The following is a 57671-nucleotide window of genomic DNA, read 5'->3' as shown; positions in this document are numbered from 1 at the left end:
TACGCTCTGCTCTACTCGGGCATGATCGGACGATACATACAGGAGCTTCCCAAGGACCGTTTTATGCGTCTGAGCCGGATGATATCCGCCAGTCCCTATGAGGCCTGGAACGGCCTGGACCTCAAAGTGGCGGAAGTCCGCGAAGCCAAATACCGCTGGGACCCCGATTTTTGAATAGAGCACTGTCAGCCGGAAAAGGGGCTACTATAATATGACGATCAAACAGGTCTTAACCCTGCGGAACTTTATGATCATTCTGTGTATATTCATGCTGGCCCTGCTGGGGCAGAAGGCTCTCAGGCTTCACAGCAAGATCGAGACGGTGCGGGAAGCCGAGCGGCTCTATGCCTCGGGAGATCTGATTGCCGCCGAGAAGCGTTACCGCCTGGCAGCCGCTAATGCTTCCATTCTTTACAAGGAAGACCAGATTGCCGCGAGACTTAAGGAGCTGGCTCCGATTACGGCGATCCGCAGTAGTCTTAGCACACTTACACTGAAGATTGAAGACCAGCTGACGACCAAGGATTTTGGCGGTTTTATGGAGAGCTATGCCTCTCTGCTGAGTCTGAAGAGCCAATATATGAAACCAAGCGGACCCTATGAAACCTATTATCGCCAGCTGTCAGGAGATTCAGGCATTTCGGATCGGCTGGGGACAGGTTTTCAGCAGTTCAAGGCGCAGTTTCTTGCCGAACTGGCGGCAAGCCAGCGCGGCAGCAGCACCGATAATGATGGAGACAGCTTCAAATGGAATCTGCTGAGAATTCCCGATGTGTATCTAGGCAGAGCTGATGCCAAAAAAGATCTGCTGGCCACAAAGTTCAAAGCGCATGACACCGCCCAGCTCAAGGCGCTTGCTGCAGCAGGCAGCTTCTCCCCCATGCTGGATTACGCTTTATCCCTTACCGATGCCTATAGCAGCCACAGCTATACGGCTCCCTGGGTAGCCAGCCAGATTGAAATGAGCGCCAAGCTCATTCTGCGTAAGGATGTAGACGGCGATCAGATTGCCGCCTTCTCTACGCATGCTGCAGCGTACCGCAAATATGCCGCCTCGGCTGGCCTTGCTGCCTCGAAGGTGCTGACTCTAATTGACAGTACCACCTCCAAGCTGCTCCGAAGCGCCGCGATGCTGGTACGCAGCGGCGGGTACGCGGAGGCCATTCAGCGCTACAGCGACCTGGCCCAGCTTCAGGACACGGGTGCTGAAATCTCCGCAGCACAGCTTGCGTGGAACATTGCCGAACCCGTCCGCCTGCTGCCCGGCGGGGAGGAGCCTGGTAAGTATACGCATGTTGTTTCCGTCAGCGGGCGTTACGGCGCAAAGCTCGCCGTAACCGGAACAGACAGCAGCGGACGCCTCTACTATGCGGATTTAAGGAATGACGGCACCGTAACTACACGGACCGGAGATCCGATACCCGGCTTTGAAAGTCTCCGCAGCCTTGCTTTTGATGACCCATTGTCCGTCTACTCTGAAGTGCCGGTGGTAGTCGCCGCAGGCAGCCGCCAAGACGGGCGGACCTCTTTCACGGCCTACACCATCAGGCCTGAAGGCATCTCCCTGCTCTTCTCGTTTGCCGGTAACAGTTACGAGTTCCAGCCGGACGATGCTTCCATCCGTGTCACCAATGCAGATATGGGAGACGGTTCGGAGGGCCGGACTGCCATATTCCGGCAGACGAATGGAGTCTACCAGTTCTCTGAAATCTACCAGGAGTATCCGCTTGTGGACGCTTCTGAGCTGGAGCTTCACCCCCTGGAGACCGTTGTCCTGAAGGTTGATATTTATATCGATTCCAACGGCAGACCCGTAGCAAGCGCGAATGGGCGCTTCCTGGCCCTGCAAGGAAATGTGGGTACGGTTACGGGTCCCGCCTTGGCAACCGGCCAATTCCAGTATAGATTCGATTATGTAGGAACCGATACAGGGGAGCAGTACGTGCCTGTATTTGCAGTCGAGTCATTGGGGAGTATGAATCCAATCCCCTAAGTACTCTAATACTATTGTTGGAGCAGCGTGGTCATGCACGCTGCTCCTTTTGATGTCTGCAATGATTTCATTATTTTTTCATTATTACGGGATATAATGAGCCTTATAAAGAGCGGCTGAGGAGGCAACCATGCGTATTCTATTAGTAGAAGACGATACCAAACTCGGGTATATGATCCAATATAAACTGCAGCTTGCAGGCCATCTGGCAGAATGGGCCCGCAACTCGGATGAAGCGGAACTGTTCTTTTCCTCTGCAGAATTTGATCTCTACATTCTGGACTGGATGCTTCCCGGCAAAACTGGCCTTGATCTATGCAGGCAGCAGCGCCGACTGAATGACAACACGGCCATTCTGATGCTGACGGCACGCGGCGAGATCGAGGACCGCGTCAGCGGACTGCTTACCGGAGCGGATGACTATATGATCAAGCCTTTCGCCTTTGAAGAACTACTGGCCCGTATTACGTCCCTGGACCGCAGAAAACAAACCCAGGGTTATGTGAACCAGTATGCGGTCAGCGGCCTGCGGCTGAACCCGGCAACACAGGAAGCAGAACGTGCTGGGGTTACCTTCACCCTGACTAACCGCGAGTTTCAGCTTTTGGAGTTTTTCGCCCGTCACCCCAATGAGGTACTGTCCAGAGAGCGGATTCTTAATTATGTATGGGGTAACAATGCCGATGTTACTCTGAATGCGGTCGATGCGGTGATCAAGCTGCTGCGCAAAAAAGTCGATGACCCCTTCCCTGTGAAATTGATCAGGAGTGTGCACGGAAGAGGCTACCGCCTGGTAGATACCGGAGCTGTCCATGATGATACCTAACACCCGCAGGCAATTAACCATCTTTTACAGCACCATGATTGGATTGATTCTGCTCATCATGGCGGCTTCCTTCTATTGGGTACTGACCGATGTGATGCACAGGGATGAGAGGCATAATCTGGAGTCCGCCGGGCAAAAGGCCGTAAACGAATGGCGTAATCATTCACCGGGGCCGCAGGATAAGGAGGAAATCCGGGAGCAGCGCCAGACGGACAGCCACCGGATGGAATGGGAATATCTGCAAAGTGACCAATTTGCAGTCATTACAGATCCTTCATGGACGATCTTCGTTCATTCGCCAGAGGGGAATAACCTGCTGCTCAAGCCTTCCTTCCAGAAGCTGCTGGATGCCCAAGGGAGTAAAAGCTACATTCATCTGAGCATCTCTTCGGGTAACAACAGGACGAATTATGCGGTACTGCGTGTGATGACAGGTGATGAAGAACATCCGTTTCTCTTGCTCGGGGAAGAGGTGAGCAAACAGGAGCATTTATTGAAGGAGATGAGGCTGCTCCTCATCGGGATCACGCTTCTCCTCCTGGCGGTGGCCACAATTATAGGATATATACTAGCCGGCCGGGCTATGCTTCCCCTCAACCATGCGTTTATCCGGCAGCAAAAGTTCACCGCTTACGCCTCCCATGAGCTAAGGACACCCCTAAGTGTACTTCAGCTGTCGGTGGACATTCTGGAAGAGGAACAGCACAAGCTTTCACCGGTCCATCAGACGGTGCTCCAGGATATGAAAGAAGAAATACAGCGCATGACACGTTTAACCGGACAACTGCTCACGCTGGCCAGAAACGATTCCCCTCTGCAGCAGATGAGACGAGAGTTATTCGACCTGAAGCATAGCCTTTCTTTTGCAGCCGCAAGAATGCAGCTGGTGGCTCAAGAGAAAACTGTGCAGCTGCAGCTCCATATCGGCAACACGGAAGATACCTTTACCTGTCTGGGCGACAGTGAACAGATTGATCAGCTGCTTTATATTCTTTTGGACAATGCAATCAAATACTCTGCGGAGGGAGGCACAGTCACGCTGGGGCTTTCCCGGAATGACAACGGCACTGTGAATGTAATCATTCAGGATACGGGCTGCGGGATTCCCGAGGAGGATCTTCCCCACTTGTTCGAACGGTTCTACCGGGTAGATCAAGCCCGCACAAGAGAGCATGGCGGCACCGGACTGGGACTCGCCATTGCACACGAGATCGTCAGCCGGCACGGCGGCAGAATCGTCGTAACCAGCACCCTCCATCAGGGGAGCACATTTACGGTCATCCTTCCTGAAACCCAGCGAATCCTTAGGCAACCACTCAAGTAGAAAATGGAGGTATTACTATGTTTACTGAAGTCTTTAACCACATCCATCCCATTGTTGTACATTTCCCTATCGCTCTGATCCTCATCGGATTTGGATATGATCTGGTGATGGCCCTGAAAAAACGCACTTTGAATCCTGCCGGAGGGTTATGGATGTGGCTTCTTGCTGCAGTGGGAGCCTGGGTCGCTATAGCAACCGGACCGGATGATGATGCCCGCGGCGTGACTTCATTTATTGAGCCTCACGAGACGCTCGCTACTCTGACCGCTTGGGCAGCTTCTCTGATCGTTGTGTGGAGATTGATAATGTTCTGGAAGGGCAAGCGGGCTTTTGTGAAGGTTCCGCTGGTCCTGTACTTAGCCGTCTCTCTTGTCGCTTGCGGGCTTGTGCTGGGAACCGGATATTACGGCGGGAAAATGGTGTACACAGATGGCGTGGGCGTCTCGGCCAACGGCGCTGCAGTCAATCCACCTGTGCAAGGTAATCATAAGTAAAAGCGATAAGAAGCCGGTGCCCCCTATAAAGGTGAGCACCGGCTTCTTTGTGATGGACGTTCTGTTTGGCATGCTGCCGCCTGGCATCCGCTATTCTTTTACAGCACCGACAACAATCCCGGTTACAAAGTACCGCTGTAAAAAAGGATAAACCATTAAAATCGGCAAGGCGCTTATAAAAATCTGTGACGCCCGGAGGGTACGCTGCGACTGATTGGCGACGACGTTCGGATCAATCTGCGACATATCTGCCTGCACAATAATTGTCTGCATAAAGGTCGCCAGCGGGAGCTTAGAGGCATCCTTGATATAGATAATCCCGTCGAAGTACGAATTCCAATGTCCGACCATAATGAACAAGGATACCGTGGCAAGAACCGGCAGGGACACCGGCAGATATACGCTATAAAAGGTGCGGAACTGCCCTGCCCCGTCAATAAAGGAGGCTTCTTCCAGATCTTTGGGTACCGTACGGAAGAAATTCAGCAGCAGGATAATGTTGAACACAGCCACCAGTCCCGGAAGGATCAGTGCCATCAGGGAATCCATCAGCCCAAGCTTCAGAATCAGAATGTAGCCGGGAATCAGACCGCCGCTGAACAGCATGGTGACGACAAAATACCAGAGATAAATATTGCGGGCCCGGAATACACGGGTTTCCTTGGAGAGCGCGTATGCAGCAATGGTATTCACAACCAGGGCAAGCGCCGTTCCCAGCACGGTCCGTTCTACAGACACCCACAGGGCGGAGAGAAAGTTGCTGTTGTTAAATGTTTTTGTGTAGGCTTCTAGGGTAAATCCGATCGGCCAAAAGGTCACCATCCCGGCATTGGCCGGAGCTGTCGAACTGAGTGATACCATCAGCAAGTGATATAGCGGAAGCAGGCACAGCACGGAAATAACCGTCAGGAAGACATTATTGAATACGCTGAATATGCGGTAAGACACCGTTTTGTGATACATAGGATGTCATCCTTTCTAAAAGATTCTGTAGCCGGCAAACCGGTATGCCAGACGATAGGAGATCACGATCAAGATTAGGCTTATCGCCGACTTGAACAGATTCACCGCAGTGGCAAAGCTGAACTGTCCGCTGAGCAGGCCCTCTCTGTAGACAAAGGTGTCAATAATATCCCCTTGCTGATAGATCAAAGGACTATAGAGGTTAAACACCTGGTCGAAGTTCGCATTCAGCACGTTGCCCAGCGCCAGGGTTGCCACCACGATGGCAATCGGAATCAACGCCGGAATGGTAATATAAATCGTCTGTTTCCAGCGCCCTGCCCCATCCACTTCCGCCGCTTCATACAGGGAGGGATTAATGCCGGACAGTGCGGCCAGGAAGATAATCATGTTGAACCCGAATTCCTTCCAGACATCACTGAAAATGATCGTGAACCGGAACCAGTTGCCGTCACCCAGGAAGAAAATCGGCTTCACGCCGAAAACACTGGAGATGAACTGGTTGATAAGGCCCGTCTGGGCAAGCATATCAATCAGAATTCCCGACAGGGTAACCCAGGATAAAAAGTGCGGCAAATAGACAAGCGTCTGAATGGTTCGTTTGAGCGCCATCTTTCTGACCTCATTCAGCAGTAAGGCGAAGAAGAACGGGATAATCAGGTTCATCACCATTTTGGAGCAGGCGAAGAACAGGGTGTTCCATGTAATCTGCAGGAAGTAATCGTTCTGCCACATGTATTCGAAATGTTTGAGTCCCACCCAAGGAGAATCAGCGAATCCGAGCGCCGGCTTATAATCCTGAAAGGCCATTAGAATTCCGCCCATGGGAACATAAGAAAAAATAAACACCATAACGGCCGCCGGCAGCACCATAAAGTGGAGCACCCACGGCTGCTTATACCCTTTTTTCCTCGATAAGCGCGGCGTTTTTCCAGGATTCACCTGCTGTATAGTGTTAGCTTCCATCGCTCTCTCCCGCTTTCAAAAAATTATTTTGTGTGTTGTATGAATCTCTGATATAAATAGTAGCAAGCATTTCTAAGGTTTGACTATATTACTTTGTTAGGCTCGCATAGGGATTTATTAGGGCATCGTCTGGGGGGACAAAGATGGGTCTAAGTAAAGCTATTAACTTCGCTAAGGAAAAATCCTGGAGCAGATTTAGTTTGTTCGCCAAAATGAACAGTCTGATCATTGTGCTGTTTGTGCCGATCATCATCGTGTATACGTATTCCAATAACGTCACTTACGATGTAGTCAGTAAAGAGCTCCAGGAATCCAATACCAAACAGCTCACTTTTTTATCCAGTCAAATCGATTCACGGATCAACCAGATGATGGATTTCAGCCTGGTATTCTCGAAAGATCCGAATGTCAGGAAATTCAATGGCCTGAATATGTGGGAAGACCGTTACGACCATATGCAGACCCGTTATGTCATTCAGGAGAAGATGATGCTCCAGTCCGGGTTAACGGATATCTGGCCTTCCCGATACGCTGTATATTCCCAGCAGAACAAGGATGTCATTTCCAATTACGATAAGCCCACAGGTTATGATGAACACTACTTGAAGCAAAATATGAGCGGCAAATGGACATACAGCGACGGCCAATCCGGCTATCCGGGGAAAACCAAGGCTTTTTACTGGTTCTATAGCGATTCTATTGCTCCGCAGGGTACGTTTACGGGAAGTGATCTGGTCGTTGAAGCCAGCTTCAGCTATGAGAATATCCAGAACATGCTGGATACGTATAAGGCAGGGGGGCAAGGTGACCCGTTCTTCTATCACAAAGGCGATAAGCCGATCCTGAACCGCAGTGCGGACCAGCGCCTAACCGGTGATTTGATTACTTATCTGAATGAGCATTCACCGGACAACAGCACGCAGCATGTAGTGAAACTGGAGAATAAAAATTATCTGGTCAGCTCGGTGAAGTCCACTAATCTGGATTGGTATCTGGTTGACGTTGTACCGCTTGACCGTATTCTCGGGCCTATATCCGGCAGCCGTAATCTATTCTATGTATCCATGCTTCTGCTCTTTGTTGTTGGAATCTCGGCTTCCATTCTGCTGTACCGGAACGTTCAACAGCCTATCAAGAAGCTCATCAAAGGGCTTAGACGTGTGCAGCGGGGCGACTACACTGTACGCCTCCACTCCGAGGATCAAAACGAATTTTCGTTTCTCTTCCACCGGTTCAATGATATGTCTCATCAGATTCAGGATCTGATTGAAAATGTCTTCAACGAAAAAATCCGTGCCCGTGAGGCTACCCTGAAGCAGCTTCAAGCTCAGATTAATCCGCATTTCCTCTACAATTGCCTAGGATATATTATCAATATGGCCCAAATGAAGGATGAAGAAGCCGTTGTATCGATGGCTTATAACTTAAGCGCTTACTATCGCTATACTACCCGGATGGAGCGGGATACAGCCACCTTGGACGACGAAGTCAAACTGCTGATTAATTATTTGGATATTCAAAAGCTGCGCAATGGCCGAATTGATTATCATATTGATATCCCCAAAGAGATGCTGAAACAGTCTATTCCGCGTCTCCTGCTGCAGCCCATTGTGGAGAACTCCGTTATCCACGGGGTCGGAAAATCGTACAGCTCCGGTGAAATCAGAATCACCGGTGAGACTACCGAAGGCTTCTGCCGGGTGTATATTGACGACGATGGGCCGGGCCTGAGCCAGGACCAGCAGGAAGCACTTAACCGGAAGATGCGGGAGCCGCTGCGCGAGGAAATGGGCTGCGGCCTTTGGAATACGAATCAGCGGCTTATTCACCAGTTCGGTAATCAATCCTTTCTGTATTTCAGGGAATCACCGCTAGGCGGTTTCCGGACAGAGATCATCTGGGAGATTCCAGCTCAGGAAGAGTAATCACCTGTACACTAACCAACAAGGAGACACACAGCATGCAAATGATCATCGTTGACGACGAAGCCCACTGGGTAGATAACCTGTCCATGACCAAACCCTGGCACACACTGGGAATCGAACAAGTACACAAGGCATATTCCGCTACCGAGGCGCTTCAGATCATCGAAACGCACCCTATAGATATTGTGATCTCAGATATTCAGATGCCTGAAATGACGGGACTTGAACTGATAGAACGGATCCGGAGACGGGACAAGAAAATCAAATGCATCATCTTAACCGGGCATTCGGACTTCGAATTCGCCAAAACTGCCATTCAGCACAGTGCAGTGGATTATCTGCTTAAGCCTCCGACAGACCCTGAATTACTGGGTGCCGTCCAAACGGCAATTGATCAATTGAATGCGGAGTGGGAGCTGGTCAGCTCCCTGGAGCGGACCCAATATACGCTGAGAGAGAACCTGCCGCTGCTGCGCGGCCAGTTGCTTCTGAGTGCTCTGCAGGGGCAGCGGCTGCCAGCCGACGAATGGGAACGCAAGCTGAGGAGCTACGGTCTCCCCTTCAGCCAGGGGGACTGCGCCTTGATGCTTGTCAGGCTGGAGGAAGAATTCGGACAGTATAAGAATAACGGACAGCCGCTCATTGAATATGCAGTCATTAATATGGCGGAAGAGATTATTGGTGAGTTCATGGAGGTCTGGGGCGTCAAGGAAGAGCATGGATATCTGGTCTTTCTGCTTCAGCTGAAGAAACGGGCAGCAGATCTGGGGACAGAAGGCCTTCTGGAGCAGCTGTCTGTACAGCTCCAGTACAAGGTAAAACAATTCCTGAAAGGGTCGCTGTCTATAGTGATCACAGAATGGTTCAAGTTCCCTGAACAGTTGTATGACCGGTTCCGCCAGGCCTCGGCCTACTTCCGTCAGATTGTCGGGGATGAGCGGGAATTCGTTATGCGGGTCAGTGAACCCGGCGAACAAGCAGAGCAAGGACCGCTGGATGCCCTCTACACGCCTCCTTCCCTGATTCATCTGCTGGAATCCGGGCATTGGGAAGCCGCCGAGGCCAAGCTGATGGATGTATGTGCAGAACTGGATGAGAAATGGCCTGAATCCTGGGAGCACTGCATGGAGGCCGGATTCCTAATCTCGGCGGCCTTCTCCAACCTGGCACACCGGAATGGACATACACTCGGGAAGCTGCTGGGGACAGATATTGAAGAGCTGCAGAGCGGGGAAGCCTTTTCTTCCATCAACAAGCTCAGAGTATGGTCCTTGAGCGTGCTTGGCAAGCTGAAAGAGGGAACCTCAAGCGAAATCAAAGACATCCGTTCCCTCTACGTGAAGAAGATCCAGGAGTTTACGGATAAGAATCTGCATCTGGATGTTTCGTTGCGGGTCCTGGCAGACCATGTCAATCTGCATCCCACTCATTTATCCAAAATTTACAAGATCGAAACAGGTGAAGGCATCAGCGAATATATCTCACGCCTGCGTATGGACCGGGCCTGTCATATGCTGAAGACTACCGGTAAAAAGGTGTATGAAATCAGCACGGACATAGGCTACATGGACCCCGCCTACTTCATCAAAGTATTCAAACGCCAGTTTGGAGTGACACCGCAGGAATACAGGGACGGGAAAAAATAGCATGATAGAGTCCTATCAAAACTAAGAAACTCATATAGATGCCCTCCCCTCAAAGTTGGTACAGTACACATGTAAGCATCATACACAGTAGGGGGACATGATGAATGAATACATTCCAAAAATTAGGCTCGTTGCTCGCTGTCACAGCTCTCGTCACACTTACAGCCTGTAACGGAACATCCAATGAGAAGGCACCCAAAGACAATGCCGCTTCCAATAGTGCAACTACCTCTGAAGCCGACGCTGCCTTCGCCAAAGGCAAATACGATCCGCCGATTGAGATCAGTTCAGTACTTATGCCGAAGAAGTACGCCCATGGCGACACGAAGGAAAACAATGTACATGACCGCTGGATGCTGGAGACTCTGGGAATCAAGCATAAAGATACCTGGTATCCCGCGAATGACGACCAATACCGGCAAAAGCTTCAGCTAGCGATCTCCTCGGGCGAGAAGCTTCCGGATTTCGTATCCGTACCTACCAATCCGGTGCTGACTAATCAATTGATTGATTCCGGCCAGTTCATTGCGATTGATGATCTGTTTGACAAATACGCCAACAAGACACTGAAAGACCATGCTGCTGCACACCCTGAGCTCTGGTATCCTTTCATGAGAGACGGCAAGAAATACAATATGCCGATCATGGAATATACTGACAATGACGATACCCTGCTCTGGCTCCGTGAGGACTGGATGGAGAAGCTGAATCTTAAGGCACCCAAGACTATTGCCGACTTAGACAATATCATGGACAAATTCAAGAACCAGAACCCTGACGGTCTGGCTCCCGATAAAGTGTATCCACTGGCCATTTCGCTGAAAAATAACACAAACACCTGGATGGGCTCGCTCGACTGGCTATTCGGAGCTTACGGAACCATCGAGGAGCAATGGAACATGGATGCGAATGGCAATCTGGAGTATGGTTCTGTGAACCCGGGTGCCAAGCAAGCCCTTGCAAAGCTGAAGGAATGGATGGATAAAGGCTATATCCATGCCGACTCCGCTCTGTGGGATGAAGCGAAATCCGCTGAGAGCTGGACCAAAGGCACGGCAGGCATTCTGCCGGGAGCCCAATGGGTCCCAGACTGGCCCGCTCCCGATCTGCTCAAGAATGTACCGGGATCTAAGTACAAAGCCTACCCTATCCCTGCAGGACCTGATGGCAAGATCGGCACCAAATGGCAGAATTCCGGTGTAAATGCCAGTATCATGATCAATAAAGATGCCAAGCATCCGGAAGCTATCTTCCTGTACTATAACTATTTGCTCGATAACGTGGCGAATCCGGCCGCAGGCAGCCCATATGAATACGGCTTTGCCAAAGGCTACGATTGGGATATCATTGATGGCCAGCCTACCAGCGATAAAGACAAGATTAAGGACTTCAACAATGAGTTCCCGTTCCTGACCGGTCCGGCCCGTATTCCTGATCTGTACATGAAAACACTCGTTAAGCTGGCAGACGGCGAAAAACCGGTAACCCCTTATGAGAAACAAATGGCTGAGTTCCGCAAGCCGGAAAACTGGGCAGCCGCCAAGATCGTAATGTCACAGAAAGATATCCGCAAGCAAAACTATTTCACAGGTGCAGCTACACCGACCATGGTCTCCAAGTGGAATCTGCTACGCCAGTCCGAGATGGAAACCTTCAACAAAATCATCTACGGCAAATTGCCGGTTGATGCATTTGACGAATTCGTTACCAACTGGAAAGCTAACGGCGGCGACCAAATCACGAAGGAAGTCAACGATTGGTACAAATCGGTATCTGCCAAATAATTAGAAGTCGGGAATAATTGGAGTAGAGCAGTATATACTAAAAACGGGCAGGACCCGGTAGCCATGAATGCTGCCGGGTCCTGCCTTTGCTTTGGGCTCATTTCCTACAATTGACGCATCTCTTCCAACACTTCCATAACCTCCGCTTCCTCAACCGGAACCGAATACGAGCCGTCTGCAAAACGCTTCATCGCCCCGATACCGTCCTGGAACACAAACCGGATGCGGCCGCTGCGCACTTTTTTATCCGTATACATCTTGTCCATCAGTTGTCTGTTCGAGACCTGATCTGGAATGTCCGTCGGTAATCCGGCCTTCTTAAGCAGTGCAATGACGCGCTCTGCCTGTTCTTCGGTCATGTACCCGCGCTTCACTCCCAGCTTCGCCTGGATCACCAGTCCCACCGCAACGGCCTCTCCATGCAGCAGCGTATAACCGCTTACTGCTTCGAGCGCCCGGCCGGCCGTATGGCCCAGATTCAGAATCTGCCGCAGATTGCTCTCATGCTCGTCCTGCTCCACTACTTCGTATTTGATCCGGCAGTTGGCCAGCGCAATCCGCTCACAAACTCCGGCATCAAGCACCAGCTGCCCGCGATCCGATATGACCTTGCCCAGATTCTCCTCCAGATCGCTGAAAAAACCGGCATCCCCCAGGCAGGCATGCTTGATGGTTTCGGCCAAGCCGCTTCTGAATTCACGGGCCGGAAGGGTGCGCCAAGCGGCTAAATCTATGTATACCTTGCGCGGTTGGTGAAACACACCGATCAGATTCGTGGCCACCGGCGTATTCACACCCGTTTTGCCGCCGACCGACGCATCCGCTGCAGCCAGCAGGGTGGTTGCATAATTCAGGCTCGGTACTCCCCGACCAAAGGTCCCGGCCAGAAATCCGGCCAGATCGGTCACAGCTCCGCCGCCCACGGCGATGATGCAGGAGTCCCGCCCATAAGCGCGTTGCAGCAGCTGATCCTCCAGCAGGGCCTTGGTTTCCCGGGTTTTCGAGGTCTCCCCCGCCGGAAAAGAAAACAAGTCCGCCTCCAAACCGTTTAGACGCAGCCGTTCAAGCAAAGGCCGCCCATAGAGCGGTTCCACCGTGGAATCCGTAATAATCGCATATTTGCTTACATTCGGCACTAGCCCCTGCTGTAAATCCTCAATCAGCGAATCAAACAGCCGCTCACCAATCTCAATCGCATAGGAGTGATCGACTACCTTTTTTAGTACAACCTGAAAGCTTCGGGACATGGCACAACCTCTTTTCCCCAGACTTGGACATGATGTAGAGTACATTCGCCCGAAGTGGAAAATTCTCCTGCTTCTCCCTGCATGCTTTACTTATCGAGTAGCAATATTAGCATCAATTACACTTGCTCATAACACTCTCCAGAACGATGGGACCCAGGGTATTCGTTGTAGAGTTGGATAGACGGACCTGTACGGAAGCACGCTCCAGCGGACCTGTGATATCATCAATCCGGCCAGCCCAGGTTGGATTCTCCGTTCCTGCAGGAGCCGGATGCAAAGGGAATCGCCAGCTGATCTCACCCGCCACTTGAGCAAATCCCTCATACCTGTCGTAATTTCCTAAGGAGGCTGGCTCCGGTAAGTATTGGGCGTGAATGCTCAAGCTTGTCCGCTCACCTCCGACATCCCTAAGTACACGATAAACCAGAGCTACACCTTTGGCGTTGACCGGCATATTTTCTTTGGCACTCAGTATGAGACTGCAAGGATACTTACTCTCTGGGGGTGCGGCTTGCACAGCCACTGGAAATATAGCAGCCAGCAGCAGGACACAAATCCATAACAGTGGTTTTTTGATGGTACTCCCTCCTTTTTTGAAAGGATATTCTTCCCCATGCCATCCACAAATATGCCGCTTATGCCATACATTAAGGCCTTCTAGCATAAGATTTCCTTACCTCTAACAGCCTTTATTGCTTAGAACAACAGACGTTTCGATCTGCCGCTCCGGGATATTCCAGTATTGGTTCAGCAGATTTCTTTTCTCGTCTGGCTGCACAAGATTGAAACCATTCTTAGTGTAAAAGGAAATTGCCCAATCTGCCGCTTCCCACGTACCGATCAGGATGGGCTTATCTGTACGTTCTATGATATGCGTTAGCAGTCTTGTCCCGATGCCGCCTTGGCGCTGGGCTGTTCGAACATAGGCATGTCTGATCAAGGCTACTTCGCCTTTGTCCTGAATTCCCATCACACCGCACAGTTCCCCCTTGTCTTCAAATCCCCAAAAAACGACTCCATCCTTCATTTCGTGATCGAGTTCAGCTCTGCTCATATAAGGTTCATGATACCGGTCCTCCGGAATAACCCCCTGGTATGCCTTAGCGGCATCGTTGATAATCCGGTACATGCTCTCCTCGTCTTTCTTCTCACACAATCGAATCATCCGGCATCTCTCCTTCCTCATTTAGCAATCTGGACGGGGATAGGTATGCTCAGCAAAATAGCAGCATTCCACGAAATGATTTCTTTCATAGAACCGTTTAGCCCCCTGGTTGCTTGCTGCCACCCGCAAATAGATCGGTCTCCCTGGCAGCAAACTGCTCATACGGTTAACACAGCTCTGCAGGAGGATTCGCCCAAATCCCCGGTTCTGAAATTCCGGAGCAACAACGACATCACGGATATATTGACCTTCCGAAATATACGCCCCAACCAATTGACTCTGCAGCCAAAAGGATCGGACTCCCCCGGCCGACTCATACCGGGTAAGTGCTCTCAGAAAGTGCTCAGGGTCCTTTTGGTACCGGTCTGTTTCCCATCCATTGTCTTGAAGTAATTGATGATAGGCCCCGTCAAATAAAACAATAAACGGCTCCAGCATATCCGGTGTGAACCCCTGCTCCCACAATACAGAAGTTTCATCCAATGAGCCTGGAGAGGATAAGTCATACTTGAACTGATACCCCTCCATATCCGAGGTAAAACCAAGCGATCTTATACATTCAATAATTTTTTTATTTCCACCGTATACATTACAGCACAATTCTCTGCACTCTTCTGCTATGTACGGCTTAATACTGTCTTCTATCATTTTCAACAATGAGCCGATCCCGTCCGTTCGAATAAAAGCAGCATAAGCAATGACGCAATCGTCATCCTCTGCCAAACAGAACACACCCTGATTATCCCCGGACTCTTCATGGTACACAACCGTTACCTTCTGTTTGGCAAAAGCCTCTCTGACATAATCCTCTGCTCCCGTTGAAATTAGCGAAACGAGCTGCAATATTGGTTTGCTATTCTCTTGCTCCATCTCTACTTCTCCTTCATTTCCGGGTTGGCGGTAATGAGATGAAACAGCCTGTCGCTCCGGCTCCCGATTTGTTCAGTTAGATGAAGGATCGTCTCATTAAGCGTCAGCTTGGAGAATGGCACACCCAAAATACTCACCGTTCCGTTCATAGACTCCCCCTGCTTTCCCAATCTTCCAGCACCGCCCAGCTCATTGCAGCTTGTCCCTGTAAGCCGTGCATAGTGCCGATATACGTTGTATGATTATGTATTCCCGTTTCAAGGTAGTGCCGTACGACCTCTTTGGTAGAGGCTGTAACCCGCTGGTTCAATACGTTACCGCAATCCACCCACATCAGCCGCCCCTCATCACTCTCCATCAATCTGCTGCCAGACTGTACCTCTCCTGTAAAAATGTACTGTATGCGAATTTCGCTCTCATCCTTGATTCTATGCACAATGTACCTGAGTTCCAGACCGGCAAGCGCGTGTTCCGCCAGACCTGTCTCTTCCTCAATCTCTCTGAGGCAAGCCCGCTTCGGTTCGCTGATCTCCTCCCCCTCCATATGCCCCCCGATGGGAACGAGCTGTCCGGGAAGAAAAGCGCTGGTGGATTTCTTTTGCAGAAATAACATCTCTCTGCGCTCATTCAATAAGAAGGCTACGGCCATTTGTCTAAGCTGCATCCAAGTTCACCTCTATAGTAAGGATATCTATAAGGGAAATTATACCATGCGTGTTGGGAATAGATAAGTGTAGGACTTCCATTTGCAGGAAAGAACCCTCCCATTCCAGAATAAGAATTAGAGAGCTTACTATTATTAGGGGGTAATGATTTTGCATATTAACGTACTGGACAAGGGCTATGTCCGATTGGTTAACCATATGGGCAGCGATCTGACCGTTGTGAATGCGGCGCGCGTATCCTATGCCAAACAATCTGAAGCACTGACGGAAAAAGATATCCGGCTGATTCAGTTTCTCGCACGGGAAGGCCATACTTCGCCTTTCAGACATGCCGTAATCCAGCTGGAAATATATGCTCCGCTCATGGTCGCCAGGCAGTGGTGGAAATACGTTGTAGGTTCAGCCCATTATGAGGGCACCGGAGATAGCCTGGAGGCGTGGAATGAATCGAGCCGCAGATATATTACAGAAGAACCCGCTTTTTATATTCCATCTGCCGGACAGTGGAGAAGTGCACCGGAGAACTCCAAACAAGGCAGCGGTGACCTGATAGCCTGGGAGCTAGGTGAGAAATATACACAAGAGCTTATGGAATACGTCCAGTTGGGCATACAGAAATACGAAGCTGCTCTAACTGACGGCATATGCGCTGAGCAGGCCAGACTGTTCCTTGCGGCTTACGGCCTGTACGTGCGTTGGTATTGGACAGCTTCCCTGCAGTCCGTTGCCCATTTTTTGAACCAGCGGCTGGAGCATGATGCCCAAAAGGAGATCCAAGACTACGCGAAGGCCATCCTGGATATCGTAAAATCATTGTTCCCCGTTGCGGTGGAAGAGCTGCTGTCCAAATAACAGACTTGTTGCTTATTACTCCTTGTCCGCCGGATGGAAGGATTTCAGATAATCGTGAACCTCTTCATTTGGCGTCTGAAGCAGTCCGGCAAGCAACTTCTGAATGGAACGCATCGCTGCAATCCGTTCGTCGATTTCCATGATTTTGCCCCGGACCCGCTCTCTAAGGGCCTCAGCATCCATGTCCTGGCCGAGCATATGCAGCACTTCCTGAATTTCTTTAAGCGAATATCCCAGGGACTTGGCATCCCGAATGAACTTAATCTTTACCAGATAATCCTCGGAGTAGATCCGGTAGCCATTTGCTAACCGCCCGGGGACGGGCAGAATGCCGCTGTCCTCATAGTAGCGGATAGTTGCCATGCTTAAGCCGGTCCGCTGAGCCAGTTCGCCTCGTGTCATTCCTTCCATGCCTGTTCTCTCCTCTGTTTTTTGCATACCTGAAGTAGTGAGTGGCTTAGGTGGTCCACCTTCAGTAGAAACAAGGTCTATAGTGGAAAAAGTAGACTTAATCCAAGCAATTTTCTGCTAGATCGATCATTAATGGGAAAAAGTAGAGTTAATCCGTCCATATTGTCCAATATGCGGTAAAAGAGCCCGAAATAAGTATATTAATTCCAACTAACCTTCTTTAAGGAGCGGATTTTTGCGATTAGGTTTCCTTTTTCCACCTACTTACGCTGCACTTAAAAATTGAATAACGCGATCCCATGAATTCCCTGTTATTCAGAGAATCATCGATTCACGGGGATAGATTCTTAAGTTATCTTACTCCAAGGTCAAGCTGCTATTGGCTCTTCTTAATAAACAATTAATCTGCAACTGATACTATGGAAACCAGAATGAAGTCAGAGGTGATTCCGATGAAAATACTAATTGTTGAAGACGAACTTCCATTGCTAGAAGCGATCATTGAAATCTATGAAAATGAATCCTTCGAAGCAACAGGGGCGTCGAACGGAGATGAGGGCTGCTACTTGGCGGAGAACGGGAGCTACGATCTTATTGTACTTGATATCATGCTGCCGGGAATGAACGGTCTTCAAATCGTCAAACGTCTGCGGGAGAAGCAAGTGGCGACACCCATCATTATGCTCACGGCAAAGGACAGTGTCGAGGACTCTGTGAAGGGACTGGATGCCGGTGCGGATGATTATGTGACTAAACCCTTTGCCGCGACCCTGCTGCTCGCCAGAACAAGAGCCGTGTTACGACGCCGGGGAACCGTTAATCTGGAGGGCAATATGACATGCGGAGAGATTCAATTGGTCTCCTCTTTGAGAGACGCCTTTGCCCGCGAGGAAGCCTTGAAGCTTACACCTAAAGAGTATGAGCTGTTGGAATTTTTGCTGTGCAATAAAGATCAAATTTTATCGCGAGAGCAAATTTTCGAACGGATATGGGGTTTCGATTCGGAATCGGCCTCCTCTGCCGTGGATGTCTATGTCCATCATTTGCGCAAGAAGCTGGCTCCCTATGGAGGCGACCTCTATCTGAAGACGATCCGCGGAGTGGGGTATCTGCTGAAGGGAGAAGATCATGTTCAGTAAAACCCGCCGCCAGTTGGTGCTGCTGAATTCGGCAATCCTTGTATTGATTTTACTTGTTTCGGGCTTGGCCCTGTATACTCAGCTCCGCTACCGGTTATTTCACGAAGCAGATGAAGCTATTCTGAATACAGCCAAAACTATGAAAAACGCATCCATCGACCAAATGCTTCAAGAAGATCATCCCGAACCGGATGCCGACCGGAGAACCTCCTATTTCTTCTGGGACGGGCAAGGAAAGTTGATTATACAATATCCGAAGCATGACTTCACAAGTGAAGAGGCCCAGAGATTTAAGGATGCTGTCGCTGGGGGGGCATTACAGACTGTGAAAACTGGTGACGGCCGGGATTATCTGACTTTGGGTTTTGCTAATGCCTCTAGAGAAACGGCTGGCTCTTTCGCAGCCTCTCATGTCGCTTATGTGGTTGTGGTCAGGAATCTGGAAGAGGAGAACAAAATGCTGGACTCCCTCCGCATGGACCTTGTCATAGGCTGCGCTGCGGGTGTACTCTTTTCGGTACTCATCGGCTTCTTCCTGGCGGGACATGCCCTTGTGCCGATTCGCCGGTCGTGGAACAAGCAGCAGCAGTTTGTTGCAGACGCCTCCCATGAACTGCGCACACCAACTGCCGTGATTCTGACCCGCACCGAGCTGTTGTTCCGTCATCCGCAGCACACCATTGAAGAGGAGAGCCAGAACATTGCGCTGATCCTAAAAGAAAGCAAACGTATGGGCCGGCTGATTGACGATCTGCTGACCCTGGCAAGAACAGACTCCAACCAGCTACAGATTCACACCGCCCCGGTTCCGCTGCATCTTCTCCTCCAAGAGATCACCGAGCAGTTTGAGCTTTTGGCTGAAATGAGGTCCATTCAGATCCATTCCCAGTTCCAGCCCGCCGAAATTGAGGGTGACGACAACCGCCTGCGGCAGTTGTTTATTATTTTGTTGGATAATGCGCTGAAGTTCACACCGCCGAACGGCTTCATCAAGCTGACCTGCCACAATTCCCCTCACTCTGTCCGAGTCCTTGTGAAAGACAGCGGCTGCGGAATCAGCCCGGACGATCTTCCACATGTGTTCGAACGCTTCTATCGCGGGGATAAAAGCCGGTCCCGCACCGAAGGCGGAACAGGTCTTGGCCTGTCTATCGCCGAATGGATCGTGCTTGCCCATAAAGGGACGATTCATGTCACCTCCCAGGAGGGGAGCGGAACGGAGTTCCAGCTCATTTTCCCCAAGAAGCTGTAGCCTGCTCTCCGGCTGTGTCATTTCAAGTAGAAACGGTTGCGCCGTCCTCAAAAGGACGGTATCTGTTTCAGCGAGAAATATAAGGATAAAGTATCGGGTGAAACTTATACTTTCTTATATTTTAAGAAAATTTCAATAATCCCTTCTTATACTTAAAACATTCACACAAGCATTCTATTGGAGGGATAATCAATATGGCAAAGATGAACAACAAGTGGGTCATCCTGTGTTCCGCAGCCATTGGAGCGATCTACACTGCAGGCTATTTCACAACTGACACACTGGCGGCTATTCAGCAGCCCGTACCATACAGCCAGGTAAGCGGTTCATCCGGCAATCAGGGCAGCAAGCTGGATAGCCAACCGGCGGGCAGTCAGGTCAGCGTTAATGTTAGCCCACCGACCAGCAAGCCGGCCAGCACAAAGGTTAAGTCCAAGGCTACAACCCCCCCCCCCGCGCCTACGGTCAAAAGCAAATATATAAACGGAACCTTCTACGGCGCAGGAAACAACCGGCGGGGGTCCGTTCAGGTCGCGGTGAGCATTAAGAATGATAAAATTACGGGCGTAGAAATCAGTGATTACAGAATGCGTTACTCCCAAGACTATATAGCCGGACTACCCCAAGAGATTATACAGAATCAGAGCGCTAAGGTGCACAATGTATCAGGCGCAACCTATAGCACCAGGGCGTTCAGGGACGCTATCCAAAATGCGCTTGACCAAGCGTTGAACGCTTAACGGAGGGTAACATGAAGAGAACAAAATTGTTTATGGATACCACCGTCGAGATCCAGGTTATTACCGGTAGAGCACAGGATATAGCCGCCGCCGCGGCCCTGAATCGAGCCTTCGAAGCCTTTCGCAAGGTTGAGCAGGCCTGCAGCCGGTTTAGCCCGGATAGTGAGCTGATGCAGGCTACGCGGCAGATTCAGACCCCTGTGCCGGTTAGCCCGTTTTTATTTGAGCCGCTGAAGTTTGCCCTGGAGATGGCTGAATGGACGGATGGCCTATTCGATCCCACCGTGGGGCAGGCGTTGGAGGACCTTGGTTTTAATGAGCATTACTTGACTCAGCAAGCGATTCACAACTTCACCTCTGCTTCCGCCTCCTACCGGGATATTGTCCTGGACGAGGAGAAGCATACGCTATATTTACAGAAGCCGCTGGTCATTGATTTAGGAGCGGTTGCCAAAGGTTTTGCCATTGATTTAGCCGCACATGAGCTGCAAGCTTTTGATGGTTTTGTCGTCAATGCCGGGGGCGACTTGTATGCCGGAGGCCTCGCTGAAACCGGGAGCAAGTGGAAGATCGGCATTCAGCATCCTGTGCATCAGGAACAAATCATCCACACGGTTGAACTTTCAAATGAAGCTATCTGCACTTCCGGAAGCTATGAACGCAGAAGCTCTATCCACCCGGAAACTCATCATATTATCGACCCGGGCAGCAAGCAATCCCCGCATGAAATGGTTAGCTGCAGTGTAATTGCCCCTTATGCCATGATGGCAGACGCCTTCTCGACAGCGAGCTTCTTGTCAGGGGTGAAGCATGGGACAGCGTTCATTGAGCAGGTGAATCTCAAGGCACTCTTTATTACTTCCGATTTAACAACAGTTACGCTTGGAGGGATAGACATTGAAAGTTAAACAATGGATCAAAACACCAAAAGGCTATGTCATCCTATGCATGCTTGCCTATGTCCTGCTGGCTTCAGCCGGAACAATGGATATTAAAGGCGTAGTTAACGCAGGCATTGCCGTCAGTGTATCCGTCGCCGCTGACATGCTAGGCACTTCTCTGGTCAAAAAGAAACGGACTCCACCCTATAGCGCCGTCATCACAGGACTTATCATCGCTCTGATCCTAAGCACAAGTGCTTCATGGATCGTTGTCGCCGCAACTGCCTTGCTCGCCATTGTACCGAAATATGTGTTTGTGAATAAGAAAAAAGCCATTTTCAATCCGGCGGCTCTCGGCCTGCTGTTATCCAGCCTGCTCTTTCAAACCGGACAGAGCTGGTGGGGGGCCTTCGGCGACCTTCCGGCCTGGAGCCTGATTTTTCCTGTAATAGGCGGTTATCTGGTGACTAAGCGTGTGAATAAATTCCCTTTGGTCTTTTCCTTTCTCGGCACATATTTCGTCCTGCTGCTGATCATGGGAATATTCCAGTTCGGTGACGCCACAGATGCCCTGAGGATTCCTTATATCAATGCCAGTCTGTTCTTTGCCTTGTTTATGCTTACGGACCCGCCTACCTCACCGGCCAAGTATAAAGATCAAATCATTTTCGGTATCCTGTGCGCTGTTGCGGGGGCTATGGTGTATGCATACTTCGGCGGTTTGATCTACTTATTTGTGGGATTGCTTGCCGGGAACCTGTATCACTACGCAAGAACAAGACCTTCTTATCGTACACAGCTGCTGACGAGATAACCGTCTACTCCTTATCCGCCGGAATCTTTACCAGATAATCCTCGGAGTAGATCCGGTAGCCATTTGCTAACCGCCCGGGGACGGGCAGAATGCCGCTGTCCTCATAGTAGCGGATAGTCGCCATGCTCAAGCCGGTCCGCTGAGCCAGTTCGCCGCGTGCCATTCCTTCCATGCCTGTTCTCCCTCTGTTTTTTGCATACCTGAAGTAGTGAGTGGCTTAGGTGGTCCACCTTCAGTAGAAACAAGGTCTATAGTGGAAAAAGTAGACTTAATCCAAGCAATCTCCTGCTAGATCGATCATTAGTTGTTATACATGCTTTAGTACCCTTGGTTAAGTAGGCATTTATTCATTCAACAAAGCTGTGCATCCGCCAGTTATATCCTCAGTATGCCGGCGTGCTGAACCGTTGATTCCAAGCAGAAGCGGCATCAGCCTGAATGCCATCGGTCCAAGACTGCTTCAAGATGATGTAGATCCTGTTGAAACGGTGTCAGTACGGCAGCATGTCTGGATGGCGAACCGGCGGGCAAATTACTTTTCACAAAATGATTCAAGGTACCGGTCGGCCCCAAATCCAGATACAAGCAAGGGCCAGCTGACTCAAGTGAACGCAGGGCGGCGGGAAACCGGATCGGCTGGCGGGCAGCGTCCCAGAAATAACCGGAAGCTAGCTGATGGATTACCTCCCCGTGGACACACGAAGCCATAGGAAACTGCAATTGGCGGCAGGCGACATGCTGCAGCATCTCCGCATATTGTTCTCGCGCAGGTTCAAGACAGGAGGAATGGAAGGCACGCGTAACCGGAAGGGCTTGGAACAGGATGCCTTCCGCTTTCAAATACTTCATAATGCTCTCCAGATTCCGCTGGTAGCCTGCAACTACAAAGTGCGAATCGTAATTCACAGATGCCAGCTCACTGAAGCAATAGAGCATAGGTTCCTCTTCATAGAGCCGGGGATCATGCAGAATAGCGATCATCCCTCCCGGCTCGCAACTGGATTCTACCAGCCGTGCCTGCCCGTTGACAAGCCGAAGCAGATCTTCGGCGGCCATTGCTCCGGCCACAGCGGCAGCGACCGTCTCTCCCAGGCTGGTTCCGAGAACGAAGTCAGGCCGCAGCCCTTGGGCAATCAGCACCTGTGCCAAGGCAAACTGCACCATGTACAGCGCAGGGTGGGCATGCTGCAGACGATCAAACGTGCTGCCTTTTGTTTTGGCGTCATCGTAAATAATCTCTATTAAGGACACCCCCAGCATTTCACAGGCGACCCTGTCGAATGTCTGCATCCACTCGCGAAAAACAGGCTGCTTATTGTACAGCTCTCTTCCCATATGATAATACTGGGAGCCTTGGCCTGAGAACATAAATACAACGGATTTGGTCATAGGTTAAGGATATCCTTTCATAGCTTCGCTAGAAATGCTTGGCACTCCTGTCCGAATGCTTCCGGCAGCCTGGCAAGCTTGGGTATGGTTAGCGATACCGCATAGCGATGTCCCAGAACCGAGAGGGTTACATATTGGGTAAAATAAGTATGGGTGCTTACCATATAGGTCGGCCTAAGCTCAATTTGATTGATTTCATAGATGGAGAAGGGCATGGTCAGCCCGGTTTTTACTGCTTTTGATAAAGATTCTTTGGCGGTCCATAACATCATCAGGCCCTTTTCGTAAGAGATTGGCAGCTTACTGACGGTTACTTTTTCGCGTTCGGTCATCTGCGTCTCAACAGCTGCAACATTAACTTCGTCAAGCGCTTCCACATCAATCCCCATCTGAAGTTCCGCCGGAAAAGCAACCGCCGCCGACACATCCCCGCTGTGGCTGATGCTGACCGGATGACGGTGTCCATCGCCGGAGACCAACAGAGGTTGCTGAAAGATTCCGTTCTTCACCTGCAGTTGCCGCAAATCCTGCTCTCCGATGAGCTGAGACGCCGCTGTCTTTGCCGCATACCTCCCCAACAGATAGCTTCGGATTCTCGCCTCGTATTGCAGGCCGTTCAAATAGTCAACCTCCTGCGGATGCAGGTGCGATAGGATTGCCCGATAATATTGTGGACCAGGCATATAACACATGCTCCAGCCCCATGGATAACGCCCGCGTTCGGCGGTCAGTTCATATAACGCTTTAGCCACAAGCGGCGTCCGGTTCGGTAATTGCTCCATGGTGCTCATGTAAAATATTTATTGTAGAATGCGTAAAGAATTTTATCGGAAAAGCTTAACCCTGCAACACGCAGCTCCGGACTGAAGGATGACAATTGCCCTGCAACCTGTTGGATAAAGCCATCATCATACAGATCATCGATGGATGCCGTTCTGAACAGCGGTTCAAGTGTTCGGCACATCTGTGCCGTCTGGCTGCAGGTGCAGGAATGGAAATGAACCTGCTGAAGTATATTAAGTGCACATTGCACATAACCGCGCATGTCTTTGCCGCACAAGGGACAGGTGATCCTGATTGCCAAATCACACTGTCTGAATTGCCCGTCGTTTGCAGAATGATTCGATATTAGATGGATCGAATTGCGTTCCGTCACGTTCTCATCTCCCTTAACAATGTGTGGTCTATTTGAAATTGAGCAATGAGCTCTGATTGCCTCTCATTCGGAATCGCACAAAATCCTCTCTTTCTGTAAACTGAAAATAAATATTCTGATTCAGCAGTGTCCGCATCGTCTGTCCGGGAGCCATGCCGAAAGAGTGGCCGGGAAACACGATTGTCTCGGGCGGAATTGCCCTTCTGAGCTTTTGAATGCTCTCGAACATCTGGTCAGCGGAGCCTCCCTGGCCAAAGCATGAGCCGCAGCCTTCACTGAAAAGCGTGTCACCGCTAAACAGATAGTCCGCCACTCGATAACACATGCCGCCGGATGTATGACCGGGTGTGAGCAGACATTGGATTGAGGTATTGCCCAGAGTAAGCTCCTCCAGGTTATGCACTCCGTGAATATTTCTGCATTGGTAATGGTAGTCATTGATTTCTCTCTGTGACATATAGACTTCCGGATTGTACAAATCGATTAACGGCTCTACCAGATTGGTGTGGTCGAAATGAGAATGGGTCAACAAAACAGCCCGCAGTTGTACTTGCAGCTCCTCCAGTTTGCGGAGTATCTTCTCCAGCTCCCAGGACGGGTCTACTATGAACGCCGTCTTGGACTGCACCTCCTCGACAAGATAGCAATAGTTGATAAAATCCGCATAGCGGGTTCTGATTACATGTACGATGCAGCTCCGGTTCATAGAAATCCCCCCCAAACAAAGATGCCGTCACACAACACATACATGTTGTTGACGACATCTTCTCCTTCTCGTTGCAATTCTTCTACTTCTTCAGCTTGGCTTGCAACGCCTGACCTGTATAGCTGTCCTGCTCCAGCATCAACTCAGCCGGCGGACATTGGGCGATGATCCGGCCACCGCCCTTACCGCCTTCCGGTCCCAGGTCCACGATCCAATCCGCTGTCTTGATTACATCCAGATCATGCTCGATGACGATGACCGTATGTCCTTCATCTGCAAGCTTGTGCAGAATATTGAGCAAATGCTGGATATCATTGAAGTGCAGCCCAGTGGTCGGCTCATCCAGAATATAGATCATCTTCCCCTTCTTGACTTGACTAAGCTCCTTGGCCAGCTTGACTCTTTGCGCTTCGCCTCCGCTAAGCGTGGTTGCGCTTTGCCCTAGTTTAATATAGTCCAGCCCGACATCCTGGAATGTACCGAGAATCCGCTTGATCTCTTTATGCTTGCTGAAAAATTGTGCGGCTTCCTTGACATCCATCTCCAGTACTTCTGCTATGCTTTTTCCATCATAGGTCACTTTGAGAATATCCGGCTTAAAGCGCTTGCCCTTGCATTCGCTGCACGTAATCCACATATCGGCCAAAAAGTGCATCTCAATTTTGACCTGTCCTTGACCGTGGCATACCTCGCACTGCCCGGCCGACGAGTTGAAGCTGAAGCTGTCGTAGGAGAACCCCATCTCGCCCGCCTGTTCAGTCTGGGCGAACAGCTTCCTGATCTTGTTGAACAGGTCCGTATAGGTCGCAGGGTTAGAACGTGGCGTGCGGCCAATCGGATCTTGGGAGACATTGATAACTTTATCCAGCTGATCCAGGCCCGATATTTTCCGGTATGGTCCCGGCTGGGTATCGCTCCCGTTCAATATTTTCTCCAGCAGCGGTTCCAGGGTTTCGCCAATCAGACTGCTTTTGCCGCTGCCGCTGACACCGGTCACGCAAGTAAAGGAGCCCAGCGGGATTCTTGCGGTTACATCTCTCAGATTGTTATGGGATGCTCCTTCAAGGACAAGCCAATCCTGAATCGGCTTGTGCTTTCTGGACGTTGCCGGGGCTTGAACCGACTTGCTTCCATTCAAGTATTGCCCGGTAATGGACCTTGGGTTGGCCATAACCTCAACCGGTGAGCCGACGGCCATCACTTCTCCGCCCAGCACCCCTGCCTTCGGCCCGATGTCCACCAAATAATCGGCCTCCCGCATAATTTCTTCCTCATGCTCAACGACAAGCACGGTATTGCCTTGATCCCGCAGCTTCAGCAGCGTATGCAGCAGCTTGCGAATGTCCCGTGGATGAAGCCCAATGGAAGGCTCATCCAGTACGTAGAGCACGCCAACCATGCCGCTGCTCAGATGGCTGGCCAAGCGCACACGCTGCCCTTCTCCCCCGGATAAGGTTGGTGCCGTCCGATTCAGTGTAAGATAGTGCAGCCCGACGTTCATCATGAAGGAGAGCCGGTTGTAGATTTCTATAATCAGCTCTTCTCCGATGTCCAGCATGTCTGCATCGAGAGATTCATATACGCCCTTGATCCATTCCAGCATCTCTGCAATGGAGGATGAGCTGACCTCCGAGATATTCTTGCCTCTGAGCCGGACCGCCCTTGCTTCCTTGCATAGCCGGGTTCCTCCGCAGCCTGGACATTCCGCAGACTCCATATAGGTGCCGTATTTCTTCTTGGAGGCTTCCGATTCCGTTTCGTAATACAGACGGGACAGCTCCGGCACAAGCCCTTTGATCGGCTTCGCGGTTTCCTTGTTGCCCAGCGTAGACTGGAACTTGACCTTCTCCTGGCCTGACCCGTAGAAAATAATCCGATGAAACCATTCAGGGAGATCCTTCCATGGACTCTCAATATCCAATCCATAGTGGGCATAGACGACATCCAGCGGGCCTGTTGGCCAGGTTGTCTTCTTGCCTTCCCTCAGGTTGCCAAACCATTTCAGGGCACCGTCAAGAATGGACAAGTTAGGATCATCCACCAGAAGCTCCGGGGAGATGTCCTGCTTCGTTCCAAGGCCGTTGCATTCCGGGCACATGCCGAGCGGTGTATTGAAGCTGAAATGCTGGGAGCTGAGCTCCGGGAAGCTAGAGTGACAACAAGGACAGATCATCTTCGTTGTGAACAGGTAGGCGGCATCCTGTGATTCAGCGGAGATGGTATACTTGGCCGCTTTGAGAAGCTCTTGGATGGAGCCGGTCAGTCGCTGGATGAACGTTTCCCGTTCCACGGCTGAAGCAGCCGACTTATCGGGAACAGTAAAACGTTCGCCGATTAGCTCAACATTCCAGCTCTTGACCGCTTGGGATACATCCAGCTCACCCGCAGACTGCCGTCTTCCGTTGACCCGAAGCTCTGTTACGCCTCTCTTCTGCAAATCCTGAACGGTATAACTTATATCCCCGGTATACTGAACCAGAACAGGTGCAAACAGCTGGAATGTATCCCGTGCGGACAAAGAGCCGTACAAGGCTGCGGCAATATCCGCAGGTCCTTGCGGGTGTATTGCCGTGCCGCATTTCAGACATTCCCGGAATCCGATCCGCGAATACAACAACCGCAGGTAACTGGAAATCTCCGTAACGGTCCCAACGGTGGAGCGGGGGTTATTGCTTAATGTTTTTTGTTCAATGGCAATGGCGGGACTGAGCCCGTGGATGGAATCTACCTTGGGCCGTTCCACTTTATCCATATATTTGCGAACATAGGGCGACATGCCAACCATAAACCTGCGCTGCGCCTCGGCATAAATCGTATCAAACACCAGGGAGGATTTTCCGCTGCCGCTTAGCCCGGTGAAGACAACCATCCGGTTTTTAGGTATTTTCAGATGAACATCTTTCAAATTATGATGTTTGGCGCCCTCGATCACCAGCTGATCTATAACGACTTCTTCTCCCGTATCCCATTTGGACGAGTCAAAGCTGCGGAAGCTGTCCGGGGGGCTGCCGACTACGATGCGGGACGTATCTTGAGCCTTCCCGCGCAAGTCTTCTGTTGTGCTTTGCTGCTGATCCAGCTTAGTCCGAACAGGAGACGAGAGGAAGACATCTGTTTCGAAGAGGGCTCTCATAGCCTCAAAGCCGTCATTTCCAACTGACAAAATATCCGCTATCTTCTGCAGATGGTCGAGATCATCTTTTTTCATATCTTTTCTGGCACGGAATCCCCACCAGTTATCCCAAGGCGATACTTCATATTTATTAAGGGATACAAAGTTGCGAATCAGGTTGCCCCGGATAAAGCCCAGCCCTGTGTCCTGCTTATACCCGAAAAGACGGTCATCGAGCAGGTTTTTGCGGCACTTCGTCCAGACCTCCTCGGAACGGTAAAACTTCTCCTGCGGAATGCCATCCGGCCCGAAGAACAGTCCCAAGGAGCTGCGAAGCGTCTCATCCAGAGAAGCATCCGCCAACACCCAGCGCTCCTCCTCTTCTTTCCAATACTCACAGAGCCAGTGGGCAGGATAGAAGTCGGTGCGGTAAGCGGAGAAGCCGCACAGCACACGCGCTGGTATCCCTTGATGGCGCAACATGGAGCACAACATAACGTTGATATCCCGTGAAGTCAGCAGCAGCCGGTCTTTGGGTTCCCTGCGCACGTTCAGCGGTTCGGGCTGAAGCTCATAGAGCTTGCCCAGCAGCCTGGCGGCATAACGCAGCTCCACCTCTTCCTTCCGGTTATTCGTCAGCTTCACTCCATAAAGATCTGCATGCTGAAAATCAATTGCCAGGCCTTGAATCAGCAAGCACAGATCATTGGGCTGGGCGGGTAGGTCATTATAGAGAGCGGACCATTCGCCAGGGTCAGTTATCCCTCCGTGCTGTCGGTAGTACTCTTTGAGCTTCGTATCTGTATGCAAGTATCTCATATTCCCCTCCGCTGGACGTTGTACCCAAGGCCAATTGATATGCGCTGGGTTATTATTTGAATGCCATAGCCTCCGTCAAACCTGTGGACTGCTTAAGTTTATTAAGATACAGATAGCACCAGCCTAAGGCGAACACCATCATAACAAGATTAATCGCCGCCATCGCATAGAAAATACCGGTGGCGCCCGCGTCATACCAATAGAACAGCATATACGACACAGGAATGGTCAGAAGCCCCATGCGCAGAATGTCGAGAATGAGCCCCGGCATTGCTCTTCCGGTTGCCTGGAAGGAGCTGGTAACTACAATAGCTGCCACTACGCCCAGATAAGAGAACGAAACAATCCGCACCTGTCTTACGGCGCCCTCTACCACATCGGATACTCCCGTGAGCATGGAGAAGATAAACGGCGCCAAGCCGTTGTAGATAAGAACAAGCACGATGCAAAGCGCAAGCGACAGCAGCACATTGGTCTTGAAAATGCTGAGCACGCGGGACATATTTCCACTGCCATAGTTCTGACCGATCTGGGTCAATGCAGCGCTGCCAAAGCCATAGCCTGCCAGCAAAAGCAGCTCGTCGATTCTTCCGACAATGATCCAGGAGTTCATTGCATGCTCGCTGATGGAGCCCATTAAATTGTTAATAACTGCGCTTGCAACCGACAAAGAGATCATGCTGAGCGTCTGCGGCAGACCGATATAGGCTATCTTGCCAACTACCGAACGTTCCACATGTCTGGCTTTCCAGTTGACAGGAAGACTCGATTTCTTGCTGCGGAACAGGTTGATTACAAATAACAGAGAGACGGTGATCGAGATTGTGGTGGCCAATGCGGCGCCGGCAACGCCCATATTCAGCCCGAATATAAAGATCGGGTCGAGGATAATGTTGACTACCGTGGAGAGCAGCATAGCCATTCCGTAATATTTGGATAGACCTTCGCCCTGCAGCACGCCCAGAAGCGTCTGAAATACCAGCATCATCCCGAGTCCGGGGAGAATCCAGTGCAAGTAGGTCAGCCCGTTGTTCAGTGCTTCCTCACTCATCTGGGAGCCGGACAGGAACGGGAGAATATTGTCAGAGAATAGATAGATTACGGCAATGGAGAGTAGTGCCAGCCCAATCGCCAGCCAAATGCCTGAACCCGCCGCCCTGTCGGTTACCTGCTTGTTCTTCTCACCGATCCCTCTTGCCACAATCGAGCTCATCCCGGTGAACAGGCCGAGACTCATGGCAAGGAAACACATATGTATCGGAAAGACCAGCCCGATTCCGGTCATTAATGCTGTCGAGGACTTGTCGATCATAGAGATGAACACCGTATTGGTTATACCATAGCCAAGCAGCATTAATTGCCCAATGATGACCGGCACAGCCAGCTTGATCGATGTGGGAGCAATCGGTCCTCTCAATATCTCCTCGGATAGTCCGCCCCCCGCTTTCTCTATGGAATTGTTAGATTCACTCATAGATTCCCAGCTCCAATCTCCTATTTTTTTGAATTACATACATATGTTACACTAATAGTAATAAAATAATCAACTTGCATTTCTCAAAGAATAGAAGAGGCCAAAGGTTCTCCCGAAGCGATCGATCGGATGGTTTGCTTGATAATCTCGCAGCCTTGCAGCAGCAAATCCTGTTCAATCATCAGAGGCGGCATGATCTTCAGAACGGTATCATTGCGTCCGACCCGCTCAATGATCAACCCGGCCTGGAAGCAGGCTTTGGCTACACGCTCTGCACTCATCGGATCAGCGCAGCCTCCGAAATCTATTCCCCATATCAGTCCAATCCCGCGTATGTCTACCTCCGGAATCAAAGGTTTGATCTCATTGCGCAGGAAATTTTCGATGATAGCCCCCTTCTGCAATACAGATTGATCTAAATTCTCGTTGCTTCGCAATTCCAATGCAGCCGAAGCCCCAACAAAGGCCATCTGATTCCCGCGGAAGGTTCCATTGTGCTCGCCCGGACTCCAGACATCCAGCTCCGGCTTCAGCAGCAGCAAAGACATAGGCAGTCCATAACCGCTGATCGATTTGGACAATACGATTAGATCGGGCTGCACATTCGTGCGTTCAAAGGAAAAGAATGATCCTGTTCTGCCGCAGCCTACCTGAATGTCATCGACGATCAGCAGCACATCGTGCTGTTTGCAGAGCGCAGCCAGCTGTTCCAGCCACTGCGCAGGAGCAACATAAATTCCCCCTTCCGCCTGCACCGTCTCGATGATAACGGCAGCCGGCTTCTCCACGCCGGAATGGGTATCCGAGAGCAGTGCCTCCAAGTAGCCCAGAGTATCGAAATTTTTGAGATACCCGTCGCAGTAAGGAATGAAGGTCACATTGTGCAGCGGCATACCTGCACCTGCACGGGAAGAGCGATTGCTCGTCGCCGCCAAGCTTCCGAGGGACATCCCGTGAAACCCGCCCATGAACGAGATGATGCCTGCGCGTTGGGTGACCTTACGGGCTATCTTCATGGCGGCCTCCACTGCATTGGTGCCTGTCGGCCCGCAGAATTGCAGCTTGTATTCCATTCCACGGGGGCTTAAGATATGTTCCTGGAAATCCGTCATAAACTGCTGCTTGGCCTCTGTGTACATATCCAGGCCGTGAATGATGCTGTCCTCCTGCAAATACGCGATTAGACGCTCTTTGATGTAAGGGTGATTGTGCCCGTAATTGAGGGCACCCGCTCCGGCAAAAAAATCAATGTACGGTCTGTCGTCGGAGGAGTAAAGAATGGAGCCTTTGGCTTTGCCAAAAGTAGTTGGGAATGACCGGCAATACGATTTTACATTTGATTCGAGCTCTTCATGAATCACTATAATCGCTCCCTTCGCCATATTCACTACAAAAAAAGTAATAATCGCCATTTATTGGCGATTATTACTTTTTCATATCTATTATTTTTTCTTCAAATAGCCATTCTGCACAAAGTATTCCACGTATTTACGGATGTGTTCCTTGCCGATCGGTTCGAAGCTGATGTCCGTCTCTCTAAGGCCGATCTTCAGATTCTTCAGATCATAGACATGCACTGCCCGCGAGTCTTGACTATCAGCGGCCTTCCATACTTCGTCTGGGATTTGTCCAGAGACGCTTGCCTTCGCTTGGAGCTCTTCCATCTGTCTTCTCCATGTGTGGAAGGGCAATTCCTTAACCGGGAATCCGGCTTCGGTCAGCCATTCCGCCAAGTCACGCAGCTCGAAGGAATACGGGGAGGCGACATTAAAATTGCGGTTCAGACATTTCGGGAGGCTCGATAGCCGCACGATCGCCTGACTTGCCTGCTCCACCGGCAGCCAGTTGAATTTGAAACGTCCTTTGGGGATTATTCCCGCTTCTGCGATGCTTTGCAATGTTTTGGCTGCAAAGTCATTGTTGTTCCAGATGCCGGTCCGGCTATGTCCCGAGATGATGTCGGGTCTGTAAATGGTAACTAGCATTCCCTGCTCTCTGGCCCGCTGCACCAGCTTCTCCGCCACCCATTTACTCTGGGTATATCCGAGCGTCTGGTCCAGCTTCCTGTTGTGAACCAGCTCCGCATTGTCGCCGATCACGATGTCACGTTGAAACATGCCGGATCTTGCTTCGGTATTCTCAAAGACGGAGGTGGTAGAAATGTAATGTACCGGCTTGATTCTGGATTGGGCGGCCAGCTTCAGCACCTCCGCTGTTCCGTTCACATTGGCCTTCTTCAGCACCTGGTACGGATAAGCAAAATTTACATATGCGCCATTATGGAAGATGAGGTCGATCTTGCGCGCCAGTTCGTCATATTGATCGCTGGCAAGCCCCAGCAGCGGCTGCTCCAAATCTCCAACCACAGGAATCACTCTGTCAAGCAGCTTCTCCCGCCAGAGCAGATGCTTCCGGAGCGTACGTTCCAGCCTGTCACGGGCTTCAGCCACATTCTTCGCGCGAATCAGACAATGGACCACCGCCGTCTCATGCAATTCAAGAAGGTTCACCAGCAGATATATTCCCAGATGTCCCGTCGCACCGGTCAGCAGGATGTTCCGCGGTCTGTCCCACTCCGGATAAGCCACCTCTGCCTGTATGGCCTCTGCCTCCAGACTGCCGGCCCATGCTTCTTCCACTTCGTCTACATGTTCGTCCTCCTTGTCAAACCGTCGGGCCATTTCGCGAATGTTCGGATTCTCCAAAAATTCCATCAGGGAAATATCCGCCCGCAGCTCCCGCTTCAGCTCGTCAAGCAGCTTGATCGCCAGGAATGAATGGCCGCCGACCAGAAAAAAGTCGTTCGTAACACCGAGGTTCTCCAACTGAAGAACCCGCTGCCAGATTGCAACCATCCGCCGCTCCGTTTCAGTTGCCGGCTGGACGATATCGCGCATGGATACCTTCAATGCCAAGTCCGGCGCCGGCAGAGCCTTGCGGTCGATCTTGCCGTTGCTGGTCAACGGGAAGGCGTCAAGCCGGATAAAGATCGTCGGCACCATGTATTCCGGGAGCTTGCTCCGCGCATAATCCTGTAATTCGTCGAGCGGCAGATTGCTTGGCCCGTTCTCTGTATAGTAACCGATCAGGATGCTCTCGCCTGTCTGATCCTGCTTCGCAAGCACAACCGCGGCCCCGACGGAGGGATGACGCGCAAGCACCTCCTCAATCTCGCCCACTTCAATCCGCAGGCCGCGCACCTTCACCTGGTAGTCCGCTCTGCCCAGAAATTCAATGCTGCCGTCCGGCAAGTACCGCGCCATATCGCCCGAACGGTACATCCGCTCATTACCGCCCTCTCTGAACGGGTTCGCGACGAATTTCTCGGCGTTCAGCTTCGGCCGGTTCAGATAACCTGCCGCAACTCCCTTGCCGCCAATACAGAGCTCACCCGCTACACCAATGGGAACCGGCTTCAGTTCCGGGTCCACAATGTAGATGTCGGTATTCGGGAAGGGCCTGCCGATGGGGACAAAGCCCTGATTGTCGGAATCCAGCTCCGCGCAATCCACATAGGTACTGTCAATGGTAACCTCTGTCACCCCATAGGCGTTGATAAACCGTGTACCCTTGGCGAAATAACGGCGGAACTCCTGCAAATCCTTCATATTCCAGCTGTCAGAGCTTATGATCACGGTCTGCATGGTATCCAGCATTATGCCTGCATTCTTCATGTATTGAACCAGATGCCGCATCACCGCCGGCACAAATTCTGCAATATGAATGCCCTCTTCAACGATCAGACGGTGCAGCTGGACAGGATCTATTACGCTTTCCCTTGGGCAGAGCACCAGCCGGCCGCCTGAACAGAGCGCCCGCATCAGATCGCCAATAAATACGTCGAACGTGAAGGCCGCCATCTGCAAATGAATCCTGTTGTTCTTCTCAAGTAAGTAAACATCCCGATATCCGCAGAAAATGTTGACAGCACTGCCATGCGTAATGCCTACACCTTTGGGCGTTCCCGTTGAGCCGGAGGTGTAGATCACATAGGCCAGACTCTCGGACTGCGGCGGATCGCCGGGGTTGTCGTCCCTGCAGCGGTCCAGTTGGTCCTGCATTGAATCTAGACAGATGATGGTGGACTGCTGCGCATCGAAGCTCGGCTCCATATCGGAGGTGGTTATAATGATTCCGGCATTGGCGTCTGCGGTTATAAATCCGATCCGCTCCCGCGGATAAGCGGGGTCAATCGGCACGTAGGCGCAGCCCGCTTTGAAGACGGCAAGCACGGATACGACCGTCTCCATCGATTTCTCCAGGCAGATTCCCACTACTCCGCCTTGCTTCGTGCTGATGGAGCGCAGGAAGTGTGCCAACCGGTTAGCCCGTGCATTTAGCTCCCCATAGGTGATCGATGCAGATTGGCCGCCTGCTCCCCGTGCGGTAACGGCAAGCTCATGTTGATGTTGTTCCACCTGCTGCTCAAACAGCCCGTGTATGGACTGATTACGGGGATAGTCCCTGGTCCCGTCATTCCATGTCTCCAGAAGAAGCTGCTTCTCCTCTTGTCCGAGAAAATCGTAAGACAGCAGCTTCCGATCCGGATCGGCGACGATTTCCCGCAGCAGATTAACAAGATGCGCCTGGAATCGCTCCATCGTGTTCTCATGCCATAAGTCCTTGTTGTAGGCCAATCTGCCCTTCATTCCGTCCGTTCCCTCCAGCAATTCCAGCTCCAGATCAAACTGGCCTTCCTGCTGGGGGATTTCATAACGTTCGACGGTCCCGTCTCCGCCGTTCATCTTGGCGGTCATATTCTGGCTCAGCAGTTGGAAGGTAACCTGAAATACGGGAGACCGGCTGAGATCCCTTACCGGCTTCAACTGCTTGACCATCAGCGAGAACGGATAGTTCTGGTTGTCCAGAGCCGAATACAGCGTCTGGCTGATCCGTTCAAGCGCTTCCCTGAAGGTCGGTCCGCCTGACAGATCCGCCCGGATGACAAGCGGGTTAATGAAATAACCCGAGGCATCCTGAAAGCGGAGCGGGCCTCTGGCTGAAGCCGTCGTCCCGACAAGCACATCCTCCTGCCCGGAATAACGGTGGAGCAGCACCTGGAAGGCGGTTAATGCCACCGTGTACAATGTTTTCTTTTCCTTGCGCGAAAATTTCACAAGCTCGTCCGTCAATGCCTTGTCGATGCTAAAATTCAGGGTTGCCCCACTGGTGGTCTGGACAGGCGGACGGGGACGATCCGTCGGCAAGTTAAGCACGGGAAGATCGCCGCCTAACTGCGATTCCCAGTACGTCCACATCCTCTTCCCCTCTTCGCCCTCCAGTTCCGTTCTCTGCCAGGCAATATAATCGAAGTAACGCATATCCGGCCCAGTCACAGGCACAGTCCCCGGGTCATCCATCAGCTTGCCGTAGAACGTCCACAAATCCTGAATCATCAGACCTGTGGAGGTGAAATCCGTGATGATGTGATGGATATTAAACAGCAGCACATGATCGTTATCCGTAATGCGGAATAGAACTACGCGGAAGCCCGGCCGCTCCGTCAAAGTGAACGGAACACGGTACTCCTTGATATTTTCGGCGGTCAGCCGCGCTTCATCCCATCCGGAGGCATCGATCAGCTCGATGGGAGGATCATATTGTTCGTGTACAATCTGCGTCTCTTCCCCTTCGATAACAGCAAAGGTCGTCCGGAGCAGCGGATGCTTGAAGACGAGAAACTCCAGCGCCCGCTTGAACAGATCAAGGTGCAGCGGAGTCCGGATTCTGACATGGTAAGCCGTATTGTACGCGGCACTCTCCGGATAAGAGCAATGTACAAAGAACAACGATTGCTGTCCCAGCGACAACGGAAAATGCAGCTTGCCCTGCTGGACGGGCAGTTTCGGACGCTCGGCCTGCTGGAGAGGCAACTCCAAATGTTCTGCCGTCCGAACGGGAGATTCCGCTAGTTTATGCTGCGGCTGCTTCTCTGTCAGCAGATTCGGCGCCGCCCCGTTCTCCTCCAGGACATATCCTGGGTCCCTCTCCTCTTCGAATTCCACGGAGCCGCACATGAAGCTGTGAATATAGATATCCTCATCCCTGGCCCCGAAATCGCGGGCAATCTTGCCGAAGTCCATTCCGCCGATTGGCACCGTTCCGATTCCGCATTCCGCCTGTCTGTCCATCAATACCTGTCCGATCATCCCGGATTCCAGCTGTGCATAAGCCGTGCAGCCCTCTCCAAGGAGAAGACGGCTCTCCGACAAATTGCCGACCAGGAAGATGAAGAACTTGGCTTCCACACTGATTTTGATATTGAAGGGGGTGTGGCAGGCGCGAATCGGCTCGGATAAGCCGGCGTGAATCATGGTTAAAGCATTCTTACTCCGATTGTATTCGTATATCCCCTCCTGAAGCGTCTCTACACCGTTCTCTTTGGCATAGATGTATATCTTTAGACCGGAGACACCGCCGGGAGGCGTGTACAGCCCCTTCTCCACCGAATCAATCTCTTCCGTGCCAAGCGTGGACAGCCATTTGCTGAACTGGCGGAAGGAAACAGAGGCATCTATATAATGCCGTCTGCTGGCGCGAAGGATGTAATGGGACGAGTCCCATTCGTGCGGAGCCAGCGCAATCCGCTGATCGTCTTCATGGAATCTGCGGATATGAGGCTGTTCCCGCGTAAGCTGAACAAGCTCTTTGCGGCTTAGAATATTAAACTTCCGCTCACGCTGGATGCGGAGAATATCCGCCGCCGTCTCGTATACGGGACGCGTTCTGAAATGTCCGGCAATGTCAAGGCGGCTGTCCCTCAAGGTCTGCACCAATGCCGCTTCATCGAACAGCGGACCATCCTCGGCCCGATAATCATAGTAACCGCCCATAAGAGAGAAGATGTACCGGTTGCCGTCGTCCAGCCGGAAGCTGTCGGCAATGCGCTCAAAATCAAGCCCGATGGCCGGGTACAGCCCGATATTGAATTCGTGCTGTCTGTTCACCAGCAGCTGCGCCATGTATCCGGCATCCAGCTTGGCCAGACTCTCGCTGTAATCCACGTACACCGGCCGCAGTGCATTTAGCTGGGCGATGAAGAAGATGCTGAAAGCGGATTGCTCAAACACAGACCGGTTCAACTCCATATGGACAGAGGAATCGATCATGAGCGGGCTGCTGATTAAATACAGTTCATGCGTCAGCGGATGGTAATAATACAAGCCGCCGGCCAGACCTTCTATGCCGCCTTCCTTGATATATACATACGCCTGAACACCATTGCGTCCGCCGGCCGAAGGATACAGGAATTTGCTGTCACCCTTCACCTTCTCCATCTTCAGCAGTGCAAGGAAAGCGGAAAAAACAACAAATGATATCGGCTTCTGCACAAAGCGGTGTTTGCTTGATGCGAAGCGGTAAAAGATCTTTTTGAACGGCGGAGCCTGCAGCTGTACGGTCTGTACCGGTTTCTCATCCAAGGCCAGTGCAGAAGCCGCTGCTTCCCTTCCGGCAGCTCCAGCAACTCCGGCAGCTCCCAATGCCGGAAGGGAAGAGCCGGAAGCGTCCGTCATCGCCTCACCTGCAATAAACTTGGCAACTTCCTCAATTGTAGGCGAGCGGAAGAACAGATCCACCGGGATCGTGACCTTGTATTTCTCTTCCACCATCCGGCTTACTGTCATAATTGTCAGCGAGGTGGTGCCTATATCGAACAAATCGTCGGATGCCTGAATGTCCTCCTCCGTTTCCAGCGCCTCCTTGAACATTCCAAGAAGCTCCTCCGTCAAGCCGATCCGGCTTGCGGACGTCTCTCCCTTGGCTTCAATGTCGGCGGGATTTCCGCCTGCCGCATGACCGTGTATATAAGCCGCGATATCCCGGATAGCCGGATTGGAGAAATAGATTTCGATGGGGACGCTGACTTCATACCGGTCCGCAATCCGCTGATTGGCCGTCATGAGTGTCAACGAGGTTGCCCCGAGATCAAAAATATCATCCTCCGCCGTTACCGCATCCCCGGTGTCCAGCGCTTCACGGAAGATGTCGATCAGACTGCTGACCAATCCTTGATAGTCGGCACTGCCATTCCCGGCAGGCCGCTCCGCCTCTACGGCCGGAAGCGGCCATGGCAGAGCCTCCCGGTCCAGCTTGCCGTTCTCTGTCAACGGAAGCTCAGCGATCCGGGCAATAACGTTAGGCACCATATAATCCGGCAGGAGTCCTCTTACATGCTGCCGGACTTCCTTGGCAGTCAGCTCCTCCCGGTTGGCGCCAATGACGTAGGCGACAACCTTGGGATCGTCGGTATCCTTGTCCTGCACAGCCACAACCGCCTGCCGAATCCCGTTCATCCGGAGCAGCGCCGTTTCGATCTCACCCAGCTCGATCCGGAAGCCGCGCACCTTCACTTGCAGATCCAGACGGCCGAGATATTCCACATCGCCGCCAGGCAGACGCAATGCGGCATCCCCGGTCTTATACAACCGGCTGCCCGGCTCCCCGGAGAACGGGTTCGGAATAAACCGCTCTGCAGTCAGTTTCGGTCGGTTCAAGTACCCTCTGGCCAGCCCCTTGCCTCCTACATACAGTTCCCCCGGAGTCCCTGATGGCACCTGGCGCAGCTTGGCATCCAATATGTACAGCTGTAAGTCGGGGATAGGAGTGCCGATGACACTGGTTTTGGAGACAAGATCAGCGCCGGTTATCGGCCGGTAGGTAACATGTACCGTGGTCTCCGTAATGCCGTACATATTGATTAGCTCCGGTTCCCGGTCGCCGTGCCGCTGAATCCAAGGTGCCAGGCTCTGCGGGTTAAGCGCCTCCCCTCCGAAGATGACATACCGGAGCGACAAGACTGCCGGATGCTCCAGCCGGTCTTCAGTCAGCATAAATTGCTTAAAGGCGGTCGGCGTCTGATTAAGCACCGTAACCCCTTCGGCAGCAACCAGCCGGTAGAACTCATCGAAGGAACGGCTGACCGCGTAAGGAACAATCACCAGACGTCCGCCGTGAAGCAGCGCCCCCCAGATTTCCCATACGGAAAAATCAAACGCATACGAGTGAAACAGCGTCCAGACATCATTCTCCCCGAATCCGAACCAAGCCTCACTCGAAGAGAACAGGCGGACTACGTTGGAGTGGGGGATCAGAGCTCCCTTGGGCTTGCCGGTGGAGCCGGACGTATAGATGACATAAGATACGTTATCGCCGTGCGCACCGCTGTCCGGATTGCGGTCATCCTCTACGGCAAGCTCCTCCTCAATAAGGTCCAGACAGATGAACCGGGCCTGATCCGGTTTAGGCAGCTCGGACAGCTGCCCGGTCCGGGTAACAATAAGCGGCAGATTGGCATCCTCGATAATGAGAGCCAGCCGTTCCTTGGGACTGTGAGGGTCCAAGGGTATGTAGGCCCCTCCACTTTTAAGGATAGCCAGAATGCCGATCAGCAGTTCGAAGGAACGCTCCAAGCACAATCCGATCATTACCTCTGGCCCTGCACCCTGCTTGCGCAAATAATGCGCCAGCCGGTTCGCCCGCTTGTCCAGCTCCCCATACGTCATCTGCAATCCGTTGAAGGTAAGGGCCACGGCATCAGGATTTCTCGCCGCCTGCTTCTCGAATAGCGAGTGGATGCAGCCGGTAGACTCAGGCAGCCGGTTAACGTAATCCGCCCCCCACAGATCGGGATCATGGGCCAGGTCGGTCAGCAAGCCGTGGTACCGCTCGAACATGCTCTCCGCTATTTCCGGCGGCAGCATGGATGCATCGTAATCCCACTGGACCCAGAGGGAATCCTCGCGCTCAAGGCTCATGTTGTCCAAATAGACACCGGGGGTAGCGGATTGCCCGAACCCGGCCGCCACCTCCGGCGGCAGCGGCAAGGCTCCGCCTGCAATGCTGTTAGTAAATACGACCGGGAAGCTGAGCGGAGCAGCCGGTGAAGCAAGCATCAGCTTCTTGCGCAGCTCTCCCAAGCCGCTGACGGCACCGCAGGCCAAGTCCTTGCGGATGCTCTCTTGCAAGCTGAGGGCCCTCTCGGCAAAAGACAGACCGGAAGGGCGGATCACAACCCAGCTGAGCGAGGTGAAGTCACCGACGATCCGTTGAATATCCGGATGAACCGCCGGACGGCTCCAATCGACGAATACGACGGTGAAGGGCTCCTGTTTGCTCTGCTCCTCCAGCACTTGAGCATAGGCGGCGAACAACAGAATTCCGGGCTCAATGGACAGTTCCGCTGCCTTTCGCTTGAACCCCGCCCAGTTGTGGATTCTCCCCTCCAGCCGGCGGTGTCCGTTTGCCGTTCCGCCGCCGACAGCATAGGGGAGCACGGGGCCGGAAGGCAGATCCTTCATTTTCTCCTTCCAGTATGCCGCCATCGCCTTGCCCTCGTCCGATTTGCGGAAACGGCCGGCTTCCTCCAGATAATCACGGTAAGTTAACCCGGCTTCCTCCAGGGAAGCTTCGGGAGTCTCATACAGCTTGAATAGGTCATGATATAGCATAGCAATGCTGTTCCCATCTGCGATCAATGCATCGATGGTCAAATGAATCCGCGCCTTGTTCCCTTTCCACATCGAAACCGACAGATCGAACAAGGGCCACTGGTTCAAGGGAAACTGCATTTGCTGCTTGTCCTGCCGTATCCTTTCTGCTGCCCGAGGGTCCACTTCTTCATTCGACTGCCGATAGGATTCAACAGAAACCACATACTCCGGCACCGATTCCAATACCTGCTGCGTGCCGTTCTCGTGAACGACGGCCCGCAGCATATCATGGGCTCCGACCACACGGTTCCAGGCTTGCTGGAGGCGGGCAATATCAAGCCCCTCCAAATCAAATTCCTGGTACATCCGGCAGCCCGTCTTATGGTTCAGACGTCCGAATAATTGCGCCTGCTGCATATCGGACAGCCGGAATTTATCATATCTTCCCGCCGGAGATGTTCCTGCGGCAAGCAGCTGCGGTGCCGGAAGCTTGTCCTTCAAGGAAATCTGGTCCCAGATCTCCCCGCTCGCGAGCTGCCCGATAATATTCACGTAATCGGCGAACATGCGGGCTACAGTCCCCGGTTGAAAATATTGCTCCACAACATCCCACATCACGGTCAGCCGACCATCCTGCTCATAGGCCTGGTGGTCCAGACAGACCTGCGGTGTCTGGGAGATCGAATACACTGTCTTGGCCAGCCAGCTGTCCTCCGCCGCCCGCCCCGCATTGTTCAGCATGCTGGTGAATACAACCGGAATGGACAGAGCGGGGGCTTGCTTGCTGCGCACCCGCAGCTCCCGCAAGGCCCGAATTCCGCTCACACTGCTGTGGTCAAGATCCTCCCACAGTTTTTGTTGATAGCCCTTTGCTTTAGCTTTGATCGATAGCCGGCGGATCTGTTCGATCGTGAAAATGTTGGTGGATACAAAAGGACCGACAACCTGGTCAATCTGCGGATGAACGGGCGGCCGGTTAAAGTACGTAAGGATGATAGAAAAAGCATCATCTCCGCTCCAATACGACAGCAGCTCGCTGAAGCACAGGATGAGCAGTGCCGTTTGCGAAATGCCTATGTCCTGGGAAATATGTTTGAGCCGTGTCCAGTCTTCCTTGCCGACTACATGCTGATAGCGCCTACGCTCATAGTAAGGCTGCTCAGTCGGCTTGGCAGGGTTCAGGGCATAGGGAAGAGAAGGACCGCTTGGCACCTCGGCATACTTCTTCATCCAGTAGGCCAAATCGCGCTTGTATCGGGGAGACCCCTCCTGATTACGCTGATACAACATATATTCACGAAACGTGAACTGCAGCGGCGGCAGCTCACAGGACGGTTCTCGGTACAGCCGGTACCACTGCTTGAACAATGTCGCCATGCTGAAGCCATCGACCAGCCACTCATCAATGCTAAAGTGAATGATATGCCGGCCCTGGTCCAGCCGGGACACACCTATTTCAAACAAAGGCCATTCGCCCGTGCCGTACAGCTTGTGGGACATGCGCTGCCTGATCTCCCCGATCCGGCGGTCAACCTCCCCCTGATCCTTGCCGGTTAAGTCATATACCTCCGGCACATATTCGGGAACCTGTTCCAGAAGCTGCTGGGACCGGTTGGCCAATACGACGGTCCTCAACATCTCATGATACGTAATCAACCGGTTCCAGGCAGAGGTCAAGGCGGAGATATCCAGATCGTATTCCTCCAGCTCGAAATAGATATGGCAGCCCACACGATCGGTCGTTCCCCCGAAAAACTTGCCCACCGAAAATGATTCCTGCATATCCGACAACGGAAACGGGCGGTAGCGCTCCCGGTCCGATCCCGCAGCCTCATTCCGGACCGGTGAACCGGAATCCTCATGAAGCTCTTTATCCTGTACAAGCTGCTGCATTCGTTGCAGAACTTCCCTTTTCTCCTTGTCGGATAGTTGGACAAACTGATTGTGGTTTAGCATGGTTTCTCTCCTTCCAGAGTGAAAGGCTCACTGCAAGACATGTATGCGAAGGCGGGAGGACCGTCTCCTTAAGGAAGCACCGTCTCGCCGTGAAGCTTCCGGTTCAAAGATTCGAACAAAGCATCCAGCTGTTCCGTTTCTAAAGATTCGATCTCGGGCTCCGGGCAGGTGCCTGTGATCGCCTTCCGCAGCTCCTCCTGTCCGGGATCGGATACGATGCGCGCCGCCAGATCCTTGATACAGCGGCTCTCTCCCAACACCTCCATCGGAAGCGTCAGCCCCAACTCATTCTCCACCTCATATTTGAATTTCATTGCCATGATGGAATCGAAGCCGAATTCCTGCAGCTCCTTGTCCATGCGAAGCTCCTCCGGACGGATTCCCAGCATGGAGCTGATTCTGTCCCCGAAATACCGGCTGGCGGCTTCCTCCGGCCCGATGGATTCCTGGACAGTGAACGTTGAGCGCTTCTCCGTCTCCCCTGAAGCAGAAGGCACTCCCTCCCGGCTCCGGTTAAGCTCCCCTGACCGGGCTATCCAATACCGCTGCTTCGCAAACCTGTAGGTCGGGAGGCGCAACCGGGATCTGGCTCCTGCCGGGTGGAGCTTCGCCCACTCTACAGAAACACCGTTCACCCATAACTTGGCAATGGTGAACCATTGCTTGCTCTGCAGAAGCATATCGACATACAAGCGGCTGGTTGCATCCTGGCTCATTAAATCGCAAATGCCTTGCTTGACCGTTGGAGGCGCCGTCTCAAAGATGCCGTCCTCGCTTTCGGGCGCTTGTCCGCTTGCATAGAGCCGGGCCTTCTCCACAAATTCCTCGGCGGTTTGAATCACAAAAGCAACTCGCTCCTCCATCTCGTCACGGCCCGTCTGCAAGGTGTAGGCGGCATTCCGAAGCTCAAAACGGTGATCGTCCTCAGCAAATGCTGCCGTGGCCTTCACAATCTCCCGCAAGCTGTCTTTAGTTTTGGCCGAGAATACCATCACGACCGGTTCGTCCGTACCCGCAGGCTCCGGCGAAGCCGGCTGTTCGTATTCCCCGATAATGATGTGGGCGTTAACCCCTCCCGCGCCGAACACATTGATACCGGCCACACGTGGAAGCTTCCGGTTGCTTGCATCCACCGGCTGCCGCCACTCCTGTCTCTCGCGAACAATGTAGAACGGGCTATCGTCCAGTTGGATAAACGGGTTTAATTCACCGCAATGAATGCTGGGCGGCAGCTCCTTGGCTCTGAGCGCCAAGATTACCTTCAGCAGACTGGCCATCCCTGATGCCGCCTCCAGATGTCCGGCGTTGGATTTAACCGAGCCCAAGCCGCATGCGGGTGCAGGCACAGTTGGTGTCCCCTGCTGCTTGCCCAGCTCCGCGAATGCATTCTTGATCCCCTCCAGCTCCACGGTATCGCCCAGCGTGGTCGCTGTGCCGTGAACCTCGATATAGGAAACGGCAGACGGATCAATACCGCCCCTGGCAACCGCCTCTTTAATCACTGCGGCCTGCCCGCTTGGATTGGGCGCTGTAAATGACTTGGACCGTCCGCTATGATTGACGGCGGTTCCCCTGATTACAGCATAAATCAGGTCACGGTCCGCTTCCGCCTGGGCCAGCGGCTTCAACAGCAGCGCCCCGATGCCTTCCCCCCGGACAAAGCCGTCTGCCTGCTTGTTGAAGGTACTGCAGCGTCCTGACTTGCTGAGCATCCCTGCCTTGTCAAAGGCTGCCATACTGCGTGGAGAGGCCAATAAATTTACTCCTCCTGCCACTGCAAGCCTGCATTCGCCGGCCTGCAAGGACATTACGGCCCGGTGAAGAGCCACCGCCGAGCTGGAGCATGCGGTGTCCACCGCCTCGCTGGGACCATGGAAATCGAAAATATAGGAGGTCCGGTTGGCAATCAGAAAGTGCGCATTCGATACGATCGAATGCGCATCCACAGGAAGTCCCGACTCTGCAATCAAATCGGTGTATTCATTGTTGGTAACACCGACGAAAACCCCGGTCTGGCTGCCGGCCAGCGACGACGGGCTATAGCCCGCATCTTCGATGGTCTGCCACACCGTTTCAAGAAACTTGCGCTGCTGAGGATCAAGCAGCAGCGCTTCATTCGGCGACATCCTGAAGAAGAGAGGGTCAAAAGAGGCAGCATCCTTAAGGAAGCCGCCCCATTTGCATTGCGATTTGTTCGTTTCCTTCATCGGATCGCCGTAAAATGCCTGCCAATCCCAACGTTCCGAAGGAATTTCCGTTATAAGATCATTCCCCTTGACGAGATGGTCCCAGAATTCCTCCAGATTGTCGGATTGGGGCATCACCCCTCCGATGCCAATGATTGCAACCGCCCCACAAGGTTGCGGTTCATCCATTGTAACCCTTTCGTTCAAAGCCGGCGCCGGCCGGGCCTCTTCGGGCAGATCGCCACCGGCCGACTGTGAGGCAAGCGGCTCCTCCCGCAAGCCGGTTACACGGGCAGCTGTTCGGAAAGGGTTCACCGCCTTGGCGGTATTGACCGGCACGAAGCCGCTGTCTTTCAGCGCTTCTCCCGCAGAGCTTGCAGCCGACGGTTGCGTTTTACGGAATACAAGCTCCGGCTCTGCGGCAATGTCCTTGCTTCCAAGGTTTGAAGATTTGGCAGACCCTGAAGGCTCGGAATAGCATACCGCCAGCTCCTGCGGATACTTGGCACAGAGCTGCTGTGCAATAGAATGTACAGTGATTTCTTTCATTTCAAAAAAAAGAGCCGGTGTAAGCTTAAGTCCCAGCTTCTTATTCAGATTATTCGTCAACTCCGTCAGGGTTATGGAATCAAATCCGTACTTTTCCAGCTCCGTATGGTGCAAAATCTCCTGCTCGCTAAGACTGCAAATAGTCACAATTGACTGAATAAGATCTTTGGTTACTTTTACCGAAAGATTAATTTGGGCATCCAACGTATAACCCCTCCTCTTCCTCCAAGTATTTCCTTACGCTCTGCCTCATGATCCGATAAGCACGGCCTTCATTCTGTCCCGGTTGCCGTAAAGCACCATCAGCTGCTCCTCGTCAGACCCCAGACATTCCTCGAATAAGCGGATTCCCTGTTCATGGCTAAGGGGCAACAACCCCAATGTTTGTTTCATGAAACGCCTGGTTGCCTCATCGACCGGTATGCCGCCGTCCTCCCACAATGGCCAATTGATGGAGACGGTTTTACCGTAACGCTTATGCTCCATGCGCAGCGCTTCCCGTTTGCGGGCAAAATGGTCTAGGAAGCTGTTGGCATAGGCATAGTCACATTGCCCAACGTTGCCGATCTCGCCCGATATCGAGGAGAACAGGACGAACAGATCCAGCGGCTCATCCCGCAACGCCTCATCCAGATAAACCGCGCCGGAAATTTTGGGCTCCAGCACATCCATGATATCCTCGCGCTGCTTGCGGAGGGCGATAGAATCCCGGATAATGCCAGCACAGTGGAGAATTCCGTTAATCCGGCCGAACTGGGCTTTGGCCTGTCTCAGCACGAATCCCACATCCGCTTGGTCGGATATATCTCCGCTCACATAGACCGCCTGGCCTCCCGCCCGTTCCAATTCAGCAAGCTTGGCCGCAATCCCCTCGTTCATAGCCGTTCTGCCGTTCAATACCAGCCTGGCATGGTAATTTTTGGCCAGATGCAGGGCGACCTGAAACCCTATGCCGCCCGCGCCCCCCGTAATCAAATAAACGCCGTTCTCCCTCAAGGGCGTGGTGTTTACGTGTGACGGCTCGTAAATCTCAAGCTTTCTCACCTGCCGCACAACGCCGAGATAACGCACCTCCCGCTCAGGTCCGCCGCTGGTAAGCTCCCGTAGAAGAATTTCCGGAAGCAGCTCCGGGGCATCCGGGTCCATACCGACGGAACGGCCGAGCCAGTGTCTGTTCTCAAGATATAAGCTTTTGTAAAAGCCGCCGACGGCCGCGCCTGCTGGATCATCCCGCCGATACAGATGAACCATCCGGACCTCATGGTCCGAATCGGCAGCAACAGCAGCCCTGCTCACATAGAAGAGTGACAACAGGCCGCGATCAAGCTGGTCGGTCGGGGAAATGCTCTCGCCCCGTGCTTCAAGCGACCACATGTGTACGATATGTGAGTAGCCCGGAGCCACTTCCTCCAGCTCTTCAAATAATTGGCGGTATTCCTCTTCATATAACGGATTTATCAAATAGCTGTCGGTCCCCATGCGCCTAAAGCGATCTCCCGGCTTCACAAGAATGACCCGTTGGCCCGTCGCTGCGGACAATGTCCCGCATAAGCTGCTGTCATCATGGAACAGCACGATCGGACCCTCCACGGGAACGTCATCCTGCTCCCTCTGCTTCTCCTCCCAAGCAGGACGGTACAGGAGGGATTGGCCGTTACCACGCCGGATAAGCGGCCTCACGCTGTAGTCCTTAATCTTGACTCGCACGTTCCCCTCGGAATCGACCAGACTTACATCCAGCCTCAGCACCTCTTCTTCGCATGCAGAGGACGAGAACGAGGCATACGCCAGACAGTGCTCCGGCAGTTCACCGTAGATTTCAAGACTGCCAATCGCAAACGGGATGTACGGACTTTCCTTTTGCGCATGGCGGTTGGCCAGAAAGCCCGCAGTCTGCAGCGCCCCCTCCATCAGGACGGGATGCAGCAGGAATGAATGGAAATCCTGCTGCAAGCGGTCAGGCAAATGAATGCTCGCGAGCGCCTCATCACCGTAAAAGGAGATTCGACGCAGCGGCTTGAAGGTTGTACCATAGGCAAATCCGGCACCCTCAAACAAATCGTAAAATTCGTTCTGCTCCATTTCCGTGCGGCACCGCCGGGCGATTCCCTGCAGATCTAAACGTTCGGACGGAACATCCGGCAGGGCCCCGTAGTGAATCTCGCCTTGAGAGCTGACCGTTCCGTCTTCCAGGCTAATCCTGAAGTCATAGCCCGCTGCCGACTGATGAATGGAGGTCCATGCTTCGACAGGCTCTCCCGTCAATTGCAGCGGCTGAATCAGCGTGACGTTGGCCAAGCCGGTCACATGCTGGTACGGATGCGCCAATTCCCCGGCCATGCGGGCCATCTCCAGGTGGACCACACCGGGCAGAATCATGCGGCCGTCAACGATATGATCCTGCAGATAGAACGCTTCCGCCCGCAGCAGCTTCTTATAGCACTGGCGGACTAAATTCGATTCATTGCTGTCGATGAGTGCGGTCAGAGCCGCCTGCGGGACAACGGCAGGCGGCTCTCCCGACCCGGCGGACACCTCCGCCAGCGGTTCCACCCAATAGCGTTGGCGGGAGAACGGATATGCGGGCAGCTGTACTCTTCCGGGCAAGCCGGAAGGATACAGCCGGTTCCATTCGCTGAAATCAGCGCCTTGCGCCCACAAGGCAGCGAGCCGCTCCAGCTCTTCGGGAAGCTTCAGTTGTGCCACTTCTGCCTCCAGGTCGTCTTCGGACCTGTGAGCCCCCCTACCTTGCGATGAGCTGATGCCGGAATCTCCAGCCGCTGCTCCGTCAAGGTAAGCTTCAAGCTTGGCCTGCAGATCCTCCAGGTCCTCGGCGATAAAGGCAAGTCTTGCTTCCATGGCCTCTCTGCCCGTTTGCAGCGTGTACGCAATCTGCCGCAGACTGACACCTGCAGCAGCTCCCCTGTGCCGGCCGAAGCGGCGCTTCACAGATGCTGTGGCAGCAAGGATTCGCACCAGCTCCTTAATGCGGCATTCCGGCCGCCATTCCATGCTCTCCATTCCTGGGCCGAACCGCTCCTCCACCGCTTCCCCCAACCGGGCAAGCAGAATGGTGTCCAAGCCGCACTCCATAAGCTGAGTTTCGCCATCCAGGTCCTCGCCTGAAATTCCGGCAATCTCGGCGACCAGTTGCTGCACCTCGCCGGTAAGGATAGCCTGCAGCCTTGCTGCAGCGTGGCCGGACTCCCCGGTCCCGCTCTGCTTCAAGAACCGGCTCAACGATTCCGCATATTCCCGCAGCCGCTCTTCGTTGCGTGCAGACAGAGTAATCAGCACATCTTCCCGATCAGGCTCCGGCAGACAAGCGCCGGTGTATTCTTCCAATACAATATGGGCATTCACTCCGCTGAATCCGAAGGAGCTGATGCCGGCCCGGTAAGGAAGCTCGCGACCGGAGTTGTCCTTGATCCGGCTCCAGGGCTGCGTCTCTTTGACCAGATAGAACGGACTGCCGGTTAGCTGAATATACGGATTGATCTCGTCAAAATGAAGGAGGCCCGGTAAAACCCCGCGTTTCATCGCCCCGACAATTTTCAGGATTCCGGCTACCCCCGCCGCCGTCTCCAGATGACCGGCGTTCGTCTTCAAAGTGCCAATGCCGATATGCGGGCCGTTATACGTGCGGCTCCACTTGCCGTACAGTCGTTTAAACGCTGCCTTCAAACCGTTAATCTCCACCGGATCACCTAAGGCAGTGCCGGTTCCATGGGCTTCGATATAGCCGACGGTGCCCGGATCGATCGCTGCCTTTTCATAAGCGGCTGCGACGACATTGGCCTGCGCCTTCGGGTTGGGCGCTGTGAGGGACCCGGCTTTGCCGCCGTGGTTGACAGCGGTTCCCCGAACGACGCCGTAGATGTGGTCTCCATCCCGAACGGCCTGGTTCAGAGGCTTCAGCAGCAGAATTCCCGCTCCTTCGCCGCGGACCGTACCGCTCGAATCCTTGTCGAACGTCCTGCACTTGCCGTCGGGACTCAAGATGCCGACGCTGTCGAACGAAACATACAAGGAGGGGCTTGCAATGACATTAATGCCCCCGGCCAGAGCTAAATCGCATTCGCCGTTGCTCAGGCATTCAACCGCACGGTGCACAGCGACGAGCGAGCTGGAGCAAGCCGTATCGATCGGCTCACTTGGACCGTGAAGATCCAGCAGGAAGGAGATCCGGCCGGTGAGCACGTTATGGGCATTGCCCGTCAGCGCTTGCGCTTCGCTCTCGACAACTCCCTTGGCCAATACGTCGGCATAATCATGTCCTGCCACGCCGATGAACACTCCTGTATTGCTGCCGGCCAGTTGCCTTGGATTATAGCCCGCATCCTCAATGGCGCTCCAGACAAGCTGGAGACTAAGCCGCTGCTGCGGGTCCATCAGATTGGCCTCCCTGGGAGAGATGCCGAAGAAGCCCGGATCGAAGGTATCCATGTGCTTCATGAACCCGCCCCAGATAATATTCGTTGTGCCCGGTTCATCCGGGTTATTCTTATAGTAGCGCCGCCAGTCCCAGCGATCTGCGGGAATCTCGCTTACAAGATTTTCGCCTGCTTCGAGCTTGCTCCAAAAGTCCTCCAGATCCTCCGAGCCCGGCAGCATCGCGCTTATCCCGATGATGGCGACTGCCCCATTCTCCGCCGCACCGGTATCGGCCAACGGATCGTCCGCCTCCTTCCGTTCCTCCAGCACAATCCCTGCCTTGGCCTGCGCCTCACGCATATGCGCCGCTGCTCGCCCTCCCGGCTCCTTTTCGCTTGCCGCGGCAATCGCCTCGGCAGGGCTGAGAAGCTCTGCACCGGCTAAATAAGCGGAGCACTGCTGCGTATACTCATTCGCCAGATATTCCGACAACGCGCCAATAGTCGGGTATTCGAAGAACAGCGTCGGGTAAAGCTCCACATCCAGATCGCTTGCGATTGTCTGCGATAGGTTAACCAGCACCATCGAAGTGGCACCCATGTCCATAAAGTTCTTCTCCGGCTTGAGCGACCATGCGGGCACCTGCAAAATTCCGGCAAGCTTCCCGGCAATATAGCTTCTGACCGCCGGGATCGGTCCACCCGTCTCTGCCGCCTCCTCCGGCTCTCCGGCCGAAACGGCCGCAAACACCGGATCCTTCCTGCGCCTGTCGTCCTCATCGGTTCTCACTCTTTTGGCGACAAAGCCCTCCAGCCTTACCAAAGGGGCTCCCGTTTCGTCATACAGCGTCAGATCCACCTCCCACATTTCTTCATTGCTCTTAACCGGCTGCACCCGGCTGTAACAAATGCCCGACGGCGGCCGGAAGACGGTTATTCTCTTGACCATCAGGGGAATGAACGGCTCCGGCTCTCCGCTATCCTCCAGCAGCGCGAACCGGGTAACCATCGCTCCGTCCAGATAAGCCGGATGAACGAAGTACCGCTGCCCGTCCCGCAGCATTTCATCTGTGAGCCTGAGCTTGCCTACCGCCTCACCCCCGCATACATACGCTTCGGCTACCGTCTGGAGAGCCGGTCCGTATACGCCGGGCTTCTTCCTTGTGTAGATGTCTCCGGCAGTATACGTCCGGTCACTGCGGCGGATGAAGTCCTCCACATCCAGGGGCGGCGGCTCCGCTTCATAGGAGAAGTAATACTCTCCCCGCGCCGCTTCCCTTGGTCCGCTGTGCGCTCCGCCGGAATACACGCTGGCAAAGGCAGCGCCGTCCATCTGAATGCCGACCTCCACCCACTCATCCCGCTCCACGATAACCGGCTCTATCAGCAGAAGGTTGCGGATATGCGCCTGAGGTCTATCGGGATACGCCTTCCGGGCTGCCTCAAGTGCCAGGCTGCAATGGGTAACGCCCAACATCACCTGCTTCCCGAATGTAACATGGTCGCGCAGATAAGGTTCATTGTATCTGAAGGTGCGGGTGTAGACGCCGGTTCCCGAACGCTCCCCGGCAGGCCGTTCAACCGGCGGCAGCAGAAGGCCGTCCCCGTTCTTACCGGATTTCAACCAGTGCCGGACCCGCTCGAACGGATACCCCGGCAGCGTCGCAAGCGCCGGTGTGCCATGTGCATACAGGGCAGGCCAGTCGATTCGGCTGCCGGCCAGCCACAGCCGGGCCAATTGCGGCAGATTCCGTTCCTGAATAGCTGCGCTTACCGCTTCATCATCCGTCTCGAAATCCGGCTCCGCGCCCCCGCACAGCATGCCGGTATAATCGCCGGTGGAGGCCTGACGAAGCATGTGCAGAAGGTTCTCCCTGGATTCTGCAATAAAGGCCAATCTTCTGTCCATGTGGTACCTGGACTTTTGCAGCGTATACGCAATCTCCCCGAGTGAATGCTCGGAATGCTCCTGTAGATACGCATACAGGTTGGCTGCATAGGCATGGAGTCTTGCATCCTTCTTGGCGGAGAGCACAATCAGATGCGGCTGTTCTCCGTATCCGGGCCGCTCGGCAGCCGTATGCTCTTCCACAATTACATGGGCGTTGGCTCCGCCGGCGCCAAATGAGCTGACGCCCGCCCGCCGTGGGAGCACCATCCCAGCAATGACCGGAGCCTTCCATTCCTCAAGCTCCAACTGAAGGCGGAACGGGGTCCGTTCAAGCTTCAAATAGGAATTCGGATTCTCAGCATGCAGGGTGGGCACAAGCTGCCGATGCTTCAGCTGAAGCAGCACTTTCGTCAGGGCGGATACTCCGGCAGCTGCTTCCAGATGGCCGATATTCGATTTGACCGACCCGATTGCGCAATACTGCCGATCTGCACCGCCAGGAAGGAAACCTTTGGTCAAGCCGCTGATTTCTACGGCATCTCCCAGAGCTGTGCCTGTTCCATGGGCCTCCAGACAGCTGATGGTCCGTGGATCGACTTGTGCCCGTTCCAGCGCCTCCGCAATCAAAGCACCCTGCACCGCCGGATTGGGCGACATGAAGGCTCCGGCATTTCCGGTCGAATTAACGGCCGTGCCTTTGATTACCCCGTAGATCCGGTCTCCGTCCCGCACAGCCAACTCAAGCGGCTTCAGCAGCACGCTTCCGGCTCCTTCTCCGACAACAAAGCCGTCTGCCTCCCCACTGAAGGTTCGTGTCTTGTCGTCCGAGCTGAGGTTGTGCAGATTGGACAACCGCTGCAAATGTCTCGGATGCAGGATCAGATTAATCCCTCCGACGACCGCCGTATTGCATTCTCCGCGACGGATGCTCTCGCAGGCCAGATGCAGAGCCGTTAACGAGGACGAGCAAGCGGAGTCCACGGCAAAGCTCGGTCCTTTGAAATCAAAGTAATGGGAGATGCGGTTGGCGATCAGCCAATACGAGGATTGAGCATGGCTGTTAGCGCCCTCTGCCGAAGCCAGCGCCCCCATCATCCCATAAGTCCCATACATAACACCGAGAAAAACACCTGTTTTCAGTCCCTGCTCCGACAATGACCGGTACGGATACCCCGCATCTTCAAGCAGATGCCAAGTCAGCTCCAGCATGATGCGCTCTTGAGGGTCCATCTCTGCCGCATACCCTGCATTGAATTCAAAGAACTCGGCATCAAATTTGTCAGGGTCCGCAATAAAAGCGCCCCATTTGCTGTAGCTCTTGTCCGCAGAAGAGCCGGACGGATCATAATGGGCCGACCAGTCCCAACGGTCCGGCGGAATTTCCGCAACGCAGTTCTTGCCGGCGGCAAGGTTATCCCAGAATTGATCCAGCGAATCGGCATGCGGGTAACGGCCGGCTAGTCCGATTACAGCGATTTCCCCCGTCCCCGCTGCAGCAGGAGCATGACTGCCCGTCGCCGGTATGTCGGCAGGCTGTTCCCGGAGTGAGCCGCGCCATGTTGTGTGGATGGGCTCCTGCACAGCAGCTGTCGGCGGCTCCTTCGTAAACCTATCGGGCAGGTCGTTCTCATGTACAACCGGCGCAGCAGCTTCCGCAGGCTCCTTGGTGAAGCTGCGTTCAACCTGTTCCCGGTGATGCTCCATAAAATAGGCGGCTAGCATCCTAAGCGTGGAGTTCTCAAACAATACTGTGCCGGATACTTGTCCGAACTTCTCTTCGAACAGCTTATTCAGCTCGATGATAATCAGGGAATCGACCCCGTATTTCTCAAAAGGCACATCCGGCTTCAGCGCCGACGGAGCAATCTTCAGCACCGCAGCGAACATTTCGCGCAGCTCCTCCAGAACGTTCTGCTCCGCAGCGGGAGCCGGGCTTCCCTGTACGACGGCCGGCTCCGGCCGGACTTCAGCAGCGGCAGGCAGCGCTGCCTTGGGCGGCACCGGTTCGGTTGCCGGATGGAGCTGTGTCGGCTGCGGCAGGCGGGCGACACCGTCGCTCTCCGCCACAATAATGCTCTGGCTCCTGTCCTCCCCTTCCCGCTGCGGCAAATCAACCAGTCGGGTATGGCGGAAGCCGCATAATCCGAGCACCTCCTTCCATTGCCTTGGGCTCAACAGCGGAGATCCCGGAATCCGCTTCTCGGGATCTTCAAACAGCCACCAGCCGGTCGTTAAGCCGAAGGTCAGTGTTGAGAATACCTGAAGGGAGGTCAGCTCGTTCAGAATAAGCTGCCCCCCCGTTCTCAGCAGTCTTTTCACATGGCCGAGAGCCCGCTGAATATCCCCCGTTGCGTGAATGGCGTTGGAGGCGAAGCAGATATCCATCGAATCCGGCTCAAAGCCCTGGGCTTCGATGTCCTTCTCAATATCCAGCGTTAGGAACAGTCCGAACCCGCTGGTCTCCCCGTACTGCTTCTCTCCGTACCGGGTAAACCCAGGGGATATGTCTGTATAGTAGTATTCAATCTGCTCCCGCAAATCCTTAAGGGCATCGAAAACAAAAACACTGGTGCCCCCTGTTCCCGCACCGATTTCCAATACCTTGACAACCTCGCCCGGATTGGCCTTCAGACGGGCTTCAACGATCCGGCGGATCAGCGAAGCTACGGTCTTGTTGTAATAATCCACCAGCGCATTGCCTTTGTAGATCGGCTCTACCCGCGATTTGGAGCCGTCCGGGAACAGCACCTGCATGTGGTCCAGCTTGCCGGTCAGCACTTCGGGATACGCCTCCAGGCACGTATCGAGCAGCGCAACGTAAGGGCTCAGCAGCGGATAGGCCTCAAGCATGTCCTGTTGGCTCGGCTGCGCTGTCTCCGGCTGGTCCAATCGTGGCAGCATCGCGGCCGAATTCCCGTCCAGCAGCATGTAGCCGCGACCGGCCAGCATACGCACGATCGCATCGAACAGCCGGTCGTATGCCGGAATGATTCCCAGACGTTCCCGCAGTCCGCTTATGCTATGCGATTCACCGGAATGCTGCGAACCGCCCATTCTCCGAATTACGCCGGCCAGCCTATGCATGCCGTATGCTTCCACACTGCGGAATCCGGCGATGAGCCGGTCCACCTCCGCGGTTCCCGTCGGTTCCGGAGCCGGCGGCAGGGCGAGGGAGGCTGCGGGAGATGATGGCCGATGCGCGATCAGCTTCAGCTCCGGATCATATCCCAGCACCTCCAGTATCCGCGGAGAGGCTTTGATGACAATCACCTGCTCCACCGGACTCGCAAGGACCCGTTCGATCGTCTCCATGCCTTCACCGGTGTGGATGCCGGTCATTCCAAGTGAATTGAGGCGCTCTACATAATTTTTGCCCGCCACTATTCCGGTTTCGCTCCAGTAGCTCCAGTTGATTAGCTTAACCGGGAAGCGGGCCGCAGAGGATATCGCTTGAGCGAACAGGTCCTGGAACCTGGAGCCTGCCGCGTAATTACTCTGCCCTGCGCTCCTGAGAAACGAACTGGTGGAGGAGAAGAAGAGCATGAAATCAAGCGGCGCTTCCTTGAATACATGGTAAAGGGCCGCCGTGCCTGCAACTTTGGGCGCGAGCACCTCCCGCAGAACGGACTCGGACATGGATTCAATGGTCTGGTCCCGCAGCGTAAGGGCGGAATGGATAACTCCGTCGATTGCGCCGAAACGCTCCACCGCCTGTGCCGCCGCCAGTCCCAATTGTGCAGCGTCGCTGGCATCCGCTTGAAGGTAGACGGCTTCTCCGCCTTTGGCTTCAATGCTCCGGATTGCATGTCCGATTTCTTCGTCCAGCGTACGTCTTCCCACCCAGACCAACCGGGCCCGGTATTGGGCCGCCAAGTATTCGCTCAAGCTTCGGCCGATGCCGCCTGCACCGCCCACGATAAAATACACTCCCTGCTGCTTGAAGGCGCTATGGGCGGCAGGAGGCAGCTCCAGCCCGTATACAGCTTGCCGGTACAGCCGATCGCCCCGCAGAGCGGTCAGCCCCTCTCCTTCACTGACATCCTGCGTGTTATAAGCGATCAGCTTCGCCGTTAGATCCGCCGGGTCAGCTTCTTGCAAGGATATATCAAGATGGCGAATGCGCCAGGCCGGATATTCCGCTGCCGCCCCCATAGCAAAGCCGATCAGAGATGCAGCCCCCGGATTCGCAGTCTCCGTTCCCGTGACGATCGCCGCCTGGTTGGTCACAATAAGCAGCCTGAGCGGCTGTCTGGTCCTTCCCCGCTTGCCGAGCGCCTGGATGAGCCGGAACAACGCGATAACCCCCTGCTCCTCCAGCTCCCGTATCCTGTTCAAGTCAGCCGGTCCATAGACGCAAGCGTGCAGCCCGCCCAGGAAATACACCTGATCGACGGGGCCGATGGCCTCGAGCAAAGGCTCGAACGCCTGCGGATCGGCTGTATCCATCTCATACTCATGTTCGTGGACGCAGAACGTCCGCCGGCCCATACGAAGCATCTTCGCATTCGGGAACCGCTGTCTGAACTCAGGTGCAAGCTCTACCGGTAGCTGCGGCGCAATGACCAGAACTTGTTCATGTCCGGTTAGGGCTGCGCTGGAATCGGCCGAGCCTGCCTGCTTCCACTGCGTGGAATAATACATTCCGGACGCAGGCTGCTTCACTCCCCGTGACATCAGCTCCGTGAAGGCAACGCATACGTTGCCCTTATCATCCAGAATGGCCAGATGGAATGAATGCTCGCCGTTTCTCTGCACATAGGCGTAACATTCAGCGGTAAGCGGGCGAAAGAATTCCACTCGTTCGGCAGCGAACGGGATTCGGGGGGCGCCGCCCTTGTTCATAAGAATGGCCATCGTCTGCAGCGCGCCGTCCGCCAGAGATGGGTGAAGATTATATTCCTCCAGCTCATGGGCATAGTCCGCAGGAAGCTGCATGGCGCCCAGCGCCTCTTCCCCGTTGGACCATATCCGCTGCACCGACTGAAAGTAGGTCCGGTAATGAATGCCTGCATCACGGATAAGACGGTAAAAAGGCTCCCGTTCATGCACTGTCCGGCAACGCGCCTGAATGTCCGGAATGGACACCTGCCTGCTTTCCTGAACTTCGGAGGCCTTGCCGATGGTGCCTTGGGCATGCAGCATTCCCTCTGTGCCGCCGCTGCGCACCTCATAGCCGAATTGCTGCTCCCCGCGCTCCTTGAGAAGCACGTAGACATCCAGCTGCTCCTCTGCAACAGTCAGCGGCTGGAGCCACGCCAGCTTCGACAGGACAAACGGGCCGGATCTGAACATGGACGCCGCCTGATGCACCATTTCAAGGTAGCCTACGCCGGGCATGATCTCCATGCCGTTTACTTCATGGTCCTTCAGGATCGGCTCGCGTCCGTTGAACGTTTTGTGGAAGCAGACCGCCGCATCGCCCGGCGCCGGATACACCCGGTCGATCAACGGGGCCTTTCTGGCGGCGGGTTTCAGCAGCTCGTTGAAATCCACCGGCAGCTTAAAGGCTGTCCGGGCAAAAGGATACACCGGCAGCGGCAGCTTGCCCGGCTTGGTTCTGTACAGCAGCTTCCAGTCGATCCGTGCTCCGTCGGCCCACAGAGAGGCCAGCTTCCGGTACCGCTTGTTCTTTATCAGCATACGGACGTAATCCGCTCCTTCGGAGCCCTCCAG

Annotated in this window: 34 protein-coding genes (2 of these 34 running past the window's edge); 14 read left to right on the top strand and 20 right to left on the bottom strand. The window is 53.5% G+C overall.

Annotated elements, in window-relative coordinates:
• The 5 genes from A3842_RS01800 to A3842_RS01780 all read left to right on the top strand — a co-directional run.
• Positions 1-174, top strand: the end of a protein-coding gene (locus A3842_RS01800) for a hypothetical protein (protein ID WP_074100227.1). It extends 756 nt beyond the left edge of the window; only the last 174 of its 930 coding nucleotides appear in the window; its start codon lies off the left edge, out of view; its stop codon occupies positions 172-174.
• A 37-nt stretch (positions 175-211) separates the two neighbouring features.
• A complete protein-coding gene (locus A3842_RS01795) occupies positions 212-1993 on the top strand; it encodes a hypothetical protein (RefSeq protein ID WP_074100226.1) in 1782 nt (593 codons plus the stop codon).
• 130 nt (positions 1994-2123) lie between these two features.
• Positions 2124-2819, top strand: coding sequence for a response regulator transcription factor (locus A3842_RS01790; RefSeq protein WP_074100225.1), 696 nt, complete (start codon positions 2124-2126; stop codon positions 2817-2819).
• On the top strand, positions 2806-4143 hold the full coding sequence (locus A3842_RS01785) for a sensor histidine kinase (protein WP_083609433.1): 1338 nt from the start codon (positions 2806-2808) through the stop codon (positions 4141-4143). The genes A3842_RS01790 and A3842_RS01785 overlap by 14 nt, the downstream gene beginning before the upstream one ends.
• A 17-nt stretch (positions 4144-4160) precedes the next feature.
• Positions 4161-4637, top strand: a complete 477-nt coding sequence (locus tag A3842_RS01780) for a DUF2231 domain-containing protein (RefSeq protein WP_074082926.1) — start codon at positions 4161-4163, stop codon at positions 4635-4637.
• 90 nt (positions 4638-4727) lie between these two features.
• On the opposite strand, the gene A3842_RS01775 is transcribed toward A3842_RS01780, so the two are convergent.
• Positions 4728-5600 carry a carbohydrate ABC transporter permease gene (locus A3842_RS01775; RefSeq protein ID WP_074100224.1) on the bottom strand — a complete coding sequence of 291 codons (873 nt, stop codon included), beginning with the start codon at positions 5598-5600 and terminating at the stop codon, positions 4728-4730.
• A 15-nt stretch (positions 5601-5615) separates the two neighbouring features.
• Complete coding sequence (locus A3842_RS01770; RefSeq protein WP_074082922.1) at positions 5616-6566, bottom strand: ABC transporter permease; 951 nt, start codon at positions 6564-6566, stop codon at positions 5616-5618.
• A gap of 143 nt (positions 6567-6709) precedes the next feature.
• On the opposite strand from A3842_RS01770, the gene A3842_RS01765 reads away from it, so the two are divergent.
• The 3 genes from A3842_RS01765 (at position 6710) to A3842_RS01755 (ending at position 11921) form a co-directional block, all read left to right on the top strand.
• Positions 6710-8491 carry a cache domain-containing sensor histidine kinase gene (locus A3842_RS01765; protein ID WP_074100223.1) on the top strand — a complete coding sequence of 594 codons (1782 nt, stop codon included), beginning with the start codon at positions 6710-6712 and terminating at the stop codon, positions 8489-8491.
• Between the two features lie 35 nt (positions 8492-8526).
• Positions 8527-10137 (top strand): response regulator transcription factor, encoded by a 1611-nt coding sequence (locus A3842_RS01760; RefSeq protein ID WP_074082918.1) that lies wholly within the window; start codon positions 8527-8529, stop codon positions 10135-10137.
• 104 nt (positions 10138-10241) lie between these two features.
• Positions 10242-11921 (top strand): type 2 periplasmic-binding domain-containing protein, encoded by a 1680-nt coding sequence (locus A3842_RS01755; protein ID WP_074082916.1) that lies wholly within the window; start codon positions 10242-10244, stop codon positions 11919-11921.
• Positions 11922-12025: 104 nt separating this feature from the next.
• On the opposite strand, the gene aroB is transcribed toward A3842_RS01755, so the two are convergent.
• The 6 genes from aroB to A3842_RS01730 form a co-directional block, all read right to left on the bottom strand.
• Positions 12026-13168, bottom strand: a complete 1143-nt coding sequence (gene aroB, locus A3842_RS01750) for a 3-dehydroquinate synthase (protein WP_074100222.1) — start codon at positions 13166-13168, stop codon at positions 12026-12028.
• Between the two features lie 112 nt (positions 13169-13280).
• Entirely contained in the window at positions 13281-13691 is a 411-nt protein-coding gene (locus tag A3842_RS01745) for a YoqH family protein (RefSeq protein ID WP_256701423.1), read from the bottom strand.
• 156 nt (positions 13692-13847) lie between these two features.
• The gene (locus A3842_RS01740; protein WP_074100221.1) at positions 13848-14333 is read right to left on the bottom strand and encodes a GNAT family N-acetyltransferase; all 486 of its coding nucleotides are present in this window, start codon (positions 14331-14333) and stop codon (positions 13848-13850) included.
• Between the two features lie 21 nt (positions 14334-14354).
• The gene (locus A3842_RS01735; RefSeq protein WP_074100220.1) at positions 14355-15203 is read right to left on the bottom strand and encodes a GNAT family N-acetyltransferase; all 849 of its coding nucleotides are present in this window, start codon (positions 15201-15203) and stop codon (positions 14355-14357) included.
• A gap of 2 nt (positions 15204-15205) precedes the next feature.
• Entirely contained in the window at positions 15206-15352 is a 147-nt protein-coding gene (locus A3842_RS32300; RefSeq protein ID WP_178382274.1) for a hypothetical protein, read from the bottom strand.
• A complete protein-coding gene (locus A3842_RS01730) occupies positions 15349-15867 on the bottom strand; it encodes an NUDIX domain-containing protein (RefSeq protein WP_074082908.1) in 519 nt (172 codons plus the stop codon). The genes A3842_RS32300 and A3842_RS01730 overlap by 4 nt, the downstream gene beginning before the upstream one ends.
• 145 nt (positions 15868-16012) lie before the next feature.
• On the opposite strand from A3842_RS01730, the gene thyX reads away from it, so the two are divergent.
• On the top strand, positions 16013-16720 hold the full coding sequence (gene thyX / locus A3842_RS01725) for an FAD-dependent thymidylate synthase (protein ID WP_074100219.1): 708 nt from the start codon (positions 16013-16015) through the stop codon (positions 16718-16720).
• A 15-nt stretch (positions 16721-16735) separates the two neighbouring features.
• Here thyX and A3842_RS01720 read toward each other — a convergent pair whose 3' ends face one another.
• Complete coding sequence (locus A3842_RS01720) at positions 16736-17131, bottom strand: MerR family transcriptional regulator (protein WP_074100218.1); 396 nt, start codon at positions 17129-17131, stop codon at positions 16736-16738.
• 452 nt (positions 17132-17583) lie between these two features.
• Between A3842_RS01720 and A3842_RS01715 the strand changes: the two genes are divergently transcribed.
• From A3842_RS01715 to A3842_RS01695, 5 genes are all read left to right on the top strand, one after another.
• Complete coding sequence (locus tag A3842_RS01715; protein WP_074083318.1) at positions 17584-18270, top strand: response regulator transcription factor; 687 nt, start codon at positions 17584-17586, stop codon at positions 18268-18270.
• On the top strand, positions 18260-19522 hold the full coding sequence (locus tag A3842_RS01710) for a sensor histidine kinase (protein ID WP_074100217.1): 1263 nt from the start codon (positions 18260-18262) through the stop codon (positions 19520-19522). Before A3842_RS01715 ends, A3842_RS01710 begins: the two co-directional genes overlap by 11 nt.
• A 194-nt stretch (positions 19523-19716) precedes the next feature.
• Entirely contained in the window at positions 19717-20262 is a 546-nt protein-coding gene (locus tag A3842_RS01705; RefSeq protein ID WP_074100216.1) for an FMN-binding protein, read from the top strand.
• Between the two features lie 11 nt (positions 20263-20273).
• Positions 20274-21170 carry an FAD:protein FMN transferase gene (locus A3842_RS01700; RefSeq protein WP_074100215.1) on the top strand — a complete coding sequence of 299 codons (897 nt, stop codon included), beginning with the start codon at positions 20274-20276 and terminating at the stop codon, positions 21168-21170.
• A complete protein-coding gene (locus A3842_RS01695; RefSeq protein ID WP_074100214.1) occupies positions 21160-21957 on the top strand; it encodes an RnfABCDGE type electron transport complex subunit D in 798 nt (265 codons plus the stop codon). Before A3842_RS01700 ends, A3842_RS01695 begins: the two co-directional genes overlap by 11 nt.
• Positions 21958-21961: 4 nt before the next feature.
• Here A3842_RS01695 and A3842_RS01690 read toward each other — a convergent pair whose 3' ends face one another.
• From A3842_RS01690 to A3842_RS01640, 11 genes are all read right to left on the bottom strand, one after another.
• Positions 21962-22129 (bottom strand): MerR family DNA-binding transcriptional regulator, encoded by a 168-nt coding sequence (locus A3842_RS01690; protein ID WP_083609432.1) that lies wholly within the window; start codon positions 22127-22129, stop codon positions 21962-21964.
• A 257-nt stretch (positions 22130-22386) separates the two neighbouring features.
• Positions 22387-23346 (bottom strand): acyltransferase domain-containing protein, encoded by a 960-nt coding sequence (locus A3842_RS01685; RefSeq protein ID WP_074100213.1) that lies wholly within the window; start codon positions 23344-23346, stop codon positions 22387-22389.
• A gap of 17 nt (positions 23347-23363) precedes the next feature.
• A complete protein-coding gene (locus tag A3842_RS01680) occupies positions 23364-24128 on the bottom strand; it encodes a 4'-phosphopantetheinyl transferase family protein (RefSeq protein ID WP_218618642.1) in 765 nt (254 codons plus the stop codon).
• Between the two features lie 5 nt (positions 24129-24133).
• Positions 24134-24502, bottom strand: coding sequence for a hypothetical protein (locus A3842_RS01675; RefSeq protein ID WP_074082894.1), 369 nt, complete (start codon positions 24500-24502; stop codon positions 24134-24136).
• A gap of 28 nt (positions 24503-24530) precedes the next feature.
• Positions 24531-25208, bottom strand: coding sequence for an MBL fold metallo-hydrolase (locus tag A3842_RS01670; protein WP_074100212.1), 678 nt, complete (start codon positions 25206-25208; stop codon positions 24531-24533).
• Between the two features lie 82 nt (positions 25209-25290).
• On the bottom strand, positions 25291-29139 hold the full coding sequence (gene uvrA / locus A3842_RS01665) for an excinuclease ABC subunit UvrA (protein ID WP_083609430.1): 3849 nt from the start codon (positions 29137-29139) through the stop codon (positions 25291-25293).
• A 52-nt stretch (positions 29140-29191) separates the two neighbouring features.
• On the bottom strand, positions 29192-30613 hold the full coding sequence (locus A3842_RS01660) for an MATE family efflux transporter (protein ID WP_074100211.1): 1422 nt from the start codon (positions 30611-30613) through the stop codon (positions 29192-29194).
• 83 nt (positions 30614-30696) lie between these two features.
• Complete coding sequence (gene ectB / locus A3842_RS01655; protein ID WP_371915977.1) at positions 30697-32025, bottom strand: diaminobutyrate--2-oxoglutarate transaminase; 1329 nt, start codon at positions 32023-32025, stop codon at positions 30697-30699.
• A gap of 30 nt (positions 32026-32055) precedes the next feature.
• The gene (locus tag A3842_RS01650; protein ID WP_074100210.1) at positions 32056-42999 is read right to left on the bottom strand and encodes a non-ribosomal peptide synthetase; all 10944 of its coding nucleotides are present in this window, start codon (positions 42997-42999) and stop codon (positions 32056-32058) included.
• A gap of 68 nt (positions 43000-43067) precedes the next feature.
• Entirely contained in the window at positions 43068-45938 is a 2871-nt protein-coding gene (locus A3842_RS01645) for a beta-ketoacyl synthase N-terminal-like domain-containing protein (protein ID WP_074100209.1), read from the bottom strand.
• 45 nt (positions 45939-45983) lie between these two features.
• On the bottom strand, positions 45984-57671 hold the 3' portion of the coding sequence (locus A3842_RS01640; protein WP_143186121.1) for a non-ribosomal peptide synthetase. 5106 nt of this gene lie beyond the right edge of the window; 11688 of the gene's 16794 nt are visible here — the last part of the coding sequence; its start codon lies off the right edge, out of view; its stop codon occupies positions 45984-45986.

It is taken from the genome of Paenibacillus sp. P3E (assembly GCF_001909045.1).
Taxonomy (GTDB): domain Bacteria; phylum Bacillota; class Bacilli; order Paenibacillales; family Paenibacillaceae; genus Paenibacillus_AQ; species Paenibacillus_AQ helianthi.
The sequence above is the reverse complement of the archived record's forward strand: the minus strand, read 5'-3'. Positions and strand labels throughout refer to the sequence as shown.

Excerpts from the sequence above, each read along its gene's own strand:
- A3842_RS32300 (WP_178382274.1), bottom strand. The coding sequence starts at position 15,352 with ATGAACGGAACGGTGAGTATTTTGGGTGTGCCATTCTCCAAGCTGACG.
- A3842_RS01765 (WP_074100223.1), top strand. The coding sequence starts at position 6,710 with ATGGGTCTAAGTAAAGCTATTAACTTCGCTAAGGAAAAATCCTGGAGC.
- A3842_RS01680 (WP_218618642.1), bottom strand. The coding sequence starts at position 24,128 with ATGGAGCAATTACCGAACCGGACGCCGCTTGTGGCTAAAGCGTTATAT.
- A3842_RS01730 (WP_074082908.1), bottom strand. The coding sequence starts at position 15,867 with ATGCAGCTTAGACAAATGGCCGTAGCCTTCTTATTGAATGAGCGCAGA.
- A3842_RS01690 (WP_083609432.1), bottom strand. The coding sequence starts at position 22,129 with ATGGAAGGAATGGCACGCGGCGAACTGGCTCAGCGGACCGGCTTGAGC.
- A3842_RS01660 (WP_074100211.1), bottom strand. The coding sequence starts at position 30,613 with ATGAGTGAATCTAACAATTCCATAGAGAAAGCGGGGGGCGGACTATCC.
- A3842_RS01755 (WP_074082916.1), top strand. The coding sequence starts at position 10,242 with ATGAATACATTCCAAAAATTAGGCTCGTTGCTCGCTGTCACAGCTCTC.
- aroB (WP_074100222.1), bottom strand. The coding sequence starts at position 13,168 with ATGTCCCGAAGCTTTCAGGTTGTACTAAAAAAGGTAGTCGATCACTCC.
- thyX (WP_074100219.1), top strand. The coding sequence starts at position 16,013 with ATGATTTTGCATATTAACGTACTGGACAAGGGCTATGTCCGATTGGTT.
- A3842_RS01795 (WP_074100226.1), top strand. The coding sequence starts at position 212 with ATGACGATCAAACAGGTCTTAACCCTGCGGAACTTTATGATCATTCTG.
- A3842_RS01715 (WP_074083318.1), top strand. The coding sequence starts at position 17,584 with ATGAAAATACTAATTGTTGAAGACGAACTTCCATTGCTAGAAGCGATC.
- A3842_RS01700 (WP_074100215.1), top strand. The coding sequence starts at position 20,274 with ATGAAGAGAACAAAATTGTTTATGGATACCACCGTCGAGATCCAGGTT.
- A3842_RS01790 (WP_074100225.1), top strand. The coding sequence starts at position 2,124 with ATGCGTATTCTATTAGTAGAAGACGATACCAAACTCGGGTATATGATC.
- A3842_RS01720 (WP_074100218.1), bottom strand. The coding sequence starts at position 17,131 with ATGGAAGGAATGACACGAGGCGAACTGGCTCAGCGGACCGGCTTAAGC.
- A3842_RS01710 (WP_074100217.1), top strand. The coding sequence starts at position 18,260 with ATGTTCAGTAAAACCCGCCGCCAGTTGGTGCTGCTGAATTCGGCAATC.
- A3842_RS01770 (WP_074082922.1), bottom strand. The coding sequence starts at position 6,566 with ATGGAAGCTAACACTATACAGCAGGTGAATCCTGGAAAAACGCCGCGC.
- A3842_RS01740 (WP_074100221.1), bottom strand. The coding sequence starts at position 14,333 with ATGATTCGATTGTGTGAGAAGAAAGACGAGGAGAGCATGTACCGGATT.
- A3842_RS01670 (WP_074100212.1), bottom strand. The coding sequence starts at position 25,208 with ATGAACCGGAGCTGCATCGTACATGTAATCAGAACCCGCTATGCGGAT.
- A3842_RS01705 (WP_074100216.1), top strand. The coding sequence starts at position 19,717 with ATGGCAAAGATGAACAACAAGTGGGTCATCCTGTGTTCCGCAGCCATT.
- A3842_RS01775 (WP_074100224.1), bottom strand. The coding sequence starts at position 5,600 with ATGTATCACAAAACGGTGTCTTACCGCATATTCAGCGTATTCAATAAT.
- A3842_RS01735 (WP_074100220.1), bottom strand. The coding sequence starts at position 15,203 with ATGGAGCAAGAGAATAGCAAACCAATATTGCAGCTCGTTTCGCTAATT.
- A3842_RS01650 (WP_074100210.1), bottom strand. The coding sequence starts at position 42,999 with ATGCTAAACCACAATCAGTTTGTCCAACTATCCGACAAGGAGAAAAGG.
- uvrA (WP_083609430.1), bottom strand. The coding sequence starts at position 29,139 with ATGAGATACTTGCATACAGATACGAAGCTCAAAGAGTACTACCGACAG.
- A3842_RS01785 (WP_083609433.1), top strand. The coding sequence starts at position 2,806 with ATGATGATACCTAACACCCGCAGGCAATTAACCATCTTTTACAGCACC.
- A3842_RS01760 (WP_074082918.1), top strand. The coding sequence starts at position 8,527 with ATGCAAATGATCATCGTTGACGACGAAGCCCACTGGGTAGATAACCTG.
- A3842_RS01685 (WP_074100213.1), bottom strand. The coding sequence starts at position 23,346 with ATGACCAAATCCGTTGTATTTATGTTCTCAGGCCAAGGCTCCCAGTAT.
- A3842_RS01780 (WP_074082926.1), top strand. The coding sequence starts at position 4,161 with ATGTTTACTGAAGTCTTTAACCACATCCATCCCATTGTTGTACATTTC.
- ectB (WP_371915977.1), bottom strand. The coding sequence starts at position 32,025 with ATGGCGATTATTACTTTTTTTGTAGTGAATATGGCGAAGGGAGCGATT.